This is a genomic window from Mycobacterium sp. UM_11, assembly GCF_001414075.1.
In the GTDB taxonomy this organism is placed as follows: Bacteria; Actinomycetota; Actinomycetes; order Mycobacteriales; family Mycobacteriaceae; genus Mycobacterium.
Genome location: NZ_LATC01000023.1, coordinates 1 through 55,935 on the forward strand (window position 1 = coordinate 1; position 55,935 = coordinate 55,935).

At 67.6% G+C, this 55,935-nt stretch carries 54 protein-coding genes and 1 pseudogene; 30 read left to right on the forward strand and 25 right to left on the reverse strand.

Annotation, left to right across the window (positions count from 1 at the left end; translation table 11 throughout):
- The 4 genes from WU80_RS08360 to WU80_RS08375 form a co-directional block, all read left to right on the forward strand.
- Positions 1–622: aldehyde dehydrogenase family protein (locus WU80_RS08360; protein WP_156371781.1), on the forward strand; the 622-nt coding region annotated here is incomplete at its 5' end.
- 14 nt (positions 623–636) lie between these two features.
- Positions 637–1,386, forward strand: coding sequence for an SDR family oxidoreductase (locus WU80_RS08365; RefSeq protein ID WP_055401713.1), 750 nt, complete (start codon positions 637–639; stop codon positions 1,384–1,386).
- On the forward strand, positions 1,383–2,240 hold the full coding sequence (locus WU80_RS08370) for an NAD(P)-dependent oxidoreductase (protein ID WP_055401715.1): 858 nt from the start codon (positions 1,383–1,385) through the stop codon (positions 2,238–2,240). Before WU80_RS08365 ends, WU80_RS08370 begins: the two co-directional genes overlap by 4 nt.
- Complete coding sequence (locus tag WU80_RS08375; protein WP_055401717.1) at positions 2,240–2,677, forward strand: carboxymuconolactone decarboxylase family protein; 438 nt, start codon at positions 2,240–2,242, stop codon at positions 2,675–2,677. The genes WU80_RS08370 and WU80_RS08375 overlap by 1 nt, the downstream gene beginning before the upstream one ends.
- On the opposite strand, the gene WU80_RS08380 is transcribed toward WU80_RS08375, so the two are convergent.
- Positions 2,674–5,994, reverse strand: a complete 3,321-nt coding sequence (locus WU80_RS08380) for a LuxR C-terminal-related transcriptional regulator (protein ID WP_082459794.1) — start codon at positions 5,992–5,994, stop codon at positions 2,674–2,676. The genes WU80_RS08375 and WU80_RS08380 overlap by 4 nt on opposite strands.
- Positions 5,995–6,135: 141 nt before the next feature.
- On the opposite strand from WU80_RS08380, the gene WU80_RS08385 reads away from it, so the two are divergent.
- Entirely contained in the window at positions 6,136–7,323 is a 1,188-nt protein-coding gene (locus tag WU80_RS08385) for a serine hydrolase domain-containing protein (RefSeq protein WP_055401719.1), read from the forward strand.
- A gap of 7 nt (positions 7,324–7,330) precedes the next feature.
- Here WU80_RS08385 and WU80_RS08390 read toward each other — a convergent pair whose 3' ends face one another.
- Positions 7,331–8,416: an aldo/keto reductase gene (locus tag WU80_RS08390; protein ID WP_055401721.1), complete on the reverse strand. Its 1,086-nt coding sequence runs from the start codon at positions 8,414–8,416 to the stop codon at positions 7,331–7,333.
- A gap of 58 nt (positions 8,417–8,474) precedes the next feature.
- Here WU80_RS08390 and WU80_RS08395 point away from each other — a divergent pair, with 58 nt between their 5' ends.
- Together WU80_RS08395 and purD are read left to right on the forward strand one after the other, a co-directional pair.
- Positions 8,475–8,906 carry a MarR family winged helix-turn-helix transcriptional regulator gene (locus WU80_RS08395; RefSeq protein ID WP_055401723.1) on the forward strand — a complete coding sequence of 144 codons (432 nt, stop codon included), beginning with the start codon at positions 8,475–8,477 and terminating at the stop codon, positions 8,904–8,906.
- 49 nt (positions 8,907–8,955) lie between these two features.
- A complete protein-coding gene (purD, locus tag WU80_RS08400) occupies positions 8,956–10,224 on the forward strand; it encodes a phosphoribosylamine--glycine ligase (RefSeq protein ID WP_055401725.1) in 1,269 nt (422 codons plus the stop codon).
- Here purD and WU80_RS08405 read toward each other — a convergent pair.
- Together WU80_RS08405 and WU80_RS08410 are read right to left on the reverse strand one after the other, a co-directional pair.
- Positions 10,221–11,804: a gamma-glutamyltransferase family protein gene (locus WU80_RS08405; protein ID WP_055401727.1), complete on the reverse strand. Its 1,584-nt coding sequence runs from the start codon at positions 11,802–11,804 to the stop codon at positions 10,221–10,223. The two genes, purD and WU80_RS08405, sit on opposite strands and share 4 nt — an antisense overlap.
- 36 nt (positions 11,805–11,840) lie before the next feature.
- Complete coding sequence (locus WU80_RS08410; protein ID WP_055401728.1) at positions 11,841–12,743, reverse strand: alpha/beta hydrolase-fold protein; 903 nt, start codon at positions 12,741–12,743, stop codon at positions 11,841–11,843.
- A gap of 73 nt (positions 12,744–12,816) precedes the next feature.
- Between WU80_RS08410 and WU80_RS08415 the strand changes: the two genes are divergently transcribed.
- Positions 12,817–13,479 carry a TetR/AcrR family transcriptional regulator gene (locus WU80_RS08415; RefSeq protein ID WP_055401730.1) on the forward strand — a complete coding sequence of 221 codons (663 nt, stop codon included), beginning with the start codon at positions 12,817–12,819 and terminating at the stop codon, positions 13,477–13,479.
- Here WU80_RS08415 and WU80_RS08420 read toward each other — a convergent pair.
- Positions 13,413–14,159 carry a DUF429 domain-containing protein gene (locus WU80_RS08420; RefSeq protein WP_055401732.1) on the reverse strand — a complete coding sequence of 249 codons (747 nt, stop codon included), beginning with the start codon at positions 14,157–14,159 and terminating at the stop codon, positions 13,413–13,415. The genes WU80_RS08415 and WU80_RS08420 overlap by 67 nt on opposite strands.
- 187 nt (positions 14,160–14,346) lie before the next feature.
- On the opposite strand from WU80_RS08420, the gene purB reads away from it, so the two are divergent.
- From purB to WU80_RS08435, 3 genes are read left to right on the forward strand one after another with little or no spacing between them, the layout of a single operon-like run.
- The gene (purB, locus tag WU80_RS08425) at positions 14,347–15,765 is read left to right on the forward strand and encodes an adenylosuccinate lyase (RefSeq protein ID WP_055401734.1); all 1,419 of its coding nucleotides are present in this window, start codon (positions 14,347–14,349) and stop codon (positions 15,763–15,765) included.
- Entirely contained in the window at positions 15,762–17,009 is a 1,248-nt protein-coding gene (locus tag WU80_RS08430; protein WP_055401736.1) for a cytochrome P450, read from the forward strand. The genes purB and WU80_RS08430 overlap by 4 nt, the downstream gene beginning before the upstream one ends.
- A complete protein-coding gene (locus tag WU80_RS08435) occupies positions 17,006–18,019 on the forward strand; it encodes a tellurite resistance/C4-dicarboxylate transporter family protein (RefSeq protein ID WP_055401738.1) in 1,014 nt (337 codons plus the stop codon). The genes WU80_RS08430 and WU80_RS08435 overlap by 4 nt, the downstream gene beginning before the upstream one ends.
- On the opposite strand, the gene WU80_RS08440 is transcribed toward WU80_RS08435, so the two are convergent.
- A complete protein-coding gene (locus WU80_RS08440) occupies positions 17,984–18,604 on the reverse strand; it encodes a hypothetical protein (protein ID WP_055401740.1) in 621 nt (206 codons plus the stop codon). The genes WU80_RS08435 and WU80_RS08440 overlap by 36 nt on opposite strands.
- A gap of 64 nt (positions 18,605–18,668) precedes the next feature.
- Here WU80_RS08440 and WU80_RS08445 point away from each other — a divergent pair, with 64 nt between their 5' ends.
- Both WU80_RS08445 and WU80_RS08450 read left to right on the forward strand, forming a co-directional pair.
- Positions 18,669–19,556: a phosphoribosylaminoimidazolesuccinocarboxamide synthase gene (locus WU80_RS08445; protein WP_055401742.1), complete on the forward strand. Its 888-nt coding sequence runs from the start codon at positions 18,669–18,671 to the stop codon at positions 19,554–19,556.
- Positions 19,553–21,703 carry a S9 family peptidase gene (locus WU80_RS08450; protein ID WP_055401744.1) on the forward strand — a complete coding sequence of 717 codons (2,151 nt, stop codon included), beginning with the start codon at positions 19,553–19,555 and terminating at the stop codon, positions 21,701–21,703. The genes WU80_RS08445 and WU80_RS08450 overlap by 4 nt, the downstream gene beginning before the upstream one ends.
- Here the strand turns inward: WU80_RS08450 and WU80_RS08455 are convergent.
- Complete coding sequence (locus WU80_RS08455; protein ID WP_055401746.1) at positions 21,632–22,078, reverse strand: DoxX family protein; 447 nt, start codon at positions 22,076–22,078, stop codon at positions 21,632–21,634. The two genes, WU80_RS08450 and WU80_RS08455, sit on opposite strands and share 72 nt — an antisense overlap.
- A 94-nt stretch (positions 22,079–22,172) precedes the next feature.
- On the opposite strand from WU80_RS08455, the gene WU80_RS08460 reads away from it, so the two are divergent.
- On the forward strand, positions 22,173–22,736 hold the full coding sequence (locus WU80_RS08460; RefSeq protein ID WP_055401748.1) for a TetR/AcrR family transcriptional regulator: 564 nt from the start codon (positions 22,173–22,175) through the stop codon (positions 22,734–22,736).
- 6 nt (positions 22,737–22,742) lie between these two features.
- On the opposite strand, the gene WU80_RS08465 is transcribed toward WU80_RS08460, so the two are convergent.
- A complete protein-coding gene (locus WU80_RS08465; protein ID WP_055401750.1) occupies positions 22,743–24,359 on the reverse strand; it encodes a DHA2 family efflux MFS transporter permease subunit in 1,617 nt (538 codons plus the stop codon).
- A 301-nt stretch (positions 24,360–24,660) separates the two neighbouring features.
- Positions 24,661–26,280, reverse strand: a complete 1,620-nt coding sequence (locus WU80_RS08470; RefSeq protein WP_055401752.1) for a DHA2 family efflux MFS transporter permease subunit — start codon at positions 26,278–26,280, stop codon at positions 24,661–24,663.
- 125 nt (positions 26,281–26,405) lie between these two features.
- Between WU80_RS08470 and WU80_RS08475 the strand changes: the two genes are divergently transcribed.
- Positions 26,406–27,110, forward strand: a complete 705-nt coding sequence (locus WU80_RS08475; protein WP_055401754.1) for a DUF2334 domain-containing protein — start codon at positions 26,406–26,408, stop codon at positions 27,108–27,110.
- Between the two features lie 48 nt (positions 27,111–27,158).
- Positions 27,159–28,826, forward strand: coding sequence for an FAD-binding dehydrogenase (locus WU80_RS08480; protein WP_055401756.1), 1,668 nt, complete (start codon positions 27,159–27,161; stop codon positions 28,824–28,826).
- Positions 28,827–28,846: 20 nt separating this feature from the next.
- Here the strand turns inward: WU80_RS08480 and WU80_RS08485 are convergent, their stop codons facing one another.
- Positions 28,847–29,485: an MBL fold metallo-hydrolase gene (locus WU80_RS08485; RefSeq protein ID WP_055401758.1), complete on the reverse strand. Its 639-nt coding sequence runs from the start codon at positions 29,483–29,485 to the stop codon at positions 28,847–28,849.
- On the opposite strand from WU80_RS08485, the pseudogene WU80_RS08490 reads away from it, so the two are divergent.
- From WU80_RS08490 to purQ, 3 genes and pseudogenes are all read left to right on the forward strand, one after another.
- Positions 29,462–30,198: pseudogene (locus WU80_RS08490) on the forward strand (ATPase). The gene WU80_RS08485 and the pseudogene WU80_RS08490 sit on opposite strands and share 24 nt — an antisense overlap.
- A 61-nt stretch (positions 30,199–30,259) precedes the next feature.
- Positions 30,260–30,499, forward strand: a complete 240-nt coding sequence (purS, locus tag WU80_RS08495; protein WP_055401763.1) for a phosphoribosylformylglycinamidine synthase subunit PurS — start codon at positions 30,260–30,262, stop codon at positions 30,497–30,499.
- The gene (gene purQ, locus WU80_RS08500) at positions 30,496–31,170 is read left to right on the forward strand and encodes a phosphoribosylformylglycinamidine synthase subunit PurQ (RefSeq protein ID WP_055401765.1); all 675 of its coding nucleotides are present in this window, start codon (positions 30,496–30,498) and stop codon (positions 31,168–31,170) included. Before purS ends, purQ begins: the two co-directional genes overlap by 4 nt.
- Here the strand turns inward: purQ and WU80_RS08505 are convergent.
- The 3 genes from WU80_RS08505 to WU80_RS08515 form a co-directional block, all read right to left on the reverse strand.
- Positions 31,167–32,546 (reverse strand): wax ester/triacylglycerol synthase family O-acyltransferase, encoded by a 1,380-nt coding sequence (locus WU80_RS08505; protein WP_197281176.1) that lies wholly within the window; start codon positions 32,544–32,546, stop codon positions 31,167–31,169. The genes purQ and WU80_RS08505 overlap by 4 nt on opposite strands.
- A gap of 88 nt (positions 32,547–32,634) precedes the next feature.
- Positions 32,635–33,450 carry a lysophospholipid acyltransferase family protein gene (locus WU80_RS08510; protein WP_055401769.1) on the reverse strand — a complete coding sequence of 272 codons (816 nt, stop codon included), beginning with the start codon at positions 33,448–33,450 and terminating at the stop codon, positions 32,635–32,637.
- A gap of 132 nt (positions 33,451–33,582) precedes the next feature.
- On the reverse strand, positions 33,583–34,059 hold the full coding sequence (locus WU80_RS08515) for a hypothetical protein (protein ID WP_055401771.1): 477 nt from the start codon (positions 34,057–34,059) through the stop codon (positions 33,583–33,585).
- A gap of 176 nt (positions 34,060–34,235) precedes the next feature.
- Here WU80_RS08515 and WU80_RS08520 point away from each other — a divergent pair, with 176 nt between their 5' ends.
- Entirely contained in the window at positions 34,236–34,643 is a 408-nt protein-coding gene (locus tag WU80_RS08520; RefSeq protein WP_055401773.1) for a VOC family protein, read from the forward strand.
- A 99-nt stretch (positions 34,644–34,742) separates the two neighbouring features.
- Here WU80_RS08520 and WU80_RS08525 read toward each other — a convergent pair whose 3' ends face one another.
- The 7 genes from WU80_RS08525 to WU80_RS08555 form a co-directional block, all read right to left on the reverse strand.
- Positions 34,743–36,194, reverse strand: a complete 1,452-nt coding sequence (locus WU80_RS08525; protein WP_055401775.1) for an NAD(P)/FAD-dependent oxidoreductase — start codon at positions 36,192–36,194, stop codon at positions 34,743–34,745.
- A gap of 25 nt (positions 36,195–36,219) precedes the next feature.
- Positions 36,220–36,900 carry a haloacid dehalogenase type II gene (locus WU80_RS08530; RefSeq protein ID WP_055401777.1) on the reverse strand — a complete coding sequence of 227 codons (681 nt, stop codon included), beginning with the start codon at positions 36,898–36,900 and terminating at the stop codon, positions 36,220–36,222.
- A gap of 2 nt (positions 36,901–36,902) precedes the next feature.
- Complete coding sequence (locus tag WU80_RS08535; RefSeq protein ID WP_055401807.1) at positions 36,903–37,466, reverse strand: TMEM175 family protein; 564 nt, start codon at positions 37,464–37,466, stop codon at positions 36,903–36,905.
- Positions 37,467–37,495: 29 nt separating this feature from the next.
- Entirely contained in the window at positions 37,496–38,419 is a 924-nt protein-coding gene (locus WU80_RS08540; RefSeq protein WP_082459797.1) for a DUF427 domain-containing protein, read from the reverse strand.
- A gap of 156 nt (positions 38,420–38,575) precedes the next feature.
- Positions 38,576–39,250 carry a TetR/AcrR family transcriptional regulator gene (locus WU80_RS08545; protein WP_055401778.1) on the reverse strand — a complete coding sequence of 225 codons (675 nt, stop codon included), beginning with the start codon at positions 39,248–39,250 and terminating at the stop codon, positions 38,576–38,578.
- Complete coding sequence (locus WU80_RS08550; protein WP_055401780.1) at positions 39,247–39,936, reverse strand: TetR/AcrR family transcriptional regulator; 690 nt, start codon at positions 39,934–39,936, stop codon at positions 39,247–39,249. Before WU80_RS08550 ends, WU80_RS08545 begins: the two co-directional genes overlap by 4 nt.
- Positions 39,937–40,002: 66 nt before the next feature.
- Positions 40,003–40,875: an alpha/beta fold hydrolase gene (locus WU80_RS08555; protein WP_055401782.1), complete on the reverse strand. Its 873-nt coding sequence runs from the start codon at positions 40,873–40,875 to the stop codon at positions 40,003–40,005.
- Positions 40,876–41,044: 169 nt separating this feature from the next.
- On the opposite strand from WU80_RS08555, the gene WU80_RS08560 reads away from it, so the two are divergent.
- Entirely contained in the window at positions 41,045–42,739 is a 1,695-nt protein-coding gene (locus WU80_RS08560) for an MOSC and FAD-binding oxidoreductase domain-containing protein (RefSeq protein ID WP_055401784.1), read from the forward strand.
- A gap of 63 nt (positions 42,740–42,802) precedes the next feature.
- Here the strand turns inward: WU80_RS08560 and WU80_RS08565 are convergent, their stop codons facing one another.
- On the reverse strand, positions 42,803–43,600 hold the full coding sequence (locus tag WU80_RS08565) for a family 1 encapsulin nanocompartment shell protein (RefSeq protein ID WP_055401786.1): 798 nt from the start codon (positions 43,598–43,600) through the stop codon (positions 42,803–42,805).
- Positions 43,597–44,607, reverse strand: a complete 1,011-nt coding sequence (locus tag WU80_RS08570; protein ID WP_055401787.1) for a Dyp-type peroxidase — start codon at positions 44,605–44,607, stop codon at positions 43,597–43,599. The genes WU80_RS08565 and WU80_RS08570 overlap by 4 nt, the downstream gene beginning before the upstream one ends.
- Before the next feature lie 166 nt (positions 44,608–44,773).
- Here WU80_RS08570 and WU80_RS08575 point away from each other — a divergent pair, with 166 nt between their 5' ends.
- Positions 44,774–46,036: a M18 family aminopeptidase gene (locus WU80_RS08575; protein WP_082459798.1), complete on the forward strand. Its 1,263-nt coding sequence runs from the start codon at positions 44,774–44,776 to the stop codon at positions 46,034–46,036.
- Between the two features lie 20 nt (positions 46,037–46,056).
- Here the strand turns inward: WU80_RS08575 and WU80_RS08580 are convergent, their stop codons facing one another.
- Both WU80_RS08580 and WU80_RS08585 read right to left on the reverse strand, forming a co-directional pair.
- A complete protein-coding gene (locus tag WU80_RS08580; protein WP_055401790.1) occupies positions 46,057–46,425 on the reverse strand; it encodes a DoxX family protein in 369 nt (122 codons plus the stop codon).
- 43 nt (positions 46,426–46,468) lie between these two features.
- Positions 46,469–46,918: a nitroreductase family deazaflavin-dependent oxidoreductase gene (locus tag WU80_RS08585; RefSeq protein ID WP_055401792.1), complete on the reverse strand. Its 450-nt coding sequence runs from the start codon at positions 46,916–46,918 to the stop codon at positions 46,469–46,471.
- Between the two features lie 181 nt (positions 46,919–47,099).
- Here WU80_RS08585 and WU80_RS08590 point away from each other — a divergent pair, with 181 nt between their 5' ends.
- The 5 genes from WU80_RS08590 to WU80_RS08610 all read left to right on the forward strand — a co-directional run bounded on the left by WU80_RS08590 (position 47,100) and on the right by WU80_RS08610 (position 52,466).
- The gene (locus WU80_RS08590; RefSeq protein ID WP_197281177.1) at positions 47,100–47,531 is read left to right on the forward strand and encodes a hypothetical protein; all 432 of its coding nucleotides are present in this window, start codon (positions 47,100–47,102) and stop codon (positions 47,529–47,531) included.
- Positions 47,518–49,047, forward strand: a complete 1,530-nt coding sequence (locus WU80_RS08595; RefSeq protein ID WP_055401794.1) for a multicopper oxidase family protein — start codon at positions 47,518–47,520, stop codon at positions 49,045–49,047. Before WU80_RS08590 ends, WU80_RS08595 begins: the two co-directional genes overlap by 14 nt.
- Before the next feature lie 68 nt (positions 49,048–49,115).
- Positions 49,116–49,463: a VOC family protein gene (locus WU80_RS08600; protein WP_055401811.1), complete on the forward strand. Its 348-nt coding sequence runs from the start codon at positions 49,116–49,118 to the stop codon at positions 49,461–49,463.
- A gap of 50 nt (positions 49,464–49,513) precedes the next feature.
- Positions 49,514–51,811 carry a phosphoribosylformylglycinamidine synthase subunit PurL gene (gene purL, locus WU80_RS08605; RefSeq protein WP_055401796.1) on the forward strand — a complete coding sequence of 766 codons (2,298 nt, stop codon included), beginning with the start codon at positions 49,514–49,516 and terminating at the stop codon, positions 51,809–51,811.
- Positions 51,812–51,830: 19 nt separating this feature from the next.
- Positions 51,831–52,466, forward strand: a complete 636-nt coding sequence (locus WU80_RS08610; protein ID WP_055401798.1) for a CPBP family intramembrane glutamic endopeptidase — start codon at positions 51,831–51,833, stop codon at positions 52,464–52,466.
- Here WU80_RS08610 and WU80_RS08615 read toward each other — a convergent pair.
- Entirely contained in the window at positions 52,448–53,662 is a 1,215-nt protein-coding gene (locus WU80_RS08615; RefSeq protein WP_055401800.1) for an MCE family protein, read from the reverse strand. The genes WU80_RS08610 and WU80_RS08615 overlap by 19 nt on opposite strands.
- A gap of 19 nt (positions 53,663–53,681) precedes the next feature.
- Between WU80_RS08615 and WU80_RS08620 the strand changes: the two genes are divergently transcribed.
- The 3 genes from WU80_RS08620 to WU80_RS26345 form a co-directional block, all read left to right on the forward strand.
- The gene (locus tag WU80_RS08620) at positions 53,682–54,071 is read left to right on the forward strand and encodes a sterol carrier family protein (protein ID WP_055401801.1); all 390 of its coding nucleotides are present in this window, start codon (positions 53,682–53,684) and stop codon (positions 54,069–54,071) included.
- Positions 54,072–54,209: 138 nt separating this feature from the next.
- A complete protein-coding gene (gene purF / locus WU80_RS08625) occupies positions 54,210–55,745 on the forward strand; it encodes an amidophosphoribosyltransferase (protein WP_055401803.1) in 1,536 nt (511 codons plus the stop codon).
- A 71-nt stretch (positions 55,746–55,816) separates the two neighbouring features.
- On the forward strand, positions 55,817–55,935 hold a 119-nt coding region (locus WU80_RS26345; RefSeq protein WP_231633775.1), incomplete at its 3' end, for a hypothetical protein.

Consider the following 55,935-nt stretch of genomic DNA (forward strand, 5'->3'; position numbering starts at 1 on the left):
AGATGTGTATAAGAGACAGGGACAAGGGTGCGCGATCACCACCCGGTTGGTGGTGCCGCGGGCGCGCTACGACGAAGCCGTCTCCATCGCGGCCGCAACCATGGGCGGCATCAAGGCCGGTGACCCCACCGATCCCGGAACCATCTGCGGCCCAGTGATTTCGGCGCGCCAGCGCGATCGGATCCAAGGCTATCTCGACTCCGCCATCGCCGAGGGCGGGACGTTCGCGTGTGGGGGCGGGCGCCCGGCCGATCGTGAGGTCGGTTTCTTCATCGAGCCCACCGTGATCGCGGGGCTGGGCAACGACGCACGGTGCGCGCGCGAGGAGATCTTCGGGCCGGTCCTGACGGTGATTCCGCATGACGGCGACGACGACGCGGTGCGCATCGCCAACGATTCACCATACGGATTGTCGGGCACCGTGTTCGGCGCCGACCCGGACAGGGCGGCCAGGGTGGCCGCGCGGGTCCGCGCGGGCACGATCAATGTCAATGGCGGCGTGTGGTATTCGGCCGACGCACCGTTCGGCGGCTACAAGCAGTCTGGAAACGGCCGAGAGATGGGTCTGGCCGGCTTCGAGGAGTACCTGGAAACCAAGACAATTGCCACAGCGGTGAACTAAAGGAGCTCGAGAGCATGCGGTTCGAAAACAAGGTCGCCATCGTCACCGGCTCGGGCGGCGGTATCGGCCAAGCCTACGCCGAGGCGCTGGCCCGCGAGGGCGCGGCGGTGGTGGTAGCCGATATCAATGCGGAGGCGGCCGAAGGGGTGGCCAAGCAGATCTCCGCCGACGGCGGCTCGGCCATCAGCATCCCGGTCGACGTGTCCGACCCGGCCTCTGCCAAGGCGATGGCCGATCGCACGCTGGCCGAGTTCGGCGGCATCGACTACCTCGTCAACAACGCGGCGATCTTCGGGGGTATGAAGCTGGACTTTCTGCTCACCATCGACCCCGAGTACTACCAGAAGTTCATGAGCGTCAATCTCGATGGGGCGCTGTGGTGCACCCGCGCCGTCTACAAGAAGATGGCCAAGCGCGGGGGCGGGGCGATCGTGAACCAGTCGTCCACCGCGGCGTGGTTGTACTCGAACTACTACGGCCTGGCCAAGGCGGGCGTGAACGGTCTGACCCAACAGCTTTCGCGCGAGCTGGGTGGCCAGAACATCCGGATCAACGCGATCGCGCCAGGGCCCATCGACACCGAAGCCAATCGGACCACCACCCCACAGGAGATGGTCGCCGACATCGTCAAGGGTCTTCCCCTGTCGCGCATGGGAACCCCCGAGGACTTGGTCGGCATGTGCCTGTTCCTGCTTTCCGACGAGGCTTCGTGGATCACCGGGCAGATCTTCAACGTTGACGGCGGGCAGATAATCCGGTCATGACGAACAACTTGAAGCTGGGCTACATCGGGCTGGGCAACATGGGCGCCCCGATGGCCACCAAGATGACCGAGTGGCCCGGTGGGGTGACGGTGTACGACATCCGCACCGAGGCGATGACCCCGCTGGCCGAAAAGGGCGCCCGGCTGGCCGATTCCCTGGCCGACGTCGCCGCCGCGGACATCATCCACATCACCGTCCTGGACGATTCCCAGGTGCGCGAGGTCGTCGGTGGGCTGGCCACGCATGCCCGCCCCGACACGGTCATCGCGATCCACTCGACCATCAGCGACACCACCGCCGTCGAGCTGGCCCGCGAGTTCAACGCACAGGGCATACACATCGTCGACGCACCGGTCAGCGGCGGTGCGGCCGCAGCCGCGAAGGGCGAGCTGGCCACCATGGTGGGGGCCGAGTGCGAGGTCTACGAACGAATCAAGCCGGCGTTCAAGCACTGGGCGGCGATGGTCGTCCACGCCGGCGAACCGGGTGCGGGCACGCGAATGAAGTTGGCGCGCAATATGTTAACGTTCACCTCGTACATGGCGGCCTGCGAGGCCATGAAGCTGGCCGAGGCCGCCGGCCTGGACCTGCAGGCGCTGGGCCGGGTGGTGCGGCACACCGACGCACTCACCGGTGGTCCGGGCGCAATCATGGTGCGGGATGACATGAAAGACATTGAACCGGAGAACTTCCTTTACCAGCCGTTCGTGCACACTCGTGGCCTGGGGGAGAAGGATCTGAGCCTGGCGCTGTCGTTGGGCCAGTCGGTGCAGGTCGATTTGCCGCTGGCGCAGTTGGCATATGACGGTCTGGCCGCCGGCCTCGGCGTACCACACACCAAGAAAGAGGCATGATGGACGAGCTTCGCCGCAAGGGCCTCGAGAAGATGAACGAGGTTTACGGCTGGGAGATGCCCAACGTCGAGGGCGACCCGTACTTCGACCTGACCGTCGACCACCTGTTCGGAAGCATCTGGACCCGCCCGGGATTGTCGATGCGCGACAAGCGGATCATGACGCTCACGGCGGTGACCGCCGTCGGTAACCGCGACCTGGCCGAGATCCAGATCAACGCGGCGCTGCTCAACGGGGAACTCTCCGAGACCGAGCTCAAGGAGATGGCCGTCTTCCTCACCCACTACCTCGGGTTCCCCCTGGGTTCCGCGCTCAACGGCGCCGTCGACGCCGTGGTGGCCAAGCGCAAGAAGGCCGCGGCCAAGGGCGCCGGTGAGGACAAGAAGGCCAACGTCAACGACGCAGTGAAGATGCACAGGGGCAACGCTCGCGACTAAGTGTGGCGCGAGGCCTCTTGGGCGAGTTGCACTCTCGAGCTGAGGCCCAGCTTGGAGTAGACGTGGCCGAGGTGGGCTTGCACGGTGCGCGCGGAGACGAATAACCGCGCGGCAATGTCCTTGTTCGGCAGTCCCTCGCTGACGAGCCGCACCACGTTGATCTCCGCGGGTGTCAATGAATCCCAGCCGGTTGACGGCCGTTTGCGTTCGCCGCGGCCGCGTGTCGCATAGGCGATCGTTTCATCGATGGACCACCCTTCGCCCTCGGTCCACGCTTCCTCGAATGCGTTGTCGCCCATAGCCGCACGCAGCTCAGCCACCGACGCGTCATGCGACGCGTCGTAAACTTTGAAGCGCACATAGCCGCGGCGCCGGCGATCTGCCTGCGCCGCTCCGAAAACGCGAGCAGCTTCTTGGTGGTTCCCAGCGCCGGCGGCAAGGGTCGCGAGGCACTCGAGCACCTCAGGAAGTAGCCATCGACCGTTGCCACTGACCGAGCCCGTGAGGGCCTCATTGGCGTCGCGCTCGGCCAGGTCTCGATCGCGCTGCGCGATCGCGACGCGCGCACGTGTCGCCCGCGCTTGGACAAGATGCAGGCCCGTGGCTACGGCGACGACTTCGTCGGCGAAGCGCCGTGCCGCTTCCAGATCGCCCTGCGCGAGGGCAAGTTCCGCGATTGGGACGACGTTGACAACGGCCAGTCGAGGCTGGATGTCCATCAGTTGCCGCGCTCTCTCAACGGCACCGGCCGCCGCCTCTAGATCACCCGCGGCCAGGTTCGCGACGGCCAAGGCGGCGTACGCAAAGCCTTGGTTGAAGGCGCCGAGGTCGGCGGCCACCTCAACGCCGGCGCTCGCGGCGTTTTGGGCCGCGCTCGTGTCACCCGACCAGGCGAGCAGGTGTCCCAAACTGATCAGGCTGCACATCCTCCACATCTGGTCGTTCGCAGCCTCCGATTCGGCAGCCAGGGAACGGAACTCAGCGATGGCTCCGGCAAGATCGCCCTCCCACTGCCGCGCCAAGGCAACGCACCAGCGGCACCCACGTGAGCCGTACCCGTCGCCGATGGCGTCGGCGACATGACGGCCTTCTTCGCCTGCCGCGCGCGCCGCGATCGCGTCACCCTTTCCGGTCACCGCCGCAAATGCCTGGTAAGCCAGGATCTGGCTGAGGCTCCAGTCGTCGCCCAATGCGCGGGCGAGGCCGAGCGCCTCGTCAAAGTATGGGCCAGCGGCCTCGGGGTCGTAGGCAGCGATGAGCCCGCAACCGGCTAGCGCCCGGACAAGCAAGGCCGGGTCGCCGACCTCGCGCGCGATCGCGAGAGCCTCCAACGCCTCGACGTTGTCGTACATACTCTGGGCGGCACCGAGTGTGGCTTTGTCGGCGAGCGCTCGGGCGCGAACTGCGGGTGGCAAATCGATATGGTGCAAAGTCGCGTCGCCGAGGGCAGCGTCGAACCACGCCATCCCCTCCTGGACGCGGCCCCGGGTGACCCACAGCGGGTGCAATGCCGACGCGAGCTGCAATGCCGTTGCGACTTCGGCATTTTCTCGACACCACGCGAACGCAGACCGCAGGTTGTCGATCTCGGTTTCGGCAAGCTCGACGCGCCGCTGATGGCCCGAGCGGCCGGGAGTGTCCAGTAGGGTCGCCGTCTTGGTGTAGTGATCGCGGTGGCGGGTGCGAACCGCGTCGGCCTCGCCAGATTCGCTGAGCTTTTCCAGAGCGTATTGGCGGACCGTCTCCAGCATTCGGTAGCGCGTCCCGAAGTCGCTGTCGTCGGCCACGACGAGCGACTTGTCGATGAGCAACGTCAGCTGATCGAGGGTCTGGTAGCGCTCGATGTCGCTGTCTCCGCACACGGCCTGCGCCGCATCAAGGTCGAATCCGCCCATGAAAACCGCCGCCCGGCGGAACAGGACACGTTCGGGCTCGGTCAATAGCGCATGCGACCAATCGACCGAAGCGCGGAGGGTCTGCTGTCGGCGCACGGCCGTTCGCGCTCCGCCGGTCAGCAGCCGGAATCGGTTGTGCAGGCTGTCGAGAATCTGCACTAACGACAGCGCCCTGACCCGTGCCGCTGCAAGCTCTATCGCCAGCGGTATGCCGTCCAGGCGCCGGCAGATCTCGGACACCGTTTCCGAGTTCTCCTCGTTCACAACAAAATCAGCCCGCACCCGGCGCGCGCGGTCGGTGAACAACGCAATCGCCTCACCGGCCAGCGACAGGGAGGGCACCGCCCACGCGACTTCGCCCGCCACTCGGATCGGCTCACGGCTGGTGGCGAGGATTGTCACCGCCGGGCAAGTCGCCAGCAGTGCAACGGTTAGCGAGGCACACGCGTCGATCAGGTGCTCGCAGTTGTCCAAGACGATGAGCATGTGCCGACCGGCGATCACCCGGGTGAGCGTGTCCATCGTCGAGCGGCCGGCCTGGTCGGGCAACCCCAGAGCGCGAGTCGCTGCAACCGGTACGGTGTCGGCGTCGGCGATCGGCGCCAGATCCACGTACCACACTCCGTCGCCGAAATCGCTCTCCATCTCGTCCGCGACCTGCACTGCCAAACGTGTTTTGCCGACCCCACCCGCCCCGGTCAGTGTCACCAGCCGGTTCTCGGCGACGATCTGCCGCACGGTCTTCATTTCGGCGCCGCGGCCGACGAAGCTGGTAAGTTGAGGCGGAAGATGTTGTTTTCCAGTCGTTTTCGATGCGCGCAGGGGTGGAAAGTCGTTGCGGAGGTCGGCGTGACACAGCTGCGTTACCCGCTCGGGCCGCGGCAGGTCCCGCAACGGGTGGGTGCCCATATCAAGCAGCCATGTTTCGGCAGGGAGCGCGTCGGCGATCAGATCACTTGTCGTAGCTGACAGGACCGTCTGGCCCCCGTGAGCCAGATCGCGCAGTCGCGCGGTCCGGTTGATGGTCGGCCCGACATAGTTTGCTTCGTCCCGCAGTTGCACTTCGCCGGTATGAAGCCCGATCCGAAGGCTGATCGGCGCAAGCGGCGTGAGCTGGAGCCGCAGCGCAAACGCGACCGCGTCGCTGGCACGGGCGAAGGCGACGACGAAGCTGTCACCCTCGCCTTGCTCCACCGGGCGAACCCCCCTGTACTCGGCCACCAGGTCCGACACTGCGCGGTCCAAGCGCGCGACGGCGGCGCTCATTTCGTCGGGCTGGGTCTGCCAGAGCCGCGTCGAACCCTCGACGTCTGCGAGCAGCAACGTCACCGTTCCAGTCGGGAGCTCGCTCAGGCCCAAGTCGCTCCAGTTCGATAGCGGCGTTTCGGTGCGCCGGTCGGTCTCAGTCATGTTAGCCAGCATGCGTCGTCTACACGGCCCAATCATCAGCCGAACCGCCTAGATGCCCGCCCGCATGCACTCGGCGGGTCTAGGCCAATTGGCCGATGCGTTAGGCCGCCGGGAGGCCCCATAGTGACCTGGTCGGAGTCAAAGGAGATAGGGATGACCACAACCACCTCAATCGATGCCCACTTCACGACGGGGGTTCTGCACGGCCACTACGACAGTCGCTTCGAGGATCTGGTCGCGGCCCTCGCCGACGAGGTCACGACCGGCGGCGAGCTCGGTGCCGCGATCGCCATCGACGTCGGCGGCGAGCTCGTCGTCGACATCTGGGGCGGGCACGCCGACAGGGCGAGAACCCGCGAATGGTCGCAAGACACCATCGTCAACGTCTTCTCCAGCACCAAGAACGTGACCGCCCTGGCGGCATTGATGCTCGTCGACCGCGGCCTGCTGGACCCGTTCGCTCCCGTCGCCAGGTACTGGCCCGAGTTCGCCGCCAACGGCAAGCAAGACATCGAGGTCCGCCACATCCTGAGCCACACCTCCGGGGTGTCGGGCTGGGAACCGCCCTTCACCCTCGAGGATGTCTACGACTGGGAGAAGTCGACTTCACGGCTAGCCGGCCAGGCGCCTTGGTGGCCGCCCGGCACCGCATCCGGCTACCACGCCGTGACCATCGGCCACCTGGTCGGCGAGCTCGTCCGCCGGGTCGCCGGGATGAGCCTGAAACAGTTTGTGCGACAAGAGATCGTCCAGCCGCTCGGTGCCGACCTGCAGATCGGCGCGCGGCCCGAAGACGACGGCCGGATCGCCGAGCTGGTCCCGCCGCCTCCGTTGGACGTGCCGCTCGATGCGGTTCCCCATGACCATCCGATGTACAAGACGTTCGCGGCGATCCCGCCCACATCGGAGACAGCGCTGGCCGCCGAGACGACTGCGTGGCGCCGGGCGGAGATCGGATCGGCCAACGGACACGCCAACGCGCGCTCGCTGGTGCGCACCCTGTCCCCGATCTCGTTGGGCGGCAAAGTGAATGGCACGCGGCTCCTCGGGCCAGAGACCATCGACCTGATCTTCGACGAGCAGGCGAACGGCACCGACCTGGTGCTGGGTATGCCCGCGCGATGGGGCATCGGCTTCGCCCTGCCCCACGCCGAGGCGGTGCCCGACATCCCCGACGAAAGAATCTGCTACTGGGGCGGTTGGGGCGGTTCCATGGTGGTCATGAACCCCGACCGCCACGCCACGTTCGCCTATGTGATGAACAAGATGGGGCAAGTCACGTCGGGGGGAACCGAACGAACGCGCAAATACACCCGGCTGATCTATCGGGGACTCGGCTGACAAAGAATCAGTAGGGCCGCACGCCCTCGGGCATCACGTATTCGGAGATCGGGCTCGACACGCCGTTGACCGACGTCCCGCCGTTGAGAATGCCCGGCGCCATCTCCAGCATGTTGTTCGGAAACCCGAACTTCGGCTTGGTCAGCTGATCGAGCCGGGTTAGTTCGTCGGCGCTCAGGCTCACGTCGGCGGCGCGGACGTTGTCCTGAAGCTGGGAGAGCCTGCGCGCGCCGATGATGACGGAGGAGACGCCGGGCTGCGCGCGCACCCAGGCCAGCGCCACACTGGCGACGGTCGTTTCGTGGGCCTTGGCGATGGTCTCGAGTTCGTCGATCAGCGCGTAGGTCTTGTCGTTCAGGAAGGCGTTGACCATCGCGCCGCGGTCGGCGTCTTGCCCACCCGCGTTGGCCCGGGTGTACTTGCCGCTGAGCACGCCGCCCTTGAGCGGTGACCACGGTGTGATGCCGAGGCCGAATTCGCCCGCCATCGGCACCAGCTCCTGTTCGATGGCGCGTTCCAGCAGCGAATACTCCACCTGCAGGCCGATGAAACTCGACCAGCCGCGAAACCGCGCGATGAGGTTGGCCTGAGCGATCTTCCACGCCGGGGTGTCGGATACGCCGATGTAGCGGACCTTGCCCACGCGGACCAGATCGTCGAGCGCCGCCATCGTCTCGTCGATGGGTGTGTTCGCGTCCCAGATGTGCAGCCAGTACAGGTCGATGTAGTCGGTTTGCAGACGGCGAAGCGAGTTTTCGCAGGCGTTGATCAACGACTTGCGGCCCGAGCCGCCGCCGTTGGGATCTCCCGGATACAAGTTGCCGCTGAACTTGGTCGCGATGACCAAGCGGTCGCGGCGACCGGCGTCGCGCCCGACGTGGTCGCCGATGATCTTCTCGGAGTGGCTCCGGGTGTAGAAATTCGCGGTGTCGATGAAGTTGCCACCAAGATCGGTGTATCGGTCGATGATCTGTTGGGACTCTTCGACGCTGGTGCCCCAACCCAGGTCCTCGCCGAACGTCATCGCGCCCAGGCACAGGGGGCTGACGCGCAGACCGGAGCGTCCGAGTGTCACGTACTGATCCAGAGGCATATGGACCGCTTTCTGGTAAGTTGTTCGACTATGTGTTTGTTCAGTCCTAAACTAGTTCATGTCTGAACAATCTGGCAAGCGGGCGGTCGCGGTCGACGCGGCCAAGATCTGGTCGTTGAACTACCGGGTGTTGCTGTCGGTCATCTCGTGCGCCGAGGCCGACATCTGCGCGCTGGGGCTCGAATCCAAGGAGTTGTTCCTGCTCGCGGAGATCGACGAGCACCCTTACCCGGCCGAACTGGCGGCGACGTTGAGCATGCCCAAGGCGACCGTCACGGTTTACCTCAAACGGCTCGAGGCCGCGGGCTTCGTGCGGCGCGAAATCGACGCCACGGATCTGCGGCGGCATCGGCTCCTGCTCACCCCGGCCGGACGCCAAGCCGCCACGGACGGGTTGGCGCTGCTGTCGAACGAGTTCGACAAGCGCCTCGGGCGTCTCACCGTCGCGCAGCGAAAAGACCTGAAGAATCTGCTCGAAAAGATTGTGTGAGCGCGGTGCCGTAGGCGCGCGGCGTTCGTCCGGGCTAGTCTGACGTGTCGTGCGAGTCCTGGTGATCGGTTCGGGTGCCCGAGAACACGCGCTGCTGCTGGCGCTTCGGAAAGACCCGCAGGTCACGGCGCTATCCATCGCCCCCGGCAACGCGGGCACCGCTCGGGTGGCCGAGCAGCACGACGTCGACATCACCTCGAGCGAGGACGTCGTCGCCCTGGCGCGCGACGTCCGGGCCGACCTGGTGGTCATCGGTCCCGAGGTGCCGCTGGTGCTGGGCGTGGCCGACGCCCTGCGGGCCGCCGGCATCGTCTGCTTCGGGCCGAGCAAGGACGCCGCCCGCATCGAGGGCTCCAAGGCCTTCGCCAAAGAGGTGATGGCCGCCGCCGGCGTGCGCACCGCGACCAGTGAAACCGTTGACAGCCCCGCGCATTTGGACGCCGCGCTGGACCGCTTCGGGCCGCCGGCGGGCGACCCGGCCTGGGTGGTCAAGGACGACCGCCTGGCGGCCGGCAAGGGCGTGGTGGTGACCGCGGATCGCGGTGCCGCCCGCGCACACGCCGCCGGGCTGCTGGAGGCGGGTCATCCGGTGCTGTTGGAGTCGTTTTTGGACGGACCCGAGGTGTCGCTGTTCTGCGTGGTCGACGGCGAGACCGTGGTGCCGTTGCTGCCGGCGCAGGATTTCAAGCGTGTCGGCGACGGCGACACCGGACCCAACACCGGCGGCATGGGCGCCTATGCACCCGTCGCATGGCTTCCCGACGAGGTGTACCGGGACATCGTCGGTAATATCGTCGAACCCGTTGCGGCCGAGATGGTTCGGCGCGGCAGCCCGTTCAGCGGGCTACTGTATGTCGGACTGGCGATCACCGGAAACGGGCCGGCCGTGGTCGAATTCAATTGCCGCTTCGGCGATCCCGAGACCCAGGCGGTGCTGGCGCTGCTGGAATCGCCGCTCGGGCAGCTGCTGTACGCGGCCGGTACCGGCAAGCTGGCCGACTTCGGCGAGCTGCGCTGGCACCAGGGGGCGGCCGTCACGGTGGTGCTGGCGGCGGAGAACTATCCCGGCCGTCCCCGGGTCGGGGACGTGGTCGGCGGCTCCGAAGCCGAGGGGGTGCTGCACGCGGGCACGGCACGGCGTGCTGACGGCGAGGTGGTGTCGTCGGGCGGCCGGGTGCTTTCGGTGGTGGGTACCGGCGGCGACCTCGCCGCGGCGCGGGAGCGGGCATACGAATTGATGCGCTCGATCCGATTGCCGGGCAGCCACTTTCGCGGCGACATCGCGCTTGCGGCCGCGGAGGGCAAGATCAGCGTCTAGCAACCCGCGGCCTGGCCGTCGCGGCGAGGGTCGCTCGCCGCAAGATACCCGCCGTCCAGCCGCCAGGTCGCCTGGCAGCTGCCGAACTGGTTGTAGTCGTCGACGGCGACCAGGTCGTGTCCGCGCAGCCGAAGCTCGTCGAGCGTCGCCTGCGGGAAACCCTTCTCGCAGGCGACCTGCATGCCCTGGACCCACCGGAACCGCGGTCCGTCGCACGCGGCCTGCGGATTCTGTCCGTGATCGGCGATGCGCACCATCACCTGCGTGTGGCCCTGCGGTTGCATCGTTCCGCCCATGACTCCGAAGCTCATCACCGCGGCGCCATCCTTGGTGACGAAACCCGGGATGATGGTGTGGTAGGGCCGTTTGGCCGGCCCGACCCGGTTCGGATGGCCCTCGGCCGCAGCGAAATTCGCGCCGCGGTTCTGCAACGATATGCCGGTGCCCGGCACCACGACGCCGGATCCGAACCCCATGTAGTTCGACTGGATCATCGACACCATCGTCCCCGCGGCGTCGGCCGCGGTCAGATACACGGTCCCCCCGCTCGGGGCGCCCGCGAACGCCGCCTTCGCCCGCGTGCGATCGATCAGCGCCGCGCGCCGCCTCAGGTATTCGTCGTCCAGCAGGCGCTCGGGTCGCACCGGCATGTGTTCGATGTCGGCGACGTAGGCCTGCGCGTCGGCGAACGCCAGCTTTACCGCCTCGATCTGCAGGTGCACGCTGTCGGCGGAATCGATTGGGAGCGCGGCCATGTCGAAATGTTGCAAGATTCCCAGGGCGATCAGGGCCACGATGCCGTGGCCGTTGGGCGGAATCTCGTGCACGGTGTACCCGCGGTAGGTGGTGCTGATGGTCCCCACCCAGTCGGCGCGGTGAGCGGCGAGGTCGTCCGCCCGCATCGCGCCGTCGTTGGCGCTGGCGTGCGCTTCGAGTTGGGCGGCCAGCTCGCCGCGGTAGAACGCCTCGCCGTTGCTCGCCGCGATCTTTTCGAGCGTGGTCGCCTGCTCGGGGAAGCGAAACCGCTCACCGGCTTTCGGCGCCCGGCCGGCGGGCATGAACGCCGGGGCGAATCCCGGCTGCTTCTCGAAGAGCGGCACTTGCGCCGCCCATTGCTGCGCGACGATCGGCGAGACCAGAAAACCGTTGCGGGCGTAGTGGATTGCGGGGTCGAAGAGCCTTTCGAACGGGAGCTTGCCGAACTTGGCGTGCAACTCGGTCCACGCCGACACCGCGCCGGGCACGGTCACCGCGTTCCAGCCGACCGCGGGAACGGCGTTGCCGCCGAAGTATTCCGGCGTCCAGGCCACCGGCGAGCGGCCGGACGCGTTCAGGCCGTGCAGCTGGCGGCCGTCCCACACGATGGCGAAGGCGTCCGAGCCGATGCCGTTGGACACCGGCTCCACCACGGTGAGGGCGATGGCGGTGGCGATGGCCGCGTCCACCGCGCTGCCGCCCTCGGCGAGCATCCGCAGGCCGGCCTGGGCGGCCAGCGGCTGTGACGTGCACACGACGTCTTCCGCCAGGATGGGCTTTCGCGGCCACGCGTACGGGAAATCCCAGTCGAACGGTGCGGTCACCTTCGCGAGCGTAACGCCACACCCGCGGGCCCGAAATCACGCCGCCAACAGCGGCGCCATCCACGTCAGCTCGGCCGGCAGCTGCGAACTCCAGAACTCGCCGTTGTGACCGCCGGGCGAGAAGCCGCCCGCCGGCGGATGGGGCAGTTGCGCGATGAACTGCTTGGTCGCGGCGTAGAACGGATCGCTGTCGCCGCAATCGACGCGAATGGGAATGGAGCCCAGCGCCGGCATCCCGAACACCGAGTTCGCCGCGAAGTCGTCGGGCCCGTCGAACGCCCCGGGTGCCGCCGCGCCCGAGGAGAGCCACAGGGCGGGACTGACCGCGCAGATCGCCGCGGTGCGCGCCGGGCCCAGTCGCCCGCCGAGCAGCAGCGCACCGTAGCCGCCCATCGACCAGCCCAAAAACGCCAGCCGGGAGGTGTCCAGGCCCTGGGTGCTCAACATCGGGATCAGCTCGTCGAGCACCATGGCCCCGCTGTCCTCGCCGGACGCCCTCTTGTGCCAATAGCTGCCGCCGCCGTCGACGGCGACCACCGCGAAGGGCGGCAGCCCCGCGTTGACGGCCTGCGCCAGGCCCTGTTCGACGCCGCCGGCCATCACCGTCGACGCGTCACTGCCCTTGCCGTGCAGCGCGATCACCGGTCGCAGCGGCTTGGTCTGACCGGGTGGCCGGGCGATGGCCCAGTTGGTGTTGATTCCGCCGCGCGCCGCCGAGACGAAGGAGCCCGTCACCATCGTGGGCGCGGGCTGACCCGGGCGAGCCGGCTCGAGGGGCGCCGGTGGCGGTGGTGCCAGCGGCGCCCGGGTGGCGGCCGGCGACGGCATGGCCTGAGACGGCCGCGGCTTGAGCAGGATGTCGAGCGCGTACGCGCCCACCGCACCGGCGCCGAGGCCCATCAGGGCACGGCGGCTCAAGTCGGGCATGCGGGCCATCATGCCACGTTGGTTTGGCGAAGCGTTTGGCGGAAATGGCAATGCAGTACCACTTTGGCTGGCACGATGGCTACTCGTGACGGCAGCAGTCACTCCCAAGGGAGAACGTCGACGGTATGCGCTCGTGAGCGCCGCCGCCGAGCTGCTTGCCGAAGGCGGCTTCGAGGCGGTGCGGCACCGCGCGGTCGCCCGGCGGGCCGGACTGCCGTTGGCGTCTACCACGTATTACTTCTCGTCCCTTGACGATTTGATCGCACGCGCCGTCGAACACATAGCGATGATCGAAGTGGCGCAGTTGCGGTCGCGGGTCACCGCGTTGTCCCGCCGCCGCCGCGGACCCGAGACCATCGCCGAGGTGTTGGTCGACCTGCTCGTTGGGGATGTGTCCAGTCCGGGACTGAGCGACCAACTGATCTCGCGCTACGAGCGACACATCGCGTGCACGCGGTTGCCCGCGTTGCGCGAAACCATGCGTCGCAGCCTGCGACAGCGCGCCGAGGCCGTGGCCGAAGCCATCGAGCGTTCGGGCCGGACGGTGCACATCGAGTTGGTATGCACGCTGATCTGCGCGGTCGACGGCTCGGTGGTGTCCGCCTTGGTCGAGGGGCGCGACCCCCGCGCCGCGGCACTGGGGACGGTGGTCGACCTCATCGACGTGCTTGCGCCCATCGATCAGCGGCCCGTGCGGTCCGCGGGCAGCGATGGCGTCACGATGTATCCCGTGGCGAAGTCGCCGTAAATCGTCACCTCCGCCGGGCAACGCTGCGCGTAGAGCGCCACATAGGCGCAGACGACCGCGTCGACCGGATCCTCGGCGCGGCGCAGCTCGCTTTTGCGCTGAGCTGTGGTTACGCGGTTACGCAATAGAAGCCAATCGTCATGGCCGGACACGTGTAGGGGTACCGCGGCGTGCGCGAGCTTCTCGATGCCGTCCATCAGCAAGAGCAGCTCGGATTTGAGCTGCTCGAGGTCCCGGCCCGGCTTCGCCTTGTACTTCAGTGTTCGCTCCAGCCGGAACAGCACCACCGTCGCCGGATGGGGGTAGACCTCGATGGCGCGCCGCGGGGCCGCCGACCGCGGATCCATGTCGAGCCCCATCGCATGCGCCAGGCGCGCCGCACGCGGGCCGTCGGCGAACTCGCGCTTTGCGGTGTTGGCCGGGTGCGCCCCGGCTTGGAACCTGCGGAAGTCGCGGTTCAGCGCCGCTTCCGCGGGACGCTGGCCGGTCGGGTTGGTCACCACCAGCGGCGCGTCGAAGCCAACCAGGCAACTCCCCTGCACATAGGGCGACAACGCGGCCAGCACGGAAGTGTCGTCGCCGGCGGCACCGACGTGCACGAGGCGGCCGGCGTCGTCGACCACCGCCACACCGGTGGGGTTGCGCCCGGCCCAGGCCAGATCGACGCCCGCGAAGTACATCCCGCACAGGATATGGCGCCGCGATGAGCCACATCGGTTCCATTGGCCCCAATTTCCGGAGGGATTGGTGAAGTGCCCGCCTCACAGCGACAATTCGGCGGCGGGGGTGGCCGAAGGGTGTGGAGGCCGATGGGCCAATGTGACCGCAAGCCGGTCACCGGGGGAGACCGATCGTAAGCTCTATGTCGTGAGCATTCCGAACGTCCTGGCCGCCCGGTACGCCAGCGCGGAGATGGTCGCGATCTGGTCGCCGGAGGCCAAGGTGGTCGCGGAGCGCCGGCTGTGGCTCGCGCTGTTGCGGGCCCAGGCGGAACTCGGGATCGACGTGCCGTCGGAGGCCATCGCCGACTACGAGCGGGTGCTCGAGGACGTCGATCTCGCCTCGATCGCCGGGCGCGAACGGGTGCTGCGCCACGACGTCAAGGCCCGCATCGAAGAGTTCAACGCCCTGGCCGGTCACGAGCACGTGCACAAGGGGATGACCAGCCGCGACCTCACCGAGAACGTGGAGCAGCTGCAGATCCGGCGGTCCATGGAATTGGTGTTCTCCCATGGCATTGCGGTGGTGGCGCGGCTCGCCGAGCGCGCGGTCGCCTACCGCGACCTGGTGATGGCCGGACGTAGCCACAACGTCGCCGCGCAGGCCACCACGTTGGGCAAGCGGTTCGCGTCGGCCGCGCAAGAGACGCTTGTCGCTCTCACCCGGCTGCGCGAGTTGATCGACCGCTACCCGCTGCGCGGCATCAAGGGCCCGATGGGCACCGCGCAGGACATGCTGGACCTGCTGGACGGCGACACGGCCAAACTGGCCGAACTCGAGCGGCGGGTCGCCCAATTCCTCGGTTTCGCAACGGTTTTGACCAGCGTCGGGCAGGTCTATCCGCGTTCGCTGGACCACGACGTGCTTTCCGCCCTGGTGCAGCTCGGCGCCGGGCCGTCGTCGATGGCCCACACCATCCGGCTGATGGCCGGGCATGAACTCGTCACCGAGGGGTTCGCGGAGGGCCAGGTCGGGTCGTCGGCGATGCCGCACAAGATGAACACGCGCAGCTGCGAGCGGGTCAACGGGCTTCAGGTGGTGCTGCGCGGCTACGCCTCGATGGCCGCCGAGCTGGCCGGCGCCCAGTGGAACGAGGGCGACGTGTTCTGCTCGGTGGTGCGCCGAGTCGCCTTGCCGGACAGCTTCTTTGCCATCGACGGTCAGATCGAGACGTTCCTGACCGTGCTCGACGAATTCGGCGCCTACCCCGCGGTGATCACCCGCGAGTTGGACCGCTACCTGCCGTTTTTGGCCACCACCAAGGTGCTCATGGCCGCGGTGCGGGCGGGCGTCGGGCGCGAGGCGGCGCACCATGTGATCCGCGAACACGCGGTCGCGACCGCCCTGGCCATGCGGGAACGCGGCGCGGAACCCGATCTCTTGGACCGGTTGGCCGCCGATGAGCGGCTGCCGCTGGACCGGGCCACCCTGGATGCCGCGCTGGCCGACAAGAAGGCGTTCATCGGCGCCGCCGGTGACCAGGTGGGCGAGGTGGCCGCGATGGTCGACGCGCTGGTGAGCCGCTACCCGGACGCCGCCAAGTACGCCCCGGGTGCGATCCTGTGACCCTCGCCGGCGCGCTCGCGGGGATCGACTTCACCGATCTCGACAACTTCGCCAACGGCTTTCCGCACGACCTGTTCGCCATCCACCGCCGCGAGGCGCCCGTGTACTGGCACGAGCCCACCGACAACACGCCGGACGGCGAGGGCTTCTGGTCCGTCGCCACCTACGCGGAAACGCTTGAGGTACTGAAGGATCCGGCGACGTATTCCTCGGTCACCGGCGGGGCCCGGCCGTACGGTGGCACGCTGCTGCAGGACCTGGCCATCGCGGGCCAGGTGCTCAACATGATGGACGACCCGCGTCACTCGCAGATCCGCCGACTGGTCAGCTCCGGGCTGACGCCGCGAATGATCCGGCTGGTGGAAGACGATCTGCGGGCGCGGGCGCGTCGACTGCTGGACGCGGTGGTGCCCGGCGAGCCGTTCGACTTCCTGGTCGACATCGCCGCCGAGCTGCCTATGCAGATGATCTGCATCCTGCTGGGAGTGCCTGAGTCCGAACGTCATTGGCTGTTCGAGGCCATCGAGCCCCAGTTCGATTTCGGTGGTTCACGCAAGGCGTCCCTTTCTCAGCTATCCGTCGAAGAGGCCGGGTCGCGGATGTACTCCTACGGCCAGCAGTTGATCGCGGCGAAACGGGCGGAACCGACCGACGACATGCTGTCGGTCGTGGCCAACGCGATGGTCGACGATCCGGATGCGCCATCGCTTTCGGATCTCGAGCTCTACTTGTTCTTCAGCCTGCTGTTCAGCGCCGGCGCGGAGACGACGCGCAACGCGGTCGCCGGGGGGCTGCTGGCGCTGGCCGGCCATCCGGAGCAACTTCGGGCGCTGCGTGCCGATCTCGATTCGCTGCCGACGGCTGTCGAGGAGATCGTGCGGTGGACGTCGCCGTCGCCGTCCAAGCGGCGGACCGCCACGCGCAACGCCACGCTCGGCGGGCAGACCATCGAGGCGGGACAGAAGGTTCAGGTCTGGGAGGGCTCCGCGAATCGTGACGCCGGCGTGTTCGAGCGCGCCGACGAGTTCGACATCAACCGAAAGCCCAATCCGCATCTGGGTTTTGGGCAAGGCGTGCACTACTGCCTGGGCGCCAACCTGGCGCGACTGGAACTGCGTGTGCTCTACGAGGAGTTGTTCTCCCGGTTCGGTGCGGTGCGGGTTGTCCGGCCCGTCGAATGGGCCCGCAGCAATCGGCATACCGGCATTCGGCACCTGGTGGTGGAACTCGTCGAGGGGCGGTGACGATCCGACGCGCCGATGTCGCGCCGACACCGGACGTCTTCGCCGCGGTGATGGCGACCGGGATCTTGTCGATCGCCGCGCGCAACCACCGCTACAGCTGGATCAGCGACGCGCTGGGCGTGCTCGCCACCGTCGGCCTGGTCTTGCTGGTGGCCGTGGTGGCCGTTTTCGTCGGGCGCCGCGGGGTGCGCTGGGATCTGAAGGACCCCGACGTAACCCTTCGGTTGTTCACCTTCGTCGCCGCGTGCGCGGTGATCGACACCCGCTTGTCGTCGAACGTGTGGGTGGTGCGGGTGCTCGGCGCGGTGGGCTTGTGCTCATGGCTGGTGTTGATCGGGCTCAGCGCGCGAAACATGCTGGCGTGTCGGTTCACGGCGCTGCGTGACCAAGCACATGGGGCGTGGGAACTGGCCAGCGTGGGAACGTCCGGGTTGGCCATCGTGATCGCGTGGGCGGCCGCTCACACCGGCCATCGCTGGTGGCTGGCCGTTGCCGTGCTGCTCTGGGTGGGGGCGATCGGCATCTACGCATTGATGACCTGGCTCATGCTCTGGCGGGTCGCCAACGAGCGGCAGGACCGCGACGGGTTCGAGCCCGACAGCTGGATCCTGATGGGCGGCATGGCGATTGCGACCCTGGCCGGTGACAACATCGGATCGCTGGCCCCCGCGTGGCTTGCCGGGCCGGTGCGGGCCGCCACGATCATCACGTGGGTGGTGGCCACCCTGTGGATACCGCCGCTGATCTACTTCGGCCTGCACCGGATCAGCCGGCGCCCCAGCATGCTGCATTTCGCCGGCGTCTGGTGGGCGTTCGTGTTCCCGTTGGGCATGTATTCCGCCGCCAGCTACGCGATGGCCGTCGAAATCGGTCAGCGGTCGTTGCTCACGGTCTCGCTGGTTTTCTTCTGGGATGCGTTGGCGGCGTGGCTGGTTGTCGCCGCCGCCGGGCTGCTGCTGCTCGGGCGCGCGGCCTTACCGTCCGCCGACCGAGATGCCGGCCGCCCGTAGCTCGAGCGCGGCTAGCGCCCGGATGGTGACCGGATCTTCGCGCCGCCACCCACCGACCGGGTCCGCGCCGACCGCGGCGAGTTGTCCCGGCGGCCGGTTCGTCAACGCCCGCAGGGCAAGCAGCTGCTCGCCGGCCGGGGTGGCGGCCAGCGCGGTAACCGTCAACTTGCGCCGAAAGAACCGCAGCCGCAGCAGAAGCCACGGCACGTCCGCCACGAGGATCGGGACGGCGGCGATGGCCATCGCCAGCAGGATCGCCAGCCAGCTCGCGGTCGAGTCCAGGTCATGGCCCGCGCCCGCCAGGTCGAGCGCGGCCTGGCTGGCGGAGTTGAGCGGCTTGCTGACGGCGTCGCCCACCACGGGAATGTGCTGGGCGCCGTGCCCGGCGGAGGCCAGATTGCCGGCGATGCCGTGCGCGCCGCTCTCCACCTGACGACCCGCCTCGGCGATCGTCGAGACGGCGTCGTAGACGGCCAGGCCGACGAGCAGCCAGAGCGCCGTCCATGCGGTGATGGCGAAGTCGCTGAGCAGCTGGGCCATCAGCCGGCCCGGCCGGGTGGAGTAGGGCAAGAACCGCGGTGTCATGTTTTCGATCCCAGCACAGCTCCCGACACAAGTCCCGCTTCCAGGTGACCGATAGGCTGGCCCGATGCGCCCTGCACTGTCCGATTACCAGCACCTGGCCAGCGGCAAGGTCCGCGAGATTTATCGCGTCGACGACGATCACCTGCTGCTGGTGGCGACCGACCGGATATCGGCGTACGACTACGTCCTGGATAGCACGATCCCGGACAAGGGCCGCATCCTGACCGCGATGAGCGTCTTCTTCTTCGGTCTGGTCGACGCCCCCAATCACTTGGCCGGGCCGCCGGACGACCCGCGCATCCCGGAGGAGGTGCTGGGGCGCGGCCTGGTGGTGCGGCGGCTGGACATGCTGCCCGTCGAGTGCGTGGCGCGCGGTTACCTGACCGGGTCGGGGTTGCTCGACTATCAGGCGACGGGCAAGGTCTGCGGCATCACGCTGCCGCCCGGCCTGGTGGAGGCCAGCAAGTTCTCCGAACCGTTGTTCACGCCGGCAACCAAAGCCGCGCTGGGCGACCACGACGAGAACATCTCGTTCGACAGGGTGATCGAGTTGGTGGGCGGGGTGCGCGCCAACCAGCTGCGCGACCGCACGCTGCAGATCTACGTGCAGGCCGCCGATCACGCCCTGACGAAGGGAATCATCATCGCCGACACCAAGTTTGAGTTCGGCACCGACGCGCGCGGCAACCTGTTGCTGGCCGACGAGATCTTCACCCCGGACTCCTCGCGATACTGGCCCGCCGAGGACTACCGGGTCGGGGTGGTTCAGAAGAGTTTCGACAAGCAGTTCGTTCGCAACTGGCTCACCAGCCCCGAGTCCGGCTGGGACCGCCACGGCTCGCAACCACCACCGCCGCTACCCGAAAACATCATCGACGCCACCCGGGACCGCTATATCGATGCCTACGAACGCATTTCGGGTCTGCGCTTCGGCGACTGGATCGGCGCATGACGCAAACACCCGTACCGCCGGTCGCCAAGCGGCAGGAGACCCGCCGCGAGCACCATGGGGACGTCTTCATCGACCCCTATGAATGGTTGCGCGACAAGTCCAGCCCCGACGTCATCGCCTACCTCGAGGCGGAGAACGACTATGTCGACCAGATGACGGCTGATCTGGAACCGCTGCGCCAGAAGATCTTTGATGAGATCAAGGCGCGTACCAAGGAGACCGATCTTTCGGTTCCGACGCGGCAGGGCGACTGGTGGTACTACGCCCGCACGTTCGAGGGGAAGCAGTACCGGGTTCAGTGCCGTTGCCCGGTAAGCAATCCCGATGACTGGGATCCGCCGGTTCTGGAAGAGGACACCGAAATTCCCGGCGAGCAGATCCTGCTGGACTCCAACGCCGAGGCGCACGGCCACGAATTCTTCGCGCTCGGTGCCGCCACCGTGAGCCTGGACGGGAATCTGTTGGCGTATTCCGTCGACACCGTCGGCGACGAACGCTACACGCTGCGCTTCAAGGACTTGCGCACCGGGGAGGTCTATCCGGACGAGATCGCCGACATCGGGGCGGGTGCGACCTGGGCGGCCGACAATCGGACCGTCTACTACCTGACCCTGGATGCGGCCCACCGACCGGACAAGGTCTGGCGCTACCGCGTGGGTTCGGGTGAACCATCGGAGCTGGTGTATCACGAGGCGGACGAACGGTTTTGGCTCGGCGTGGGGCTGACTCGCAGCGAGGCCTACGTGTTCATCGCGTCGGGTTCCTCCATCACCTCGGAATTCCGGTACGCCGAAGCCGCGGATCCGCATGCGGCGTTCACCGTCGTGCTACCCCGGCGCGAGGGCATCGAGTACGCGGTCGAGCACGCTGTGGTCGGCGGCCAGGACCGGTTCTTGATCCTGCACAACGAGGACGCGGTGAACTTCACGTTGACCGAGGCGCCCGTCAGCGACCCCACCCGGCAGCGCACGCTCATCGGTCACTGCGACGACGTCCGGCTCGACGGCGTCGACGCCTTCGCCGGCCATCTGGTGGTCAGCTACCGGCGCGAGGCGTTGCCGCGGCTCCAGGTGTGGGACATCGACTCCGACGGCGAATACTCGGAGCCCGAGGAGATTACCTTCGACTCCGAGCTGATGTCGGCCGGCCTCGCCGGCAACCCGAACTGGGATGCGCCCAAGCTGCGGATCAGGGCGGGTTCGCTGGTTGTCCCGGCCCGGGTATACGACATCGACTTTGCCACCGGCGAACGCACGTTGCTGCGCGAGCAACCCGTGCTCGGCGGTTACAGCACCGCCGATTACGTGGAGCGGCGCGATTGGGCGACCGCGGACGACGGCACCCGAGTCCCGGTTTCCATCGTGTACCGCGCCGGCATCGAATTCCCGGCTCCTGCACTGCTTTACGGGTATGGAGCCTACGAAATCTGCACCGATCCGAGCTTCTCCATTGCGCGGCTGTCGCTGCTGGACCGGGGCATGGTGTTCGCCATCGCCCACGTCCGCGGCGGCGGTGAGATGGGGCGGCCGTGGTACGAGCACGGCAAGCTGTTGGAGAAGAAGAACACCTTCACCGACTTCGTGGCGGTGGCAAGGCATTTGGTGGACACCGGAGTCACCCGGCCGCATCAGCTGGTCGCGCTGGGTGGTAGCGCGGGGGGCTTGCTGATGGGGGCGGTCGCCAACCTGGCACCGGACCTCTTCGCGGGAATCCTCGCCCAGGTCCCGTTCGTCGATCCGCTGACCACCATCCTGGATCCTTCTTTGCCGCTGACCGTCACCGAATGGGACGAATGGGGAAACCCATTGCAGGACAAGGACGTCTATGCCTACATGAAGTCATATTCGCCCTACGAGAACGTCGAGGCCAAGCGGTATCCGGCCATCCTGGCGATGACCTCCCTGAACGACACCAGGGTCTACTACGTGGAGCCCGCGAAGTGGGTGGCGGCCCTGCGGCATGCCAACGCCGACGGCAGTCCGATCCTGCTGAAGACCCAGATGAACGCCGGGCACGGGGGAGTCAGCGGACGCTACAAGGCGTGGCAGGAGACCGCGTTCCAATACGCCTGGTTGCTAGCTGCCGCCGACGGCCACCACGGTGGCGGCGGCCAGGAAGACGATCTCGGCGGCGATCCGCAGGGGTAGCCGCGTCGTCATCGACTTGGGTGGGTCGGGCATTCCGGCCGCGTAGAGGTTGGCCGGAAACATGGCCAGCATCAACGCCAGCAGGCAGAGCGCGGCGGCGACGCGGGTGGCCGGCAACAACAGGCCCACGGCGCCGAGCAGCTCCAGCACTCCGGTGACGGTGACCAACAGGCCCGGCGCCGGCAAGCGGGGCGGCACGATGGCCACCAGGTCCGCCCGCATCGGTGGGGCGAAGTGCGCGATCCCGGTCAACACGAACATCGCGGCCAGGCCGACGGCTATCGCAGCGGTCCAGCTGTTGACATACGAAAGGCCGGCCCAGCCGATAAGGCGAGCGACGAGGCTGGCGGCTAACAGCACGATCAAGGGTGCCATCACACCCTCCTAATCTAGGCAGTGACAAGTTGTGGCTCCGTCAACGTATCGCGCCTATCTAGCCACTGTCAAGATTGGCCGGTATGCTGGTGACATGCCACGTTCGACCTACCATCACGGCGACCTGCGCGCTGTGATCCTGGCCGAGGCCGCCCGGCTGGTTGCCGAGCGGGGCGCGGACGGCCTGTCGCTGCGCGAACTGGCCCGGGGCGCGGGGGTGTCCCACGCCGCGCCCGCGCACCACTTCACCGACCGGCGGGGCCTGTTCACCGCGCTGGCGATCGAGGGTTTCCAGCTGCTAGCGGGTGCGCTGATCGAGGCGCGGGGCGACTTCGCCGACGCGGCCCTCGCCTACGTGCGCTTCGCCATCGATCACCCCGGCCATTACGAGGTCATGTTCGACAAGTCGCTGCTCGACGCGTCGAATGCCGAACTGATCGCCGCCGAGGCCGGCGCCGGGGCCGAACTCGCCCGCGGGGTGGCGAGGCTGGAGGATCCCGACGCTCAAGCCGATCCCACGGGCGCCCAGTTGGCGGCATGGTCGCTGGTGCACGGCTTCGCGACGCTCTGGATCAACGGTGCCGTCAGCGATCAGGTTCGAGCGGCCGACCCGGCGGACGCGGTGCGGCGCATCACCACGATGGTGTTCAAGGCGTAGGGCGCGTTACGCGTCGAGGGTCTGGATCATCGCCTTTTTCGGCAGGAACGCCGCCGGGATGATGGTCGACACGATCAGCACGACGGCCAGCACGAACACCACCGTGTAGGCGTGCGAAAGACCGTGGCTGACGACGCTCGCGAAATCGGGGTTGAGGCTTTGGCGCGGAATCGCCGACGGGTCGACCGGCACCCCGCGGTGGGTGGCGTCCTGCTGCAGCGCAGCCAGCTTGTTGGCCGCGAGGATGTGGTCGTTGCGGTTGAACTCGTTGGTGAGGATCACGGCCATCAGCGCCGCCCCGATCGAGCCGCCGACCTGCTGGTTGACCGTGATCAGCGTCGTCCCCCGGGCGACCTGGCTGGGCTTCAGCGCCTGCAGCACCGTCGAGGAGATCGGCGTCGTGGTGCAACCGATACCCATGCCCATGATCAACAACCCGGCGAACAGCATCGGGGTGTATTCGGCCTGTCGTGCGACCCCGAAGGTGAAGATTCCCAGGCCCAGCGCCATCAGCGGCAGCCCAAGCAGCACCACCTTGCCGGATCCGTGTTTGTCCGTGAACGCGCCGGCAAAGGGCAGCGTCAATACGGCGCCGATCCCCACCGGGACCATGCGCATTCCCGACTGCATCGGCGTCTCGTGCAGGACGAGCTGGAAGTAGCTGGGAAGAAGCACCCCGGTGCCCACGAAGGCGACGGAGAACACGAGCAAGGTGATGTTGGCGTGGGTGACCACGCGGTTCTTGAACAACCTCAAGTCGATGAGCGGATGGTCGGCGCGATACCAGGCGTGGAACGCGAACGCGACCATCAGCGCCAAGCCGAGGATCATCGGCCCTAGGACGTAGCTGTCGGCGATCGTCCGCCGCCCGGGGATGGACGACACCCCGGCCAGGAAAATTGCCGCGCCGGGCGACAGCAGCAAGAGCCCGACGACGTCGAGGGTTTCCGACCGAGCGGGGCGATCCTTCGGGAACATCACCGCCGCGAGGGCCACCGCTACCAGCCCGACCGGAATGTTGATCAAGAAGATCGACTTCCAGCCGTAAGCGCCTACCAGCCAGCCGCCCAAGACCGGCCCGCCGATGGGGCCGAGCAGGATGGGAATTCCCCCTACCGCCATCAGCCGGCCGACGCGTTTCGGGCCCGCCTCGTGGGTCAAGATGACGAAGCTCAGGGGCACCACCATGCCGCCCCCGATGCCCTGCAGCACCCTGAAGATGATGAGCAGCAAGATGTTTGGCGCCAGCGCGCAGAGCAGTGAGCCGGCGGTGAACGCCAGAACCGACCCCATGAAGAGCCGTTTGGTGCCGAAGCGGTCGGCCGCCCACCCCATCAAGGGGATCACCGTGGCGAAAGCCAGCATGTAGCCGGCGATCGTCCAGGACACGATGGCCTGGGTCGAGTTGAACTGCGCGATGAACGTGCGTTGCGCGACGGCCACGGCGGTGTTGTCCATGATCGCCATCACGCAGGCCAGGCCGCACACGCCGGCGATCTTGAGCAACTTCGCGTCGAGCTTGTCGGGGTATTCGCGGGCGTCCGAGTCCGGTTGCACCGGGACACCGGGCAAAGGCACACGGGAAGCCGCGCTAAGTGGCTTCTCCGTGGCGTCGCTCAACATGTCGGTACCATATCGAGATTGTTCCCGCCGCCACCGGCTTTTATGCTTATTCGCTTTTCGGCTCCTTTTACACTTTTGCCGCCAGCGCCGGCTCAGGTTCTCAGCTCGACCGACGAATCCGTACCCGTGAGCTGTTTGGAAAACGACCCGAGACCCTTGCACCGATCGTCGTAGCGATCGGCGGCGGCGCCCCCCGAAGCAACGGCCCGCGCTACCCGCTTGATGTTTGCGCGTGCTTCACCATACCCGCTTCGAGTGCCCGCGCCGGTGAGTTCGCCGGCGCGATCGGAAGTTGGCGGCGCTATCCCGCCACTGTCTGGGTTGCCGGCTGCTTCGGAAGAAACGACGCCGGGATAAACGTGGTCAACACCAAGACGACCGCCACCACGAATACCGCCGTGTACGCGTGGGCGAGGTCGTGCAGCAGGTGGGCCGAGAAGTCGGGGGCCAGTGTCTGCCGCGGAACGGCCGCGGTATCGACCGGGAGGTTGAGGCGGGCGGCGCTCTCCTGCAACGCCGCCAGTTTGTTCGCGGCGACGATGTTGTCACTCCGGATGAACTGGTTGGTCAGGATCATCGACATCAGCGCGGTGCCCATCGAGCCGCCCACCTGATGGCTGACGCTCATCAGCGTCGTTCCGCGGGCGATCTGGTGGGGGGCGAGCGCCTGCACCGCCGCGACGGACAGCGGCATCATGGTGCAACCCATGCCAAGGCCCATGATCGTCAGCGCGACGAGCAACGTGGGCGCGTAGTTGGCCTGCTTGGCGACGCCGACCGCGAAGGTGCCCAGGCCGGCAGTGATCAGCACGATGCCGACCAGCACGATCTTGCCCGGCCCCTGCCGGTCGACCAACGGCCCTGTCAGCCGCATCGTCAGCATGGCGCCGAGCCCCTGGGGAATCATGTGCACGCCCGCCTGCATCGGCGTCAGGTGCAGCGCCTGCTGGAAGTAGCTGGGCAGCAGCAGGGCGGCACCGAAGAAAGCGAGGGCGAACACCACCATCGCGATGTTGGCGTGGGTGAGCACCGGGTTGCGGAACAGGCGCAGGTCGATCAGGGGGTGATCGGCCCGGCGCCACGCGTGCGCGACGAAGGCGGCGATCAAGGCCAGGCCGGCGGCCGCGGGTATCAACACGTGGCGGTCGGCGACGGTGCCGCGGTACGGGACGGACGACACCGCGAACAGGAAGGTGGCCAGGCCGGGGGACAGCAGCAGGACCCCGACCACGTCGAACGTCTCCGACCGCGCCGGGTGGTCCCGGGGAAAGACGACCGCGGCGAGAACGATGGTGAGGACTCCGATCGGCAGGTTGATCAGGAAAATCCACCGCCAGCTCGACGTGCCGATGAGCCAGCCGCCCAGGATGGGGCCGCCGATCGGCGCCAGCAGCATCGGGATGCTCAGGATCGACATCAGTCGGCCTAGCCGCCGGGGACCCGCTTCGCGGGTCATGATCATGAAACCCAGCGGCAGCAGCATGCCGCCGCCGATGCCCTGCACTGCCCGAAAGACGATGAGCTGCAGGACGTTCGAGGCCAGCGCGCACAGCAGGGAGCCCAGTGTGAAGGCCAGCACGGAGCCCATGAAGAGCCGTTTGGTGCCGAAGCGATCGGCCGCCCACCCGGTGACCGGGATGACCGTGGCCAACGCCAGGGTGTAGCCGGTCATGGTCCAGGCGACGACGGCCTGCGAGGAGGCGAACTGGTCGATGAAGGTGCGTTGCGCGACGCTGACGACGGTGACGTCGATGATCGCCATGACGGTGGCCAGGATGCACACGCCGGATATCCGCAACAGTCCGGCGTCGAGCTTGTCGGGATAGTCCCGCTCGCCCGCACCCAGCTGCGGGGCGGGGACGTAGGGCAGCGGGGTGTCGGCCGCTGCGTACGGGGCCTGATCCATGGCGTTGCTTAGCATATCGAACCGATCGCATTCCCCGACCTCTGGGAACCGTTTGCTGTGCCTTAGGGCGGGTACCGATATACGCCTGCCGTCTGCGTGTCCTTCACCATTCCGACACCTGAGATCGTCAAACTGCGGGTGTGGCTGGAAAATTGATCGTCTCGGTCTCGGGGATAGGCGAACGCACCCTCGGTGACGTCGAGGCGTTCTGCGCGCAAATGGATGCCCGCAACGTCCCGGTGTCGCTGTTGGTGGCTCCCCGGCTCAGCGGTGACTACCGCCTCGACCGCGACCCGGGCACCGTCGAATGGCTGACCAACCGGCGATCGGCCGGCGACGCCATCGTGCTGCACGGCTACGACGACGCGGCCACCAAGAAGCGCCGCGGCGAATTCGCCATCCTTCGGGCCCACGAGGCCAACCTGCGGCTGATGGCCGCCGACCGGGTGCTCGAGCACCTTGGGCTGCGCACCCGGCTGTTCGCCGCGCCTGGCTGGGTGGTGTCCCCAGGCGTCGTCAAGGCGTTGCCGGACAACGGCTTTCGGCTTCTGGCCGACCTGCACGGGATCACCGACCTGGTTCGGCACAGCACCGTGCGTTCCCGCGTGCTCGGCATCGGGGAGGGCTTTCTCACCGAACCGTGGTGGTGCCGCATGGTGGTGCTGTCCGCCGAACGGATCGCCCGCCGCGGCGGCGTGGTGCGGGTCGCCGTTGCCGCCCGCCACCTGCGCAAACCGGGCCCGCTGCAGGCGATGGTGGACGCCGTCGATCTGTCGTTGATGCACGGCTGCGCACCGACGGTGTACCGCTGGGTGCGCGACAAGGCGATCCTCGACGCGGCCTGACGAAGCGTCCCCTCGAGCCCGCGGGCTCGGGCACTACCCTGGTCCGACATGAGCGATTCTTCGGCCGCGGTGTTCGGCGCCGACGCCATCATCGTCGGAGCCGGACTCGCGGGGTTGGTGGCGGCGTGTGAACTTGTGGACCGCGGGCTCCGGGTGCTGATTCTCGACCAGGAGAACAGCGCGAACCTGGGCGGGCAGGCCTTTTGGTCGTTCGGCGGCCTGTTCTTCGTCGACAGCCCCGAGCAGCGCCGGCTGGGCATCCGGGACAGCCACGAACTCGCCCTGCAGGACTGGCTGGGCACCGCGGCGTTCGATCGGCCCGAGGACTATTGGCCGCGCCAATGGGCGCACGCCTACGTCGATTTCGCGGCGGGCGAGAAGCGCCGTTGGCTGAGCGACTGGGGGCTCAAGATTTTTCCGCTGGTCGGCTGGGCCGAGCGCGGCGGTTACGACGCGCAGGGGCATGGCAATTCGGTGCCGCGCTTCCACATCACCTGGGGGACCGGCCCCGCGCTGGTCGAGATCTTCGCCCGTCAGCTGCGGGACCGCTCGACGGTGCGCTTCGCGCACCGCCACCAGGTCGACGAGCTGATCGTCGAGGGTGGGGCGGTGACCGGCGTCCGGGGCACCGTGCTGGAGCCCTCGGCCGCTCCCCGGGGGGTGCCTTCCTCACGAACGGCGTTGGGGCAGTTCGAGTTCCGTGCGCCCGCGGTGGTCGTCACCAGCGGGGGCATCGGCGGCAACCACGAGCTGGTGCGCAAGAATTGGCCCAAGCGGATGGGCCGCATTCCCGAGCAGTTGCTCAGTGGTGTGCCCGCGCACGTCGACGGCAGGATGATCGGCATCTCGCAGCGTGCCGGCGCGCGGGTGATCAATCCCGACCGGATGTGGCATTACACCGAGGGCATCACGAACTACGACCCGATCTGGCCGCTGCATGGAATTCGCATCATTCCCGGGCCGTCGTCGCTGTGGCTCGACGCGACCGGCAAGCGGTTGCCGGTGCCGTTGTACCCCGGCTTCGATACCCTTGGCACACTGGAGCACATCACCAAATCCGGGTTCGACTACACGTGGTTTGTGCTGAACGCCAGGATCATCGAGAAGGAGTTCGCGCTGTCCGGGCAGGAGCAGAACCCGGATCTGACCGGGCGCAGCGTGCTCGAGTTGCTGCGCAACCGTGCCCGCTCTGGCCCCCCGGGGCCGGTGCAGGCGTTCGTCGACCGCGGAGCGGACTTCGTCAGCGCAAAATCGTTGCGGGAGTTGGTGACCGCGATGAACAAGCTGCCGGGCGTGTCGCCGCTGGATTACGCCACCGTCGAGGGCGAGGTGACCGCCCGCGACCGCGAGGTGGCCAACAAGTACAGCAAGGACGGCCAGATCACCGCGATCCGCGCCGCGCGCGGGTATCTGGGCGACCGGCTGGGGCGGGTCGTGGCCCCGCACCGGCTGACCGATCCGAAGGCGGGGCCGATGATCGCGGTAAAGTTGCACATCCTGACCCGAAAAACGTTGGGCGGCATAGAAACCGACCTGGCCGCCCGCGTGCTGAAGGCCGACGGCACGCCGCTGGCCGGGTTGTACGCCGCCGGCGAGGTGGCCGGGTTCGGCGGCGGCGGCGTGCACGGCTACCGCGCCCTGGAGGGCACCTTTCTGGGCGGGTGCATCTTCTCCGGGCGGGCCGCGGGGCGCGGCGTCGCCGACGACATTGCTTAGCCGCTTTGTGTCTGCTCGCGCTAGAAGGTGACCGCGTCCTCTTCGGGCAGTACCTGAAAGTCGGTGGTGGTCATCTCGGTCAGCCGGCCGTAGTAGATGCCCCGCGCGTCCGGGGCGATGATCCCTTGGTGGATGGGCACGGCGCGCTCGGGTGCCACCGCTCGCAGGTAGTCGACGGCCTCGGAGATCTTCATCCACGGGGCGGCCGCCGGCGTAGCCAAAACGTCCACCGGCTCGTCGGGCACGAACAGCGCATCGCCGGGATGCATCAGCCGGGCGCGATGGCCGCCGTCGCCCACGAGAAACGAAATGTTTTCTATCACAGGGATTTCCGGGTGGATGACGGCGTGTTTGCCGCCGACGGCGCGCACTGTCAGCTCGCCGATCTGCAGCTCGTCGCCCACGTGCACCGCCTGGCACGGCGCGCCCAGCTGGGCGGTGGTTTGCGGATCGGCGTACAGGGCGGCGCCCGGATTGCCCTCGAGAAGGGCCGGCAGGCGGGCGACGTCGACGTGGTCGGGGTGCTGATGGGTGATCAGGATGGCCGACAGCCCCGTTATGCCCTCGAAGCCGTGCGCGAAGGTTCCCGGATCGAAGAGCACGCGCGTGTGGTCAAATTCTGCAAGTAGACAGGAGTGGCCGAAATGCGTCAGTTGCATGTTTACGATTGTGCCCTGACGGGAGAGTGATGCCGATGCGGGTGATCCTGGCGGCCATGGTGGTGGTCGGCGGCCTCGCGTTCGCTTTCATCGTCGTGGTGCCCGCGCATGCCGAGCCCCAGGCCTGCCCACCCGTGTGCGACCAGGTCCCCGACTCCGCGTGGATCCCGCGCCGCGCCATTCCGCTGGACGCGGTCTACGGCTGGCCCGCGCTGGCGAACGTGGCGGTGCAGGTGACCGGGGCGACGCCCGGCCCGCGATTCCGGTTCGAGGAGCTCTGTTCCGCACCCCCGGTGCCGCGCGACCCCCGCGACTCGGCGGTCGTGGCCCGCGCGACGGTGGCCCACCCGGACGGTCAGTGGGAGCTGCAGGCGCAGATCCTGCACTGGCGCGGCGACACGGCCAACGGCGGCGCCATCGCGGCGTCGGTATTCAGCAATGCCGTCGCCACGCTGCGCACCTGCCAGCAACGGGCGCCGCTGCAGTCACCATCGATCACCAGCGACGACACGACTCGGATGGCGGGCGTGATCAGCGGTCCCGTGGTCATGCACACCTACCTGATCGCCCACCCGGCGAGCAGCACGATCAGCGAACTGACCCTCTGGTCGTCGGGTCCGCCGCAGGTCCCGTGGCCGGCGATGGCGGACGACTCGGTGCTGAACGCCATGACCGCACCCCTGTGTGACGCCTACATTGCCTCGTGCCCGTAACGGCCGAGCTGCGGTTTCGCCGGTAGAGTTGGCCCGGAAACAAACCTGAGGAGGAGCGCCGGTGGGCCGGGTAGTCGTTCACGTGATGCCCAAAGCGGAGATTCTCGACCCGCAGGGTCAGGCGATTGTCGGCGCCCTGGGCCGACTCGGTCATCCGGGGATCTCAGATGTCAGGCAGGGCAAGAGATTCGAACTAGAGGTGGACGACACGGTTGACGACTCGGCGCTGGCCGAGATAGCGGAATCGCTGTTGGCGAACACCGTGATCGAAGACTGGACGATCAGCCGGGAGAAGCAGTGACGGCACGAATCGGCATCATCACCTTCCCCGGGACCCTGGACGACGTCGACGCCGCCCGCGCGGCACGCCGTGTCGGCGCCGAGGCGGTCAGCCTGTGGCACGCCGACGCCGACCTCAAGGGCGTCGACGCCGTGGTGGTGCCCGGCGGCTTCTCCTATGGCGATTACCTGCGGGCCGGCGCCATCGCCCGCTTCGCGCCCGTGATGGGCGAGGTGGTGGCCGCCGCCCATCGGGGCATGCCAGTGTTGGGCATTTGCAACGGATTTCAGGTGCTTTGCGAGGCCGGATTGCTGCCCGGCGCCTTGACCCGGAACGTGGGTTTGCACTTTGTCTGCCGTGACGTGTGGCTGCGGGTGGCGTCCACCTCGACGGCGTGGACGTCGCGCTTCGAACCCGACGCGGACCTGCTGGTGCCGCTGAAGTCCGGCGAGGGCCGCTACGTCGCCCCCGCCGACGTGGTCGAGGAACTAGAGGGCGAAGGCCGGGTGGTGTTCCGCTACCACGAGAACATCAACGGCTCGCTGCATGACATCGCGGGCGTCAGTTCCGCCAACGGCCGCGTCGTCGGGCTGATGCCCCATCCCGAGCACGCCATCGAGGCGTTGACGGGGCCCTCCGACGACGGCCTGGGCCTGTTCTATTCGGTGCTGGACGCCGCCCTTTCGGTCTAGGCGCGGATTCCCGCGGCGGCCCGCAACTCGGCGAACGCCGCGCTGATGGCATCCGTGGCCTCGTGCGGGTCGTCGAAGGTCCGGTCGTCGGTGAGCACGGCCACGCCCAACTGGTCGACGTAGCTCCACACGGTGATGTTGACCGGGGCGCCCGGTGAGAGCACGCCGGTCGAGTAGATCTCGCTGACCGCGGCGCCGCCGAAATGTCCCCGCTCGCGCGGTCCGACCACGCTGGAGACCGCGACGTTCATCAACTTGTTCGGGGCATCGCGCCGACCCAGCCAGCGGAAGGCCGCTGGGGCGACCGCGGTCGGCAGGTAACCCATCATCCGGCCGTAGAGCTGCGGGCCCAGGATCTCGTGGTCTTCCTTGGCAATTCGGGTCGCCAGCGCCACCAGCCGGGCCCGCTCGGCGGGATCATCGACGTGCACCGGCAACGAGATCATCAGACCGCTGATCTCGTTGCCGGTGATCCGGTCCGACTTGTCCGTGGCCGTCGGCACCGACGCGATGAGCGGCCGGTCCGCGGTGCCGTCGTAGGCCAGCAACAGCGTCCGCAGGCCGCCGGCCGCCATCGTCAGAATTGCGTCGTTGACGGTGATTCCCAGCGCCTTGGCCGTGGCCTTCACGTCGGCGAGTGGCAGTGTGGCGCTGGCGAATCGACGCTGGGGCGACACCACGTGGTTCAGGAACGTCGGTGGGGCGTCGAACGCGTCGGCCAGATCCGGGTGGGTTCCGCGTTCCTTGGAGCGCCGGCGCACCCGCGCCATTCCGACCGCTGCGTCCCGAATCAGACCCGGCAGTTCGGTGATCTGCCGAACATGGTCCCGCGCGGCGGCCCGCAACAGGTCGGCCCGCGAGGCGGTGACGCCCGCTTCGTCGTTCTCGCGTTCGTCGGTCGGGGCGTCCTCGAGATCCATCGCGCGCGCCAGCAGGTTGACCGATGCCACCCCGTCGGCCAGCGCGTGATGAACCTTGCCCACCAAGGCGAACCGCCCGCCGGCGAGTCCCTCGGCGAAGTGAAACTCCCAGAGCGGGCGGTCGCGGTCGAGCGGCGTCGAGGCGATCCGGCCGATCACCTCGTCGAGTTCTCGACGGCCGCCCGGCGCGGGCACCTGCACCCGGCGCAGGTGGTAGTCGAGGTCGACCTCGCAGTCCTCCTGCCACATCGGGTGATGCAGCTGCCAGGGAATGTCAACGAGCTTGTAGCGCAACGGCTCCAGCAGGTGCAGCCGGCGGCGCACGTGACCGCGGAACGCCTCGAAACCGAACTCCGAATCACCGGGGTCGATGACGGCCACTTTCAATGTGTGCGTGTGCAGGTTGGGCGTCTCGCTGTAGAGCAGCATGGCGTCCATGCCATTGAGTCTTTTCACGCGCCACCTCTCCCCGCCGGCGCTGGAATCAGCTTGTGGTGTAGAGGCTTTCGCATGGCGTGCAGGCCCGGGCCATCGGTGGTGTCGGTCAGCCGAGGATGGGGAGCCGGCGCGCAGCGGCGAGTCGCTTGAGCGCCGCCTCCATGACGGCGCGCACGTGCGCGTCCACCTCGTCGACGTCGGGGTTGTCACCGAACTGGTCGACGACGTCGATCGGTTCGAGCACCTCGGTGACGATCTTGGCGGGCAGCGGCAGGTTGGGCGGGAAGACCACGCTGAGGCCGAACGGGAACCCGAAGCTGACCGGCAGGATGTCCATGCGCGCCTTGGTCAGGCCCAATTTGCGCGCCATCCAGTTGCCGCGGGTCAAGAAGAGCTGAGTTTCCTGGGCACCGATCGAAACCGTGGGCACGATCGGCACCCCGGCCTCGATGGCCGTCCGCACGTAGCCGGTGCGGCCGTTGAAGTCGATGGTGTTGGCGCTGAAGGTGGGCCGGTAGGAGTCGTAGTCGCCGCCCGGGAAGACCAGCACCACCGCGCCGGAATGCAGGGCGGCGGCGGCGTTTTCGCGGCTGGCCTCGATGACCCCAAGGCGGCGCAGCCAGCCGTCCAGGGGACCCAGGAAGAGGCCGTAGTGGCCCAGCGTGTAGACGGGGCGGTCGTAACCGAATCTCTCGTAGAACGCCGGGGAGAAGATCAACACGTCCGGGGTCAGCATGCCGCCGGAGTGGTTGGACACCACCAGCGCTCCACCGGAGGAGGGGACGTTGTCGATGTTGCGCACCTCGGCCCGGTACCACCGTTTGATGACCGGTCCGATTGCCCTGACGACCTGCTCGGTGAAGGCCGGATCCCACTTGGTGGTCTGCTGGTTGTCGGCCACCTCAACCCCGTTGCCCTTCATGGCTCCCCGCTGTCGTGTTCCCGCCATTTGCCGTGGATTGCCGATGTGACGCAGATCTCAAACCCGCCGCCTGCACAACATAGGTTACTCTCCAAAAAGGAGAATGTCATATCCGTTTGCTGGGACGCCGGGTCACCCGGCGTCGCGCACCAGGGGGTGCGCCGTAGGCAGTTCGGCGGCGGGGCTCAAGTCGCCGAAGAGGTCGATCGCGTCCGCGATCGTGCGGTCGACAAAGGCGCTGAAATCTTCGAAGGAAACGGTGTCGCGGATCCAGTGCGACCTGCGCGCCACTACGCCGATCCGTTGCGGGTCGGAGGACCCGTGCACGATCGCGGTCACCTCGCGCTCCTGGCGGTTCCACGTATCCGAGAAATGCGTCAGCCACGGGCGTTCGGAGGCAGGGAAAAAGCAGGCCGGCATCACCCGAATGATCAGCACGTCGCCGTGCTCGGGTGAGATCTCGAGATGCACGTGCAGGCGCCTCGAGGCGGACGAGTGGGCGTTGGCGACGAAGAAGTATTCACCGTCGTGGTGGCCACGGAAGTAGCGTCGCCCGCGGGTGCGCAGGTAACGCTCGACCAGTTCCACGCAGGTGGGCTCTTTCGCCATGAAAACATGCTGCGGCCAGTGGCTTTGCGGATGCTGGGAGACAGGCCATGAGGCACCGAAGAATCAGTTGAGAATTTGCTGAGCGGGGGCTGCTCCTCGACACGACCGAGGGCGGCGGGCGGTCGCTCGGATTACCCTGACGCCAACGATTTCGTCCAGCCGCAGGGGAGCCGAGCATGGGGTTCGGGGTGGAGCGCATCGATCACGTCGTGCTGAACTGCAAAGACGTCCAGCAGACCGCGGCCTGGTACGAGCGGGTGCTCGGCATGCGGCGAGAGACATTCGGCTCGTCCGGCCGGATCGCTCTGCGGTTCGGGGATCAGAAACTCAATCTGCGGCCGGTCGGTGCCCTGGCCGACGATCCGGACTGGGTCACCGGAGCCGTGGAAGCCGCCGGTTCGGAGGATTTGTGCTTCATCACCCGAAGCAACCCCGATGAGGTGCGCGCCCACCTGCTCGAGTGCGGCGTCCACATCGTCGCGGGTCCGGTGACCAAAACCGGTGCCCTGGGATCGATGACCTCGCACTATTGCCGCGACGTCGACGGGAATCTGGTCGAGATCGCCGTCTATCCCTCTGATTGAGCGGTCTTGATGCCGAGGTCCAGGGTGCGCCCGATCGCGGGCCGCTGCAGGGGCCGCTTCATCGAAGTCCGGGTGGAAGCCGACTGCGGTGGCCATGCGTCAGTTATCGTCCGTGGCATCCCGATACGCCTCGAGGAGCCGCAGCCACAGCTCGCTGACAGTGGGGAAGCAGGGCACGGCGTGCCATAACCGTTCGATCGGCACCTCGCCCGCGACAGCGATGGTGGCGGAATGGAGAATTTCAGTAACTCCCGGCCCAACCAGCGTGACCCCGAGCAGGTGGTTGCGCTCGAGGTCCACCACCATGCGCGCCCGTCCCGCGTAGCCGTCCGCGTATAGCTTCGCGCCGGTCACGGTGTCGCCGATCTGCACATCGACGGTTCGCACCCGATGCCCCGCCTGTTCGGCTTGCTGGGCCGTCAGGCCGACCGCGGCGGCTTCGGGGACGGTGAAGAAGGCCTGCGGCACGGCGTAGTGGTCGGCGGTGGTTGCGTGCCGGCCCCACGGCGCGGTGTCCACCGGGGCGCCCGCGGCCCGCGCTCCGATGGCCGCTCCCGCGATGCGGCCCTGATATTTCCCCTGATGTGTCAGCAGGGCCCGGTGATTGACGTCGCCCGCGGCGTAGAGCCAACCGTCTTCGATGGCCCGCACTCGGCAGGTGTCGTCGACGTCGAGCCAGTCGCCGGGTGTCAGCCCAACGGTGTGCAGGCCAATATCATCGGTGAATGGTGCGCGACCCGTCGCGAAAAGCACTTCGTTGACCACCAATTCGGAGCCATCGTCCAATTCGAGGGTCACCTCCGCACCCTCGGGCCGGCGCAGCGTGCGCACCGATACGCCGACGCGCACGTCCACGCCCGCATCGGCGAGGCCACGGCCGATGAGCTCACCGACGAAGGGCTCCATCCGCGGTAGCAGGCCCGAGCCACGCGCAAGGAGGGTCACCTGAGATCCCAATCCGCGCCAGGCAGTCGCCATTTCGACGCCTACGCCGCCGGCACCCACCACCGCGAGCCGCTCGGGGACCGAACTGCTTTCGGTGGCTTGGCGGTTGGTCCACGGCCTCGCCTCGTCGATGCCGGGCAAGTCGGGCAAGAGGGGCCGGCTTCCGGTGCAGATCACGACGGCGTGCCGCGCGGTCAGCACGGACGTCGCTCCGTCGGACGCGGTGACCGCGACTCGCCGGGCGCCGTCCAATCGGCCATGGCCGCGCACCAGGGTGGCGCCGATTCCACCCACCCAGCCGGCCTGGCCGGTGTCGTCCCAGTCGGTGACGTAGCGGTTGCGGCGGCCGAAGACCCCCGCAATGCCGATGGACCCGCTGACCGCCTCCCGCGCGCCGTCGACTTGGCGGGCCTCCGAGATGGCAATCACCGGACGCAGCAAGGCTTTACTGGGCACGCAGGCCCAGTAAGAACACTCGCCGCCGACGAGTTCGCGCTCGACCATGGCGACACTCAGGCCTGCGGCCCGGGCACGCTCTGCGGCGTTCTGCCCGATCGGCCCGGCGCCGAGCACAACGACGTCATAACCCGATTCTTCGTGTGCCATCGTTCGCGGTCCTCCCCGGTTGTCCTCAGTGGTCGATCAGCTGCGCGGCCAGCTGGCGCAGGTCGCCCGCCACCAGGTCCGGTTGGGGCAGTCCGTCGACGGGCAGCGGCGGATTGCCGGGCCGCGCAATGAGCGCCCCGCCGAAGCCGACACTCTGGGCGCCAAGGGTGTCCCATACGTGGGCGGCCACCATCATGCAGTCGGCCGGGGCAACTTCGAGCGTCTCGCACGCATACCGATACACGGCGGGCGACGGCTTGAAGGCGCGGCAGGCATCGACACTCAACTGGTGCTCGAAAAATTCGGCCAGCCCGGAACTCTGCAGCGCCGTAGGACCATCCGGGTTGGGCGGCGAATTGGTCAGGGTGACCAGACGAAAACCGTTGTCTTTCAACGTGGCGAGGCCCTCCGCCGCGTCCGGGTGGGCCGGCATCGTGAGCAAGCCGGTCTTCAGGCGGTGCACGTCATCGTCGGAGACGGCCGCGCCGTGGATATCGCCGACCATGCGGAACACACCTTGGGCCAGCGTGGAGAAGTCCACATAGCGGTCCGCCAATGTCGCGGACATCGAATACATGACCAGCTGGGCGAACCACTCGCGGAGCACCCGCTGATCGCCGAACAATTCGGTGAAAAGCGGTGCGAGTGACTCGATGTCGACCAACGTTTCGTTGACGTCGAAAACCAGGACGGAGGGTACGCGCATGGTTACGGCTTGTCCTTTTTCAAAGTGGGAGCATCCGGCCGCAGATACCCGATCAAACACAAACAAATCAAAGCCATCCCCACAAAGGGCCACCAAAGCGCGGCCACGCCGGCCGTTGTGAAGATGCCGATCGTGATGAATGATCTCATCCGCAATAACCGGCGCATTCGATCCGTGACGTCTTCAGGGGCGGGCCGGTCGACCACTTCCCAGCAGAGTGCGAGATAGGTGATGTTTACGAGCACGAACACGAACGCATATGAGGCCACGGGGGCGGCGGCCAACCTACTGTCGGCGATCCACTCGGTCGTTATCGGGATAAGCGAGACCGAGAACAAGTGTGCGAAGTTCGACCACACCAGCCGCGGCGTCGCCAGCTCCGCATAGCCGAACAGGTGATGATGGTTGACCCATACGATGGCGATGAACAAATAGCTGACGACGTAGCTCAGGCCGGTGGGCCATAGCGGGATGAGGGCGCTGAAGCTGTGGGCGGTGGGCGGCTTGAGCTCCAGCACCAAGATCGTGATGAGCACCGCGAATACGCCGTCGGAGAACGCTCCCACCCGATCCGGACTGGTGCTCCGCCCGACCACTACGCCTGCCCGGACGATTGGTGGTTGCGTTCCTGCAGCACCCCACCATTGCCCTCGGCACCGTGAAAATCAGAGACCTCTTCGGTGTCGAGCCCCCGGTCGACGCCGTGGGGAATGACGGTCTGGCCAGGCTCGAGCCGCAACTGATTGCCGTCGAGGTAGACGTCGATCTTGTCCGGTTCGAAGGACACCAAGTCGCCAACTCGTATCACCTCGCGCCAGGCGTTCCGGTACGACCACGCCGCCCGCTTGCGGTCTCCGATATCGTAGTAGGAGCAGATCCCCTTGTATGGGCAAAACGTCTGCTTGTCAACCAGTTCGAGGGCAGACTCGTCGACGTCCTCGCGGGGCACGTACCAGCGTGGAGCGAATCCGGATTCGTACAAGGCTAGTGGGTGCTTGGTATCGGCAATCACTCGGTCGCCGTTTCGGGCGATGAGATGCCGTGAAGTGGAACGGATATCGATCCGATGATAGGCATCGGCAGCGTGCCCGACGATACGCTCGTTCTCTTCGTAGAAGGCGTCCATGGCGCGCCAAGCGAATGCGAGGCGCCCGTCGAGTACCGAAGCGTGCGGTGGCAGCGCGGTGTGCTGCCACGCCGCACGGTTCGCCTCTCGCTCCGCGACTTTGACGGTGAACCACCGGGTGTCGCCTAGGTCCTGGTGCTGCGTGAGCCTTTCCTCGGCCACCAGGGCTCCGGCCTCGATATCGCCGCGCGGGAAGTAGGCGACCGGATAACGCCCCGGCTCGTGTAACAGGATCACGTCTTGGCTGTCGGCTACCCACGTGTCGGCGAGGCGAACTCGCATGCGCCTCCTGAGCGGTTCGACGTACAACAGTCGCGCCGGCAACGGCTGTGCAGTCAGAAAGTGACCGACCGGTCCCGTGGCGAGCGGACCCTGCTGCCATGCCAGCCCCATCTCCATCCCCTCTGTTCAACGACACCCCTGCGGAAACCAATCTCCCTGCGTCACAGGGACATCCATTGGAGAACCGTGAGCCGCCAACGACGTACTGGGCCAACCAACCCATTTAGTATGGGCTAGTCATCCCATTCTGTCCAGCGGCGAGTGACCTCACTCGGATCGGGATTGGCCCCTGGTCCGCTTCGAAGCGGCTCGGCCCTTCGGCTTCTGCGTTCCGAAGGAGCGGACGTAGTCGACGCCGGCGTTGACGGCGGCCCGCAGCGGCTCAGGATCTCCGGTGGCGTACGTCAACATCGCGCCGCCCTGGTGCGCGACGACCAACGATACCGCCAGGTGCCGCGGATCGGCGTCGGGGCGCAGGTCGCCGCGCCGGCGCATCGCCGTAAGACCGGTCTCGAACAGCTCGATCCACAGGTCATACCCGGCGGAGAGATCGTCGTGAATTTCGTCGTCGGCGTCGATCAATTCGCCCGCCAACGAACCGTACACGCAACCGCCGACCCGGTACACCGTCTCGACGGCGGCGACGCAGGCGTCCGCCCAGGCCTGCAGTTCGGCGAAGCTGTCGAGGGCGCCCAGCGGCGGCTGGGTGTGGAAGGCCCGCACGTCCTCGCGGCGGGTGGCAACGACCTGACGGATCAGATCCCGTTTGTCCCGGAAGTAGTGCCCGATCTGTGACCCGCCCACTCCGGCCGCTCGCCGTACCTGGTCGATGCTCGTGTTGGCGACGCCCCGCTCGAACATGAGTCGCGCGGCAGCGTCGACTATTCGCGCCCGGGTCGCCATGCCCTTGCGGGTGAATTGTGCTGGGCTGCGGTCACTCACGTGGCGCTCCTGGCGCGTCGTCGCGGACGCCGCGCAGGTCTGGGTACCCGCTCGTCGGGGTCGGTGGCGAACGTGCGCAGGTAATTGACCGCGAAGCGAACGGCGTCGGCATGCGGCCACTCCTCCCGGTAGGTGAAGGCCAGGGTGCCACCGCCCTGATGGGCGGCGACGATGACCGTCGCCAACCGTCGTGGGTCGGCAGCAGCGACCAAGACGCCGTCATCTTTCATCCGCTGGATCGCCTCCTCGAGCAGGTCGATCCACTGCCGATAACCGGTCGCCAGCGTTTCACGCGTCGGGTCGTCGGACTTCGCCAGTTGGGCGGCAAGGGCGTGGTAAGTGGGCGTGCCGAAAAACCCGATGCGCCGCAGGTATCGCATGTTGAGGTCACCCCACCGCTCGAAGTCGTCGAGCGACGCCAGCCCTCCGAGTTTGGGCTGCCGGTGAAAGTCGAGGACCACCCCAATCTGGCGCCGGAGAACCGCGCGAATAAGTGCGGCCTTGTCGGCGAAATAATGGGCAAGTTGGGAACCGCTGACCGATGCCGCCCTGCGGACGTTCTCCATGTTCGCCTCGGACAGGCCCTCGGTGACGATCAGTTGGGCGGCCGCTTCCACGATGCGATCCCGGGTGGCGCGCCCCTTGGCGGTCAACCGTTGTTCGTCCTGAACCTCGGGATGGGCCATCGCGTCAGGCTAACCCGCGGGCGCTCCGAACTCTGGGATATCCAACCCATTGATACCGCTGGTTGGTCAGGCGGCAATGCCTGCCTTGTCGAGGAAGCCGCGGATCACCCCGGCGACCTCGTCCAGTGCGGACTCCAGCAGGAAGTGGCCGCCGTCGAGCAAACGGATCTCGGCATTGGGGAGGTCGTCGGCGAACGCCGTGGCACCGGCTGGGCCGAAGATCTCGTCGCCACGGCCCCACACCGCCAGCAGCGGGACCTGGCTGGCGCGAAAGTATTCGTGCAGGCGCGGATAGAGCGGCGCGTTGGTTGCATAGTCCCGCAACAGTTTCAGCTGCACCAGGTCATTGCCCGGTCGCGATATGAGCGCGTAGTCGTGGTGCCAGGATTCGGGGTCGACGAGGGTCTCGTCGGGAACGCCGGTGACGTATTGCCACCGGGTGGCATCGAGCGTGAGGAACTGCCGGACCGCGGCCTCAGTATCGGGCGTCTGCTCGCTCTGGTAAGCCCGCACGATTTCCCAGAAGCTTTTGACGAATCCCGCGTTGTAGCCGTTGCCGTTCTGAGAGACGATCGCCGTGATCGACGAGGGGTCGCGCAGCGCGAGCCGCCAGCCGATCGGCGCTCCGTAATCCTGGACGTACATCGCGTAGGGGCCGACATCGAGCGCGCGCAGCAATTCGGCGGTGAGGTCGGTCAGCGCGTCGAAGGTGTAGTCGAATTCCCGCACGGACGGCGCGTCGGAAAGCCCGAAGCCTAGGTGATCCGGTGCGATGACGTGGTAGCGGTCGGCGAGCGCCGGGAGCAGATGACGGAACATGTAGGAGCTGGTCGGAAACCCGTGCAACAGCACCAGCGCGGGCGCGTTCGGGTGGCCCGCTTGCCGGAAGAAGAGCCGGTGACCGTCGACGCTGGCGTATCGATGGTGGACTGCAGGCATGGTTCCCCCTTTGGGGTTTTCACCCTCGAAACGCTGACAACTATGGGTTATGCAACCCAGTATGCACCAGAGCAGGCCTCGTGCAACAGCCCCACCTCGGGTTGCCCTTCCGGCAGGAGGAGAATATTCTGGGCTGGCTATCCCACTTGCCGGGCCCGGAGGTGACACCGTGGGCAAGCTGGTCTCGGTGAACGTCGGCTTGCCGAAAAGCGTGCAGTGGCACGACAAGACCGTCTACACCGGGATCTGGAAAACACCGGTCGACGGGCCGGTCATGGTGCGCCGACTGAACATCGACGGCGACGGCCAGGGCGATCTAGCCGGCCATGGTGGTGAGCAGCGCGCCGTCATGGTGTACCAGACCGAGTCGTACGACTTCTGGAAGGACTACTTGGGTCGCGACGACCTAGTACCCGGCCACTTCGGGGAGAACTTCACGGTCACCGGGCTGCCCGACGACGATGTGTGCATCGGCGACCGCTACCGGATCGGCGACGCCGAGTTCGAAGTCACCCAGCCGCGCGTCACCTGCTTTCGCGTCGGCCTGCGGATGGACGAACCCAGGATGCCGAGCCTGCTTGTGTCGCAACGTCGCCCGGGCTTCTACTTCCGGGTGATCACCGAGGGACTAGTCCGCGCGGGTGACGACATCGTGCGGACCCGACGCGGTCCCCACGAGCTCAGCGTCGCTGATGTCGACGCGTTGTTGTATTTGCCGCACCGGGATGTCGGCCTGCTGCCCAAGGCTGTCGACGTCCCCGCGCTCAGCCCCGGCTGGCAGCAATCCTTTCGCGACCTGCTGGAGCAGGAATCGGCGACCGAGGTACCGCTAAATCCCCCGGCGTGGGCGGGGTTTCGTCCCCTGCGCGTCAGCGCGGTACGCCGGGAAAGCCCACAGGTGATGTCCATCCAACTGGACAGCAACGACCATGTCGCTTTGCCACCGCCGCTACCCGGGCAATACCTGACCGTGCGAGTTCCCGCCGGTACGCCGGCACCGCTGCGCAGCTACTCCCTGTCCGGAGAGCCCGGCGCGGGGCAGTACCGCATCAGCGTCAAACGCGAAGAGCACGGTCTGGTGAGCCGCTGGCTGCACGAGCACATCGCGGTTGGCTCCGTTCTCGAGGCCGCCGCCCCGCGGGGCGACTTCTACCTCACCGATGGCGACGGCCCGGTGTTGCTGATGTCGGCGGGAATCGGGATCACCCCGGTCTTGGCGATGCTGCATGCGCTCGCGGCTACCGGCAGCGACCGCGACATCTGGTGGGTGCACACCGCCCGCGATCAGCAAACGCAAGCATTCGCGGCCGAAGTCGCCGGCCTGATCGAATCGCTGCCGGGTTCGCGACAGACGGTCTTCTACACACAATCACAGGGGCGGTTAAACCAATCGGCGATTGCGACGCTCGGCATCCCGGCCGATGCCATGGCATACCTCTGCGGCCCAACCCAATTCATGACCGACATGCGCGAGGCCCTGACGGCCGGCGGTCTTGACCCCGAGCGCATCCATAGCGAACTCTTCGGTGCGCTGCCGCCGATCAACCCGGGCATCGTCGACGACGCCCCCCGCCAGCCGCCACATCTTCCGGCGGGACCACCGGGAACGGGCCCGTCGATCACGTTTGCCCGCAGCGGTTTGACGGTCACCTGGTCACCGCAATACGGAAGCATCCTCGAGTTGGCCGAAGCCTGCGACGTGCCCACCCGGTTCTCCTGCCGAAGCGGCGTCTGTCACGTGTGTGTCACCGGGGTCGTCGCCGGAAGTGCCGCCTACGTTCAGCAACCGTTGGAGCCGCCCGAGCAGGGGACGGTGCTCATCTGCTCGGCCGCGCCAGAGGGCGATCTGGTACTCGACTTGTAGCGAAAGCGGTGCATCAGTAGCTCGTTGCCTCGCCGTAAGCAGTCGCCCGCTCGCGGTTATTCCTCACGACGTTAGCGGGACCGACGCCTCCGCGGTGTAGCACAGGAAGGTCAACGTCTCCTGCAGATACAGCTGAACGGTGTCCGCATCATGGCTGGTGTATCCGATCGAGACGTCCGTCCCCAGCTGCAGATCGAAGTCGCCACCGCGGGTGGTCAGCACGAAGGCACCGTCGATGGCCGGCGCCCAGATGATGTCCCCGGGGACCAGCCGGTCGATGTGCTCGAGGATCGGATAGCCGTGTTCGGTGGTCTCGCTGACTTTCGTGTAGACGTCGGCGGACAGCAGCACCGAATACGGGCCGTCGACGCCGGCCAGCCGCAACTCGGAAATGGCCTGGGTGATGACGTCGGGAATCTCGCGTGGATCGGCCGGCAGGGTCAGCGCCTTGTTCGAGCTGGCGGACCGGATGCCCTCGATCGAGGCGGCGGCGTATCCCTCGAAGATGGCGCGGTCTTCCACGAACGCCAGCTTCTTGGCGGCCTCCTTGACCGGGTCCCAGTCGGAGTCCTGGGCGCCCCGTTCGACGTTGTCGATCTCGTAACGCGACAGGGTGAACGGAACGCGAAGCCGGACAAGGGGTTTACTCGCTCGCACGTGAGCCTCGACGCCTTCGGAGGGCGAAGCGATGTCGATCAATCGCCCGGTGCTGACGCCGGCGGTGACCGGCCCGCCCGGCTCGCTGACGTCGACCACCCGCCGCCCGGCGACATGGCGTTTGAAGGTCCGGGCCGCCTCGGTCTCGATTTCCTCCCAAGCGGCGTCGGTGACCGGTGCCAGGTCGCGGTAGAGGTTGTTCATGAAGCTGTTCCTTTCAGGCTGCCGATCGCAAGTGAGCCGTTTTGTGCCGCAGGTGTTTCCGCCACCGGCGCTGCCGGAAGTGGCGGTGGATCGTCGAGGAAGTCGACGGTTGGGGAGAAGAACAGACCGCCGGTGACCGCGGTGGAAAATTCCAGGATGCGGTCGGTGTTGCCGGGCGGGTCGCCCAGAAACATGTTGCGCAGCAGGCGTTCGGTGACCCGTGGCGTACGGGAATACCCGATGAAGTAGGTGCCGTACTCGCCCTTGCCGAGTTCACCGAACGGCATGTTGTGCCGCACGATCTTCAACTCGGTGCCGTCCTCGTCGGTGATGACGTTGAGGGCGATGTGGGAGTTGGCCGGCTTCTCGTCGTCGTCGAGTTCGAGGTTTTCCAGCTTCGTGCGGCCGATCACCAATTCCTGCTCGTTGACGGATAACGAGTTCCACGAAGACATCTCGTGCAGATACTTCTGCACGTGCACGTAGCACGAGCCTTCGAATTCGGGATCCTCGGCGCCGATGGCGGTGGCGCTGACGGCCAGCGGGCCGTCCGGGTTTTCGGTGCCGTCGACGAAGCCCAACAGGTCGCGGTTGTCGAAATAGCGGAATCCGTGCACCTCGTCGACGACGGTGACGGCGCCCGCCATCGACCGCAGGATGCGGTCGGCCAACTCGAAGCAGACGTCCAGGCTCTCGGCCCGGATGTGAAACAGTAGGTCCCCCGGCGTGGCCGGGGCGGTGTGCTGCGGGCCCGTCAGTTCGACGAACGGGTGCAACTCGGCGGGGCGCGGCCCCGAGAACAAACGATCCCAGGCGTGCGAGCCGATGGAGGCGATGGCCGACAACCGTTTCGGCGGCTCGCGAAACCCGATCGCGCGCACCAGCCCGGAAATGTCGGGCAGCGCATCATGCACCGTGGCTTCTCCGCCCTCGTCGATGGTCACCACCAGGAAGACCGCCGCGGGCGTCAACGGCTCGAGGATCGGCTGCGGCTGGACGGGAGGCACATGGGCGACCCTAGCGTGGCGACGGTGAGCGCCGGAAGGGCGCGATCAAGGAGCCGCGCAATGGGACCTAGCGTGGCGACGGTGAGCGCCGGAAGGGCGCGATCAAGGAGCCGCGCAATGGGACCTAGCGTGGCGACGGTGAGCGCCGGAAGCCATGATGATCATCATGTCGGCCAGCGCCGCAGGCCTCTGCGATTTCATCGACGCTTCTCCGTCGCCATTTCACGTCTGCGCCACGGTGGCCGCGCGGCTGACGGCCGCCGGGTACATCGAACTGAGCGAGGCTAAACGCTGGCCGGAGGAACCGGGCCGCTACTTCACGGTGCGGGCCGGCTCGCTGGTCGCCTGGAATTCCGAGGGGGCCGACGGTCCGTTCCGCATCGTCGGCGCGCACACCGACAGCCCGAACCTGCGGGTCAAGCAGCACCCGGACCGGGTGGTCGCCGGTTGGCGCGTGGTGGCGCTCGAGCCCTACGGCGGGGCGTGGCTGAACTCCTGGCTCGATCGCGACCTGGGTATCAGCGGACGGTTGTCGCTGCGCGCCGGCGCCGGGATCGAGCACCGGCTGGTCCGGATCGACGAGCCGATTCTGCGGGTGCCGCAGCTGGCCATTCACCTCGCGGAGGACCGCAAATCGCTGACGCTGGATCCGCAGCGGCACGTCAACGCGGTCTGGGGCGTCGGTGCGGACACCAAGTCGTTTGTCGACTCCGTCGCCGAACGCGCCGGGGTGGACCCGACCGGCGTGCTCGCCGCCGATCTGATGACCCACGACCTGACCCCGTCGACCATCGTCGGCGCCGGCGGCGACCTGCTCAGCGCGCCCCGGCTGGACAACCAAGCCAGTTGTTACGCGGGGATGGAGGCGCTGTTGGCCGCCGGGCCGCGGGGTTTCCTGCCCGTGTTGGTGCTCTTCGACCACGAGGAGGTCGGGTCCTCCTCCGACCATGGCGCCCAGTCAGACCTGCTCGGCACGGTTCTGGAGCGGATCGTGCTCGCGGCCGGCGGCACCCGCGAGGATTTCCTGCGTCGGCTGCCCGACTCGTTGCTGGCGTCGGCCGACATGGCGCACGCCACGCACCCCAACTACCCCGAGCGGCACGAGCCCGGCCACCTGATCGAGGCCAACGCCGGGCCGGTGCTCAAGGTTCACCCGAACCTGCGTTACGCCACCGACGGACGGACCGCCGCGGCCTTCGCGCTGGCCTGCCAGCAGGCCGGGGTCGCGCTGCAGCGTTACGAGCATCGCGCCGACCTGCCTTGCGGGTCGACGATCGGGCCGCTGGCCTCGGCGCGGACCGGCATCCCCACCGTCGACGTGGGCGCCGCGCAGCTGGCGATGCACTCGGCACGGGAGTTGATGGGCGCCGAGGACGTGGCCGCGTACTCGGCGGCGATGCGCGCGTTCTTTTCGCCTGAGCCTTCGTGAGCCGATAGAGCCCAGCGGTTCTAGATGTACACCGGGTGGGCGACCGCCGTGAGCGCGAAGGTCGCGGCGTTGAGGGCGAGCAGGAATCCGGCGAATGCGAACTGGCCGGAGATATCGTTGGCGAGCACATGGGTGTACATCGCGCAGACGAAGAAGATGATCAGTCCGGCCGCCGCGGCGATGCCGATGGGCGGAATCCATAGGCCGGCGATAAGCCCAAGGGCGCCCAGGGTTTTCATGGTGCCGATGGGAAACGTCAGCCACGACACCGGCACCCCGGCCCGCTGCATGGGCGGGATGATCGGTGCGAAGTGGACCAGCGCGCTCACGCCGGAGAATCCGTTGAGACCGATGGCAAAGATTGTCACGACGAGGTATGCGGCGTGCATGTTGCTTCCTTTAGTGGTCGATCAATCGGGGCATCGCCCGGCGTCAGTTCGCGGGGATCGGGTCTAGCCGGAACACGGCGATGCGGCCGGCCAGCGCTTCGACCTCTTCCGGATTGCCCTGACGCACCAGGCCGGAACGTTTCAGGAACCCGACGCCGATCGGCACTTCGATCGGATATTGGCGCAATACCGGGCGGGCTTGCTCGGCGGTCAGCTCGGTTATGGCGACGCGCCGCGTCTTTCGGCCCCTGCCGAGCGTTCCCGTCCCGGCGGCGCGGGCGTTGAGCGCCCAATCGGCGCCGGGGAATCCCGCCACGGCATAGAGCTGGCCGTCGAGCGTGAACGGTGTCATCGGGGTGCTGCGCGGTCGGCCCGTTTTGCGTCCCGGCACGGTCAAAACCATGGGTGGCCCGGTAGGTATGCCGAGCCTTTGCATGGCGATCATGAACTTGTTCATCGGCTTCAGCCAGCGCGGGGGCGTCGGGTTCGACATCACTGCTCCTTCTGCGTATCCCGTTGCGGTGGGCCCGGAATCGGTTGAACCGGGTCACCAGCAACCCGCATACAAGGACGGGTCAGCGGCGCCGGAAGTTACACATGCGGGCGTAACTTTTTGCCGGCCCGTCTCGTCGTCAATTCCTGAGTAGTCCGACGACGACTTACGGAGGAAGACCATGACAGACGCAAAAGGGCACGGCCGACGCTGGCCCCGCGTGGTCGCCCGTGCCATTAGCGCGACCTTGGCAGTCCTCGCGGTGGCCCAAGCCGTGTTCGCCGGCAGTTTCCTCGGCGGGCAGTACAACGCGTTGCTGCTGCACTCGGCCGGCGCGAAAGTGACCACGGTGCTTTCCGTCGTTCAGGTGGCGGTGCTGGTGATCGTGAACCGGACGGGCGGGCCGCGATGGCCGATAGCGGTAGGGGCGCTGGTGACCATCCTCTTCGTCGCCGAGTTCGCCTCTGGCGAATTGCGGCTGACGGGCCTACACGTTCCGCTCGGGGTGCTGTTGATCGTGGGAATCCTTCAGCTGACGGCATCGGTATGGCGCTTGCCGCTGACCGCGCCCTCGCCGTCACGACGCCCGGATGTGATTCGTGAATCGGCGTAGCGCGTTGCGGCTGGGAGCCGCCGCGACGGGGATCGGATTCGTCGCGACCAGTTGGCCGTTGGCCGGCGCGCTGTTGGGCTCCGCGGAGCCGGGGCGGCTCCTGCGCAGTCAGGCCAGAGTGCCCGACCGCTATCAAGTCCCTTTGCCGATCCCGGAGGAGTTGGCGCCGGTGAGCACCGATGCCCTCACCGACTACTACGAGATCACCCAGCAGGTCACGCAATTGCGCATCCTGCCCGGGTTGACCACTGCCGCATGGACTTACAACACGAGCTTTCCCGGCCCCACCATCACTTCACGATCCGGGAGGCGCACCGTCGTGCGGCACCGCAACGCCCTGCCGGCACCGGTTGTGGTGCACCTGCACGGCGGGCACACCCCGGAAGACCACGACGGGTACCCGACCGACTTCATCCTTCCGCAGTCCGGTCAAACGGCCGCCGAGGACATGGCCCGCAATAGCGTCGTCGGACAGCGCGAATACGTCTATCCGATGAACCAGCGCGCCGCGACGTTGTGGTACCACGACCACCGCATGGGCTATACCGGTGCCGCTGTGTGGCGCGGCCTGGCCGGATTCCACCTGGTCCGTGACGACGAGGAAGACGCGTTGCCGTTGCCCCGCGGCGGGCGGGATATCCCGCTGATGATCACCGATCGTGCCTTCGCCGCCGATGGCTCTTTCCGATACCCGGCCGCCGGTGGCGGCGGGGTCACCGCCGACTACATGAACGGCGTCCTCGGCGACGTCATCCTGGTCAACGGTGCGCCGTGGCCGGTGCTGCAGACCGATCCCGCCCGTTACCGCCTGCGGCTACTGAACGCATCCAACGCCCGCCGCTACCGGCTGCAGCTGGACCCACAGCCCCCCGGCGGTTCGGGGCTGGTACAGATCGGCAGTGACGGTGGGCTGCTGGCGCGGCCCGTAGGCCACGACTACATCGACATCGCTCCGGCCGAACGCTTTGATGTTGTGGTTGATTTCAGCCGCTACCGGCGCGGAACCCGGGTGCGGCTGCTCAATCGGTTGGGTGCCGAAAGCACAAGTGAGGTCATGCGATTCGACGTCGTCGGAGCCGACCTTTCCGACGACGCCACCATCCCCGACCGGCTCAGCAGCGGGCTTCCGGGTCTCGACCGACACGGCGCCGTCGCCACCCGGACGTTCCTCTTCCGCCCGAACAGAGGCGGCGTGTGGACCATCAACGACCTGTCGTATCAGCCGGGCCGGCCCCTGGCTCGCCCCAAGCTCGGCACATGCGAAGTCTGGCGGTTCATCACCGAGCTCCACCACCCCGTCCACGTGCACCTGAACCCGTTCCGGGTGATCTCCCGCAACGACCGCGCGCCCGGTCGGTTCGACGCGGGCTGGAAGGACACCGTCGATGTCCGGCCTGCCGAAGCGGTCGAAGTCCTCACCCGGTTCACCGACTACACCGGCTCATACCTGCTGCACTGCCACAACCTCGAGCACGAGGACATGGCCATGATGGCCGACTTCCGCACCGTCGATTGACCCACCGGGTGCCGCTGGCCGGCACCGATCCCTTCAACTGCGCCGTCGCGAGGCCTAGGGTCGGCGGTATGGCGCTCAGCGTGGAGATGATCACCTTCGACTGCAGCAATCCCGCGCAACTGGCCGGCTGGTGGGCCGAGCAGTTCGGCGGGACGACGCAGGAACTGCTCGCCGACGAGTTCACCGTGGTGAGTCTGGCCGACGGTCCCCGCCTCGGATTCCAGAAGGTGCCCGACCCCACGCCGGGGAAGAACCGGCTGCACCTCGACTTCAGCGCCGCCGACGTCGACGGCGAGGCGTCGCGGCTGACGGCCGCCGGGGCCACCGAGGTAGGCCGGCACTCGTTCGGCGCCAATTTCCGCTGGGTGGTGCTGGCCGACCCCGAGGGCAACGTCTTCTGCGTGGTCGGTCAATAGCCGCCGCGGCGAGCCGACGGCGATAGCGGCGTCACCCTAGACTGTCTGGCGTGACTGTCTCCGGGACGAGCGCCCGCACCCAGGCGATCGACACCGTCGAGCATGCCGCTGCCAGCCCCGACCAGCCGCAGCCGTTCGCCGAGCTGGGGCTCAAAGACGACGAGTACCAGCGCATTCGCGAGATCCTGGGCCGCAGGCCCACCGACACCGAGTTGGCCATGTACTCGGTGATGTGGAGCGAGCACTGCTCGTACAAGTCCTCCAAGGTTCACTTGCGCTACTTCGGCGAGACCACCACCGACGAGATGCGCGCCGGCATGCTCGCCGGCATCGGCGAAAACGCCGGCGTGGTCGACATCGGCGACGGCTGGGCCGTCACCTTCAAAGTGGAATCCCACAACCACCCGTCCTACGTCGAGCCGTACCAGGGCGCGGCGACGGGCGTCGGCGGCATCGTCCGCGACATCATGGCCATGGGCGCCCGACCGGTCGCCGTGATGGACCAGCTTCGGTTCGGCGCCGCCGACGCGCCCGACACGCGCCGCGTGGTCGACGGGGTGGTCCGCGGCATCGGCGGCTACGGCAACTCGCTGGGGCTGCCCAACATCGGCGGCGAGACCGTCTTCGACGCGTGCTACGCCGGCAATCCGTTGGTCAACGCGATGTGCGTGGGCGTGCTGCGCCAGGAGGACCTGCACCTGGCCTTCGCGTCGGGCCGCGGAAACAAGATCATCCTGTTCGGCGCGCGCACCGGGCTCGACGGCATCGGCGGGGTGTCGGTGCTGGCGTCGGACACCTTCGATGCCGAGAACTCCCGCAAGAAGCTGCCCTCGGTGCAGGTCGGTGACCCCTTCATGGAGAAGGTCCTCATCGAGTGCTGCCTCGAGCTCTACGCGGGCGGCCTGGTGATCGGCATCCAGGACCTCGGGGGAGCTGGATTGTCTTGTGCCACATCCGAACTGGCGTCGGCCGGGGATGGCGGGATGGCGATCGAACTCGACACCGTCCCGTTGCGGGCCAAGGACATGACGCCCGCGGAGGTGCTCTGCAGCGAGTCGCAGGAGCGGATGTGCGCGGTGGTCGCGCCGGAGAACGTGGACGCCTTCCTGGCGGTGTGCCGCAAATGGGAGGTGCTGGCCACGGTGATCGGCGAGGTCACCGACGGGGACCGGTTGCGGATCACCTGGCACGGCGAGACGGTCGTCGACGTGCCGCCGCGCACCGTCGCGCACGAGGGGCCGGTGTATCAGCGACCGGTCGCGCGGCCCGAATCACAGGACGCCCTGAACGCCGACCGGTCCACCCGCCTGCCGCGGCCGACGACGGGGGACGAGCTGCGCGCGACTTTGCTTGCGCTGCTGGGCAGCCCGCACCTGTGCAGCCGCGCCTTCATCACCGAACAGTACGACCGCTACGTGCGCGGCAACACCGTGCTGGCCGAGCACGCCGACGGCGGCGTGCTGCGCGTCGACGAAACCACCGGCCGCGGCATCGCGCTCTCCACCGACGCGTCGGGGCGTTACACGCTGCTCGACCCCTACGCGGGAGCGCAACTCGCGCTGGCCGAGGCCTACCGCAACGTCGCCGTCACCGGCGCGACACCGGTCGCGGTGACCAACTGCCTCAATTTCGGTTCTCCGGAAGACCCCGGGGTGATGTGGCAGTTCTCGCAGGCGGTCCGGGGGCTGGCCGACGGCTGTGCGGCCCTTGGCATCCCGGTGACCGGCGGCAACGTCAGCTTCTACAACCAAACCGGGTCGGCGGCGATCCTGCCCACGCCGGTCGTCGGTGTGCTCGGCGTCATCGACGACGTCGGCCGGCGCATCCCCACCGGCCTCGGTCGCGAACCGGGCGAGACCCTGATGCTGCTGGGCGACACGCGCGACGAATTCGACGGTTCCGTCTGGGCGCAGGTGACCGCCGACCATCTGGGTGGGTTGCCGCCCGCGGTCGACCTGGCGCGCGAGAAGCTGTTGGCAGAGGTGCTGACCGCGGCGTCCCGCGACGGGCTGGTGTCGGCGGCGCACGACCTGTCCGAAGGCGGCCTCGCGCAGGCCATCGTGGAGGCGGCGCTGGCGGGCGAAACCGGTTGCCGCATCGTGCTTCCCGAGGGCGCCGATCCGTTCGTGACGTTGTTCTCCGAGTCGGCGGGCCGGGTTTTGGTGGCGGTGCCGCGCACCGAGGAGAGCCGGTTCCGGGCGATGTGCGAGGCACGGGGGTTGCCCGCGGAGCGCATCGGCGTCGTCGACCAGGCCTCGGACGCGGTGGAGGTTCAGGGGCTGTTCACCGTGTCGCTGGCCGAGCTGCGCGAGACGTCGGAGTCGGTGCTGCCCCGCCTCTTCGGATGAGCCTTAGCGACGAATCCTGATGGGCGAGAGCCGTTTCCACCGGGCCCGCGCGTTCTCCCTGGCCGCCGCCCTGGTCGGCTGGAGCTTTGTCGGCCCGCGACTGCCCACCCGATGGCGGGTCACCCTGCAGGCCGGTGCGGCCGGCCTGCTGGTGCTGGCGACGCGCGCGCCGCTGGGCCTGGGACCGCCGCGGCTATGGGCCGGGCTGCGGCTGGGGTCGGCGGCCGGTGCGGCCGTGGCGAGCGCGGTCGCCGCGACGACGGCCGTGCCCTCGGTGCGGGCGTCCATGGCCGACCGGGATCCGGCCGGTTCGGTGCCCGGCTGGCTGCTGCTGCGGATTCCCGTCGGCACTGTTTGGGCCGAGGAGGCGGCGTTCCGTGCGGCGCTCACCGCCACGGCCTACGAGGCGTTCGGCCGGCCCCGCGGAAGGTTGTTGCAGGCGGCCAGCTTTGGGCTCTCGCACGTCGCGGACGCGCGCGCGGCGGGCGACCCGGTGGTGGGCACCGTGCTGGTGACGGGCATCGCGGGCTGGCTGTTCGGTTGGCTGGCAGACCGTTCCGGCAGCCTCGCCGCGCCGATGTTGGTGCACTTGGCCATCAATGAGGCCGGCGCGATCGCCGCGCTGAGCGTCGGGCGTCACGGGTTGATGGTGTAGTCGCCCAACTGGCGGCCCCACACGTGCTCGGTGAAAAGTGGTGAGCCCAGTTCGAAGTGGTTGTAGGGAGCCATGCTCGCGCCGGTGTCCATCACCAGGAAGGGCGCCGGCCACAACTGCCGGGTGATCGTCTGCCAACAGCCCGGTCGGCCGCCGGGGCCGCCCCTCGCATTGGTCCGCGGCAGATTCTCCGGCCAGATATACGGACTGGGCGCGCCGGTGATCGCGCCGGCCGCGTGGGCGCCCAGCGAATAACCGTTGTCGCCGAGGGCGTTGTGGATCTTGGGCGCGACGTCGTTGAAATTGCGGATGGTGCAGAAGATTTCGGGACTGTACTCGTCGAGCAGCTGGCTGGAGCCGACCAGATCCGCGGCCCCGCGCGTCAGGTACGGTCCGCCGCGTTCGAAGACGTCGGCGCCCGCACCGCCCAGCCCGGCCGCCGCCAGCAGCGCCGCGTCCAGATCGGATTGCTGGCGGTTGAGCGTGCGCGCCGTGGTCACCGCGTGTTCGAGCGCCTCCCACAGGTCCGGCGAGGCGTCGGCGTAGGTGTCGCCGAGGGCGGCCAGCCGCGCGAGGTCGGCGCGGATCTCGGGCATCCGGGGATTCACGTCGTCGAGGATCGTGTTGCCGTTGATCAAAGAGGCGCCGAACTTTTCGCCCAGTCCGGTCAGGGCTTGCGCGGCGCCGGCGAGCGTGAGATTCACCTTGACCGGATCCACCTTTTCCGCGATCGACACGAGCGTCTGGAACACGGTGTTGAATTCCGTGGTCACCGAGGTCGCCTCGATCACGGTCGACGGCGTGATCGACCGCGCCGCTGGGTGCGGAGGCGAACTCAGCGCGACGTACTTGTTGCCGAACACAGTGGTCGCCTTGATGGTGGCCGCGACATTGGCCGGAATCATCTCGACGTATCGGGGGGTGATGTCCAGCGCCACCTTGGCGGCCGGCTTGCCGTCGCGGGTGATCTCGGAAACGCCGGCCACCCGGCCGATCTGGACCCCGTTGTAGGTGACCTTGGACCCGGGATCCATCACCAGGCCCGCCCGGGCGGCCACCATCGTCAGCCTCGTGGTCCGCGTGAGGTCCCCCCGGAACTGCAGATACAGGAGCGACCCGACCACGCCCATGATGACGAGCGTCACGAGGCCGACGGACTTGTACGGTGGCCCGCGCCGCAAGCGACGACGCTCCATGAGTTTGAGACCCTAGGGTATGGCCGCCCGTCAAAAGGCCGATCCGGCAAAGACCCGGCAGGCCGTGTTGGCCGTCGCGGACTGGCTGCGCGACGAATCCCGGCCCGCCCCCGACCGCGAGAGCCTCGCCGCCGCCGTCCGGCTCACCGCCCGCACCCTGGCCGCCGTGGCGCCCGGCGCCAGCGTCGAGGTGCGGATCCCGCCGTTCGCCGCGGTGCAGTGCATCGCCGGGCCCCGGCATACCCGCGGCACCCCGCCCAACGTGGTGGAGGCCGATGCGCGCACCTGGCTGCTGCTGGTGGCCGGGATGCTGTCGTTTTCGGCGGCGAGGGCCGCCGGCGCGCTGCGCCTTTCCGGGTCTCGAGCGGGTGAGATCGAACACTGCCTGCCGCTGTTCGATGTCGGCTGAAGTTAACCCTGAACTGCAGCTTTAGGGTCGGACGAGGGAATTTCCGGCGCTCAACACGCGCTGTAAATTCGCGGTCGCGGGTGTCCGACCCGTAGACTCCGTTACGTCACCAACCGTTCCCCGGGGAGCCGCCCAATCGTGACCGTCGCAGGAGCCGAAGCACCCGAGCAGGACCTGAACTCGCCCCGTGAAGAGTGTGGTGTATTCGGGGTCTGGGCCCCTGGCGAGGATGTCGCAAAGCTCACCTATTACGGCTTGTACGCGCTGCAGCATCGCGGGCAGGAAGCCGCGGGTATCGCCGTCGCCGACGGATCCCAGGTTCTCGTCTTCAAAGACTTGGGCTTGGTCAGCCAGGTGTTCGACGAGCAGACGCTCGCGGCCATGCAGGGACACGTTGCCATCGGGCATTGCCGCTACTCCACCACGGGCGACACCACGTGGGAGAACGCGCAGCCGGTGTTCCGCAACACCGCCGCCGGCACCGGCGTCGCGCTGGGCCACAACGGAAATCTGGTCAACACCGCCGAGCTCGCCGCCCGCGCACGCGACGCCGGCCTGATCGCCCGGCGCTGCCCCGCCCCCGCGACGACGGACTCCGACATCTTGGGCGCGCTGCTGGCCCACGGCGCCGCGGATTCCACCCTGGAGCAGGCGGCGCTGGACCTGCTGCCGACCGTGCGCGGCGCCTTTTGCTTGACGTTCATGGACGAGAACACGCTGTATGCGTGCCGCGATCCGCATGGGGTTCGGCCACTTTCGCTCGGACGCCTGGACCGCGGCTGGGTGGTGGCCTCCGAAACGGCCGCGCTCGACATCGTCGGCGCATCGTTCGTGCGCGATATCGAGCCGGGCGAGCTGCTGGCGATCGATGCGGACGGGGTGCGCTCCACGCGTTTCGCCAACCCCACGCCCAAGGGCTGCGTCTTCGAGTACGTCTACCTGGCCCGCCCGGACAGCACGATCGCCGGAAGGTCCGTGCACGCGACCCGGGTGGAGATCGGCCGCCGGCTGGCCCGTGAATGCCCCGTCGAAGCCGATTTGGTGATCGGGGTGCCCGAGTCGGGCACGCCCGCCGCGGTCGGGTACGCGCAGGAATCCGGCATCCCGTACGGGCAAGGCCTGATGAAGAACGCATACGTCGGGCGAACCTTCATCCAGCCGTCCCAGACCATCCGCCAGCTCGGTATCCGGCTGAAGCTCAACCCGCTTCGCGAGGTCATCCGCGGCAAGCGGCTGATCGTCGTCGACGACTCGATCGTGCGCGGCAACACCCAGCGCGCGCTGCTGCGCATGCTGCGGGAGGCCGGCGCCCTCGAAGTCCATGTGCGCATCGCGTCGCCGCCCGTGAAGTGGCCCTGCTTCTACGGCATCGACTTCCCGTCGCCGGCGGAGTTGATCGCCAATGCCGTGCAAGACAAAGAGGAAATGCTCGAAGCGGTACGGCACGCCATCGGGGCGGACACCCTCGGCTACATCTCGCTGCGCGGCCTGGTCGCGGCGTCCGAGCAACCGGCATCGCGGCTCTGCACCGCGTGCTTCGACGGCAAGTATCCGATCGAACTGCCCGAGGAGACGGCCTTGGGCAAGAACGTCATCGAGCACATGCTCGCCAACGCCGCGCGGGGAGCCGGGCTGGACGATCTGGCGCCCGACGAAGTGCCGATCGTCCACTGACGGACGCCGGATCCGCCCCTTCCAAGACGTTTGATAACGGCGGTGGGCGGCGCCCGGTAGCCTTTATCGCGATGACGGATCCCGGAAAAAGCCCCGGACGAAACCCGGGCAGCCACGGCATCACCTACGCGTCGGCCGGGGTGGACATTGAGGCCGGCGACCGCGCCGTTGCTGTCTCTTATACACATCT

Coding starts and splice junctions, on each gene's coding strand:
- WU80_RS08370 (WP_055401715.1), top strand. CDS start 1,383: ATGACGAACAACTTGAAGCTGGGCTACATCGGGCTGGGCAACATGGGC.
- WU80_RS08455 (WP_055401746.1), bottom strand. CDS start 22,078: ATGGCACCCTTGATCGTGCTGTTAGCCGCCAGCCTCGTCGCTCGCCTT.
- WU80_RS08540 (WP_082459797.1), bottom strand. CDS start 38,419: ATGGGGCTGGCATGGCAGCAGGGTCCGCTCGCCACGGGACCGGTCGGT.
- WU80_RS08510 (WP_055401769.1), bottom strand. CDS start 33,450: ATGAAGGGCAACGGGGTTGAGGTGGCCGACAACCAGCAGACCACCAAG.
- WU80_RS08610 (WP_055401798.1), top strand. CDS start 51,831: ATGGGCGAGAGCCGTTTCCACCGGGCCCGCGCGTTCTCCCTGGCCGCC.
- WU80_RS08395 (WP_055401723.1), top strand. CDS start 8,475: ATGTCTGAACAATCTGGCAAGCGGGCGGTCGCGGTCGACGCGGCCAAG.
- WU80_RS08420 (WP_055401732.1), bottom strand. CDS start 14,159: ATGTACTTCGCGGGCGTCGATCTGGCCTGGGCCGGGCGCAACCCCACC.
- WU80_RS08365 (WP_055401713.1), top strand. CDS start 637: ATGCGGTTCGAAAACAAGGTCGCCATCGTCACCGGCTCGGGCGGCGGT.
- WU80_RS08410 (WP_055401728.1), bottom strand. CDS start 12,743: ATGATGGCCCGCATGCCCGACTTGAGCCGCCGTGCCCTGATGGGCCTC.
- WU80_RS08515 (WP_055401771.1), bottom strand. CDS start 34,059: ATGGCGAAAGAGCCCACCTGCGTGGAACTGGTCGAGCGTTACCTGCGC.
- WU80_RS08525 (WP_055401775.1), bottom strand. CDS start 36,194: ATGGCACACGAAGAATCGGGTTATGACGTCGTTGTGCTCGGCGCCGGG.
- WU80_RS08450 (WP_055401744.1), top strand. CDS start 19,553: ATGACGCAAACACCCGTACCGCCGGTCGCCAAGCGGCAGGAGACCCGC.
- WU80_RS08375 (WP_055401717.1), top strand. CDS start 2,240: ATGGACGAGCTTCGCCGCAAGGGCCTCGAGAAGATGAACGAGGTTTAC.
- WU80_RS08590 (WP_197281177.1), top strand. CDS start 47,100: ATGACAGACGCAAAAGGGCACGGCCGACGCTGGCCCCGCGTGGTCGCC.
- WU80_RS08565 (WP_055401786.1), bottom strand. CDS start 43,600: ATGAACAACCTCTACCGCGACCTGGCACCGGTCACCGACGCCGCTTGG.
- WU80_RS08530 (WP_055401777.1), bottom strand. CDS start 36,900: ATGCGCGTACCCTCCGTCCTGGTTTTCGACGTCAACGAAACGTTGGTC.
- WU80_RS08390 (WP_055401721.1), bottom strand. CDS start 8,416: ATGCCTCTGGATCAGTACGTGACACTCGGACGCTCCGGTCTGCGCGTC.
- WU80_RS08600 (WP_055401811.1), top strand. CDS start 49,116: ATGGCGCTCAGCGTGGAGATGATCACCTTCGACTGCAGCAATCCCGCG.
- WU80_RS08460 (WP_055401748.1), top strand. CDS start 22,173: ATGCCACGTTCGACCTACCATCACGGCGACCTGCGCGCTGTGATCCTG.
- WU80_RS08480 (WP_055401756.1), top strand. CDS start 27,159: ATGAGCGATTCTTCGGCCGCGGTGTTCGGCGCCGACGCCATCATCGTC.
- WU80_RS08585 (WP_055401792.1), bottom strand. CDS start 46,918: ATGTCGAACCCGACGCCCCCGCGCTGGCTGAAGCCGATGAACAAGTTC.
- WU80_RS08385 (WP_055401719.1), top strand. CDS start 6,136: ATGACCACAACCACCTCAATCGATGCCCACTTCACGACGGGGGTTCTG.
- WU80_RS08440 (WP_055401740.1), bottom strand. CDS start 18,604: ATGACACCGCGGTTCTTGCCCTACTCCACCCGGCCGGGCCGGCTGATG.
- WU80_RS08465 (WP_055401750.1), bottom strand. CDS start 24,359: ATGTTGAGCGACGCCACGGAGAAGCCACTTAGCGCGGCTTCCCGTGTG.
- WU80_RS08380 (WP_082459794.1), bottom strand. CDS start 5,994: ATGCTGGCTAACATGACTGAGACCGACCGGCGCACCGAAACGCCGCTA.
- WU80_RS08520 (WP_055401773.1), top strand. CDS start 34,236: ATGGGGTTCGGGGTGGAGCGCATCGATCACGTCGTGCTGAACTGCAAA.
- WU80_RS08470 (WP_055401752.1), bottom strand. CDS start 26,280: ATGCTAAGCAACGCCATGGATCAGGCCCCGTACGCAGCGGCCGACACC.
- WU80_RS08615 (WP_055401800.1), bottom strand. CDS start 53,662: ATGGAGCGTCGTCGCTTGCGGCGCGGGCCACCGTACAAGTCCGTCGGC.
- WU80_RS08575 (WP_082459798.1), top strand. CDS start 44,774: ATGTCGGCCAGCGCCGCAGGCCTCTGCGATTTCATCGACGCTTCTCCG.
- WU80_RS08550 (WP_055401780.1), bottom strand. CDS start 39,936: ATGGCCCATCCCGAGGTTCAGGACGAACAACGGTTGACCGCCAAGGGG.
- WU80_RS08485 (WP_055401758.1), bottom strand. CDS start 29,485: ATGCAACTGACGCATTTCGGCCACTCCTGTCTACTTGCAGAATTTGAC.
- WU80_RS08620 (WP_055401801.1), top strand. CDS start 53,682: ATGGCCGCCCGTCAAAAGGCCGATCCGGCAAAGACCCGGCAGGCCGTG.
- WU80_RS08445 (WP_055401742.1), top strand. CDS start 18,669: ATGCGCCCTGCACTGTCCGATTACCAGCACCTGGCCAGCGGCAAGGTC.
- WU80_RS08555 (WP_055401782.1), bottom strand. CDS start 40,875: ATGCCTGCAGTCCACCATCGATACGCCAGCGTCGACGGTCACCGGCTC.
- WU80_RS08580 (WP_055401790.1), bottom strand. CDS start 46,425: ATGCACGCCGCATACCTCGTCGTGACAATCTTTGCCATCGGTCTCAAC.